Source organism: Micromonospora sp. WMMD729, from assembly GCF_049315225.1.
Lineage (GTDB): Bacteria > Actinomycetota > Actinomycetes > Mycobacteriales > Micromonosporaceae > Micromonospora.
Window position 1 is genome coordinate 2,065,380 of sequence record NZ_CP186059.1, and the last position, 54,525, is coordinate 2,119,904.

At 72.6% G+C, this 54,525-nt stretch carries 57 protein-coding genes and 2 pseudogenes (1 of these 59 cut by a window edge); 35 read left to right on the forward strand and 24 right to left on the reverse strand.

The window, feature by feature from the left end; all coding sequences use genetic code 11:
• Window positions 1-100: 100 nt before the first annotated feature.
• From ACN263_RS09450 to ACN263_RS09460, 3 genes are all read left to right on the forward strand, one after another.
• The gene (locus tag ACN263_RS09450) at window positions 101-949 is read left to right on the forward strand and encodes a peptidase M23 (protein WP_422739431.1); all 849 of its coding nucleotides are present in this window, start codon (window positions 101-103) and stop codon (window positions 947-949) included.
• Between the two features lie 106 nt (window positions 950-1,055).
• Entirely contained in the window at window positions 1,056-1,202 is a 147-nt protein-coding gene (locus ACN263_RS09455) for a hypothetical protein (protein WP_355237852.1), read from the forward strand.
• A 46-nt stretch (window positions 1,203-1,248) separates the two neighbouring features.
• A complete protein-coding gene (locus ACN263_RS09460) occupies window positions 1,249-2,004 on the forward strand; it encodes an EcsC family protein (protein WP_422739432.1) in 756 nt (251 codons plus the stop codon).
• 21 nt (window positions 2,005-2,025) lie between these two features.
• On the opposite strand, the gene ACN263_RS09465 is transcribed toward ACN263_RS09460, so the two are convergent.
• The gene (locus tag ACN263_RS09465; protein WP_422739433.1) at window positions 2,026-2,877 is read right to left on the reverse strand and encodes a GDSL-type esterase/lipase family protein; all 852 of its coding nucleotides are present in this window, start codon (window positions 2,875-2,877) and stop codon (window positions 2,026-2,028) included.
• Between the two features lie 190 nt (window positions 2,878-3,067).
• Between ACN263_RS09465 and ACN263_RS09470 the strand changes: the two genes are divergently transcribed.
• The 5 genes from ACN263_RS09470 to ACN263_RS09490 are packed head-to-tail and all read left to right on the forward strand — an operon-like array spanning window position 3,068 to window position 7,631.
• The gene (locus tag ACN263_RS09470) at window positions 3,068-3,331 is read left to right on the forward strand and encodes a DUF6343 family protein (RefSeq protein WP_203149328.1); all 264 of its coding nucleotides are present in this window, start codon (window positions 3,068-3,070) and stop codon (window positions 3,329-3,331) included.
• A 12-nt stretch (window positions 3,332-3,343) separates the two neighbouring features.
• Window positions 3,344-4,759, forward strand: coding sequence for an NADP-dependent succinic semialdehyde dehydrogenase (locus tag ACN263_RS09475; RefSeq protein WP_422739434.1), 1,416 nt, complete (start codon window positions 3,344-3,346; stop codon window positions 4,757-4,759).
• Window positions 4,760-4,799: 40 nt separating this feature from the next.
• Window positions 4,800-5,765: a TIGR03885 family FMN-dependent LLM class oxidoreductase gene (locus ACN263_RS09480; protein WP_422739435.1), complete on the forward strand. Its 966-nt coding sequence runs from the start codon at window positions 4,800-4,802 to the stop codon at window positions 5,763-5,765.
• A gap of 37 nt (window positions 5,766-5,802) precedes the next feature.
• On the forward strand, window positions 5,803-7,377 hold the full coding sequence (locus ACN263_RS09485) for a Na+/H+ antiporter (RefSeq protein WP_422739436.1): 1,575 nt from the start codon (window positions 5,803-5,805) through the stop codon (window positions 7,375-7,377).
• Window positions 7,374-7,631, forward strand: a complete 258-nt coding sequence (locus ACN263_RS09490; protein WP_422739437.1) for a UBP-type zinc finger domain-containing protein — start codon at window positions 7,374-7,376, stop codon at window positions 7,629-7,631. Before ACN263_RS09485 ends, ACN263_RS09490 begins: the two co-directional genes overlap by 4 nt.
• A gap of 205 nt (window positions 7,632-7,836) precedes the next feature.
• Here ACN263_RS09490 and ACN263_RS09495 read toward each other — a convergent pair.
• Together ACN263_RS09495 and ACN263_RS09500 are read right to left on the reverse strand one after the other, a co-directional pair.
• Window positions 7,837-8,178 (reverse strand): annotated as a pseudogene (locus tag ACN263_RS09495) (GNAT family N-acetyltransferase); the annotation flags it as partial.
• Window positions 8,179-8,325: 147 nt separating this feature from the next.
• On the reverse strand, window positions 8,326-9,576 hold the full coding sequence (locus ACN263_RS09500) for a DUF222 domain-containing protein (protein WP_422739438.1): 1,251 nt from the start codon (window positions 9,574-9,576) through the stop codon (window positions 8,326-8,328).
• A 97-nt stretch (window positions 9,577-9,673) separates the two neighbouring features.
• Between ACN263_RS09500 and ACN263_RS09505 the strand changes: the two genes are divergently transcribed.
• Together ACN263_RS09505 and ACN263_RS09510 are read left to right on the forward strand one after the other, a co-directional pair.
• The gene (locus tag ACN263_RS09505; protein WP_422739439.1) at window positions 9,674-10,330 is read left to right on the forward strand and encodes an HAD family hydrolase; all 657 of its coding nucleotides are present in this window, start codon (window positions 9,674-9,676) and stop codon (window positions 10,328-10,330) included.
• 284 nt (window positions 10,331-10,614) lie between these two features.
• Window positions 10,615-11,490 (forward strand): aminoglycoside phosphotransferase family protein, encoded by an 876-nt coding sequence (locus ACN263_RS09510; RefSeq protein ID WP_422739440.1) that lies wholly within the window; start codon window positions 10,615-10,617, stop codon window positions 11,488-11,490.
• Window positions 11,491-11,543: 53 nt separating this feature from the next.
• Here ACN263_RS09510 and ACN263_RS09515 read toward each other — a convergent pair whose 3' ends face one another.
• Window positions 11,544-14,153, reverse strand: a complete 2,610-nt coding sequence (locus ACN263_RS09515; protein WP_422739441.1) for a glycoside hydrolase family 9 protein — start codon at window positions 14,151-14,153, stop codon at window positions 11,544-11,546.
• Window positions 14,154-14,403: 250 nt separating this feature from the next.
• Here ACN263_RS09515 and ACN263_RS09520 point away from each other — a divergent pair, with 250 nt between their 5' ends.
• A complete protein-coding gene (locus tag ACN263_RS09520) occupies window positions 14,404-15,129 on the forward strand; it encodes a PP2C family protein-serine/threonine phosphatase (RefSeq protein ID WP_422739442.1) in 726 nt (241 codons plus the stop codon).
• A gap of 7 nt (window positions 15,130-15,136) precedes the next feature.
• Here ACN263_RS09520 and ACN263_RS09525 read toward each other — a convergent pair whose 3' ends face one another.
• Together ACN263_RS09525 and ACN263_RS09530 are read right to left on the reverse strand one after the other, a co-directional pair.
• Entirely contained in the window at window positions 15,137-17,806 is a 2,670-nt protein-coding gene (locus tag ACN263_RS09525) for an ATP-dependent RNA helicase (RefSeq protein WP_422740649.1), read from the reverse strand.
• A gap of 249 nt (window positions 17,807-18,055) precedes the next feature.
• Entirely contained in the window at window positions 18,056-18,889 is an 834-nt protein-coding gene (locus ACN263_RS09530) for a SigB/SigF/SigG family RNA polymerase sigma factor (RefSeq protein WP_422739443.1), read from the reverse strand.
• Window positions 18,890-19,269: 380 nt separating this feature from the next.
• Between ACN263_RS09530 and ACN263_RS09535 the strand changes: the two genes are divergently transcribed.
• Window positions 19,270-20,025 carry a hypothetical protein gene (locus ACN263_RS09535; protein WP_422739444.1) on the forward strand — a complete coding sequence of 252 codons (756 nt, stop codon included), beginning with the start codon at window positions 19,270-19,272 and terminating at the stop codon, window positions 20,023-20,025.
• Here the strand turns inward: ACN263_RS09535 and ACN263_RS09540 are convergent.
• Window positions 19,974-21,563, reverse strand: coding sequence for a phospholipase D family protein (locus ACN263_RS09540; RefSeq protein WP_422739445.1), 1,590 nt, complete (start codon window positions 21,561-21,563; stop codon window positions 19,974-19,976). The genes ACN263_RS09535 and ACN263_RS09540 overlap by 52 nt on opposite strands.
• A 131-nt stretch (window positions 21,564-21,694) precedes the next feature.
• Between ACN263_RS09540 and ACN263_RS09545 the strand changes: the two genes are divergently transcribed.
• The 5 genes from ACN263_RS09545 (at window position 21,695) to ACN263_RS09565 (ending at window position 24,598) form a co-directional block, all read left to right on the forward strand.
• Window positions 21,695-21,823: a hypothetical protein gene (locus ACN263_RS09545; RefSeq protein WP_354973754.1), complete on the forward strand. Its 129-nt coding sequence runs from the start codon at window positions 21,695-21,697 to the stop codon at window positions 21,821-21,823.
• 440 nt (window positions 21,824-22,263) lie between these two features.
• Window positions 22,264-22,560 (forward strand): hypothetical protein, encoded by a 297-nt coding sequence (locus ACN263_RS09550; RefSeq protein ID WP_422739446.1) that lies wholly within the window; start codon window positions 22,264-22,266, stop codon window positions 22,558-22,560.
• Between the two features lie 6 nt (window positions 22,561-22,566).
• Window positions 22,567-23,037, forward strand: a complete 471-nt coding sequence (locus tag ACN263_RS09555; protein WP_422739447.1) for a hypothetical protein — start codon at window positions 22,567-22,569, stop codon at window positions 23,035-23,037.
• A 296-nt stretch (window positions 23,038-23,333) separates the two neighbouring features.
• Entirely contained in the window at window positions 23,334-24,083 is a 750-nt protein-coding gene (locus ACN263_RS09560; RefSeq protein WP_422739448.1) for an MBL fold metallo-hydrolase, read from the forward strand.
• A 2-nt stretch (window positions 24,084-24,085) separates the two neighbouring features.
• Window positions 24,086-24,598 (forward strand): MarR family winged helix-turn-helix transcriptional regulator, encoded by a 513-nt coding sequence (locus ACN263_RS09565; protein ID WP_422740651.1) that lies wholly within the window; start codon window positions 24,086-24,088, stop codon window positions 24,596-24,598.
• A gap of 66 nt (window positions 24,599-24,664) precedes the next feature.
• Here the strand turns inward: ACN263_RS09565 and ACN263_RS09570 are convergent, their stop codons facing one another.
• Window positions 24,665-25,015, reverse strand: coding sequence for a hypothetical protein (locus ACN263_RS09570; RefSeq protein WP_422739449.1), 351 nt, complete (start codon window positions 25,013-25,015; stop codon window positions 24,665-24,667).
• A 287-nt stretch (window positions 25,016-25,302) separates the two neighbouring features.
• Between ACN263_RS09570 and ACN263_RS09575 the strand changes: the two genes are divergently transcribed.
• From ACN263_RS09575 to ACN263_RS09585, 3 genes are all read left to right on the forward strand, one after another.
• On the forward strand, window positions 25,303-26,073 hold the full coding sequence (locus ACN263_RS09575) for a DUF5753 domain-containing protein (protein ID WP_422739450.1): 771 nt from the start codon (window positions 25,303-25,305) through the stop codon (window positions 26,071-26,073).
• Window positions 26,064-26,261, forward strand: coding sequence for a DUF397 domain-containing protein (locus tag ACN263_RS09580; protein ID WP_422739451.1), 198 nt, complete (start codon window positions 26,064-26,066; stop codon window positions 26,259-26,261). The genes ACN263_RS09575 and ACN263_RS09580 overlap by 10 nt, the downstream gene beginning before the upstream one ends.
• A gap of 62 nt (window positions 26,262-26,323) precedes the next feature.
• On the forward strand, window positions 26,324-26,515 hold the full coding sequence (locus ACN263_RS09585; protein ID WP_422739452.1) for a DUF397 domain-containing protein: 192 nt from the start codon (window positions 26,324-26,326) through the stop codon (window positions 26,513-26,515).
• Window positions 26,516-26,571: 56 nt separating this feature from the next.
• Here ACN263_RS09585 and ACN263_RS09590 read toward each other — a convergent pair whose 3' ends face one another.
• Window positions 26,572-27,558, reverse strand: a complete 987-nt coding sequence (locus ACN263_RS09590; protein ID WP_422739453.1) for a pirin family protein — start codon at window positions 27,556-27,558, stop codon at window positions 26,572-26,574.
• 11 nt (window positions 27,559-27,569) lie between these two features.
• Window positions 27,570-28,052 carry a MarR family winged helix-turn-helix transcriptional regulator gene (locus ACN263_RS09595; protein ID WP_422739454.1) on the reverse strand — a complete coding sequence of 161 codons (483 nt, stop codon included), beginning with the start codon at window positions 28,050-28,052 and terminating at the stop codon, window positions 27,570-27,572.
• A gap of 157 nt (window positions 28,053-28,209) precedes the next feature.
• On the opposite strand from ACN263_RS09595, the gene ACN263_RS09600 reads away from it, so the two are divergent.
• Window positions 28,210-28,743 (forward strand): GNAT family N-acetyltransferase, encoded by a 534-nt coding sequence (locus tag ACN263_RS09600; protein ID WP_422739455.1) that lies wholly within the window; start codon window positions 28,210-28,212, stop codon window positions 28,741-28,743.
• Between the two features lie 298 nt (window positions 28,744-29,041).
• Window positions 29,042-29,539 (forward strand): GNAT family N-acetyltransferase, encoded by a 498-nt coding sequence (locus tag ACN263_RS09605; RefSeq protein ID WP_422739456.1) that lies wholly within the window; start codon window positions 29,042-29,044, stop codon window positions 29,537-29,539.
• Window positions 29,540-29,546: 7 nt separating this feature from the next.
• Here the strand turns inward: ACN263_RS09605 and ACN263_RS09610 are convergent, their stop codons facing one another.
• On the reverse strand, window positions 29,547-30,035 hold the full coding sequence (locus tag ACN263_RS09610; protein ID WP_422739457.1) for an FBP domain-containing protein: 489 nt from the start codon (window positions 30,033-30,035) through the stop codon (window positions 29,547-29,549).
• Window positions 30,036-30,096: 61 nt separating this feature from the next.
• Here ACN263_RS09610 and ACN263_RS09615 point away from each other — a divergent pair, with 61 nt between their 5' ends.
• The 3 genes from ACN263_RS09615 (at window position 30,097) to ACN263_RS09625 (ending at window position 31,950) form a co-directional block, all read left to right on the forward strand.
• Window positions 30,097-30,666 carry a TetR/AcrR family transcriptional regulator gene (locus tag ACN263_RS09615; RefSeq protein WP_422739458.1) on the forward strand — a complete coding sequence of 190 codons (570 nt, stop codon included), beginning with the start codon at window positions 30,097-30,099 and terminating at the stop codon, window positions 30,664-30,666.
• A gap of 32 nt (window positions 30,667-30,698) precedes the next feature.
• A complete protein-coding gene (locus tag ACN263_RS09620; RefSeq protein ID WP_422739459.1) occupies window positions 30,699-31,286 on the forward strand; it encodes a DUF1684 domain-containing protein in 588 nt (195 codons plus the stop codon).
• Between the two features lie 103 nt (window positions 31,287-31,389).
• Window positions 31,390-31,950, forward strand: a complete 561-nt coding sequence (locus tag ACN263_RS09625) for a hypothetical protein (RefSeq protein WP_422739460.1) — start codon at window positions 31,390-31,392, stop codon at window positions 31,948-31,950.
• Window positions 31,951-32,115: 165 nt separating this feature from the next.
• Here ACN263_RS09625 and ACN263_RS09630 read toward each other — a convergent pair whose 3' ends face one another.
• Complete coding sequence (locus ACN263_RS09630) at window positions 32,116-32,694, reverse strand: general stress protein (RefSeq protein ID WP_422739461.1); 579 nt, start codon at window positions 32,692-32,694, stop codon at window positions 32,116-32,118.
• Window positions 32,695-32,814: 120 nt separating this feature from the next.
• Here ACN263_RS09630 and ACN263_RS09635 point away from each other — a divergent pair, with 120 nt between their 5' ends.
• Together ACN263_RS09635 and ACN263_RS09640 are read left to right on the forward strand one after the other, a co-directional pair.
• Window positions 32,815-34,647, forward strand: a complete 1,833-nt coding sequence (locus ACN263_RS09635; RefSeq protein WP_422739462.1) for a glycoside hydrolase family 15 protein — start codon at window positions 32,815-32,817, stop codon at window positions 34,645-34,647.
• A gap of 34 nt (window positions 34,648-34,681) precedes the next feature.
• Entirely contained in the window at window positions 34,682-35,182 is a 501-nt protein-coding gene (locus ACN263_RS09640; protein WP_422739463.1) for a metallophosphoesterase family protein, read from the forward strand.
• A gap of 1 nt (window position 35,183) precedes the next feature.
• Here the strand turns inward: ACN263_RS09640 and ACN263_RS09645 are convergent, their stop codons facing one another.
• Window positions 35,184-35,399, reverse strand: a complete 216-nt coding sequence (locus tag ACN263_RS09645) for a DUF3072 domain-containing protein (RefSeq protein WP_357119772.1) — start codon at window positions 35,397-35,399, stop codon at window positions 35,184-35,186.
• 94 nt (window positions 35,400-35,493) lie between these two features.
• On the opposite strand from ACN263_RS09645, the gene ACN263_RS09650 reads away from it, so the two are divergent.
• On the forward strand, window positions 35,494-36,432 hold the full coding sequence (locus tag ACN263_RS09650) for an NAD(P)/FAD-dependent oxidoreductase (RefSeq protein ID WP_422740653.1): 939 nt from the start codon (window positions 35,494-35,496) through the stop codon (window positions 36,430-36,432).
• Window positions 36,433-36,450: 18 nt separating this feature from the next.
• Here ACN263_RS09650 and ACN263_RS09655 read toward each other — a convergent pair whose 3' ends face one another.
• From ACN263_RS09655 to ACN263_RS09665, 3 genes are all read right to left on the reverse strand, one after another.
• Window positions 36,451-37,737, reverse strand: coding sequence for a cation:proton antiporter (locus tag ACN263_RS09655; RefSeq protein WP_422739464.1), 1,287 nt, complete (start codon window positions 37,735-37,737; stop codon window positions 36,451-36,453).
• A 107-nt stretch (window positions 37,738-37,844) separates the two neighbouring features.
• Window positions 37,845-38,522 (reverse strand): HAD family hydrolase, encoded by a 678-nt coding sequence (locus ACN263_RS09660; protein WP_422739465.1) that lies wholly within the window; start codon window positions 38,520-38,522, stop codon window positions 37,845-37,847.
• Window positions 38,523-38,585: 63 nt separating this feature from the next.
• Window positions 38,586-40,718, reverse strand: coding sequence for a SpoIIE family protein phosphatase (locus ACN263_RS09665; protein ID WP_422739466.1), 2,133 nt, complete (start codon window positions 40,716-40,718; stop codon window positions 38,586-38,588).
• Between the two features lie 198 nt (window positions 40,719-40,916).
• Between ACN263_RS09665 and ACN263_RS09670 the strand changes: the two genes are divergently transcribed.
• Complete coding sequence (locus ACN263_RS09670) at window positions 40,917-41,780, forward strand: mechanosensitive ion channel family protein (protein WP_422739467.1); 864 nt, start codon at window positions 40,917-40,919, stop codon at window positions 41,778-41,780.
• Window positions 41,781-41,842: 62 nt separating this feature from the next.
• Here ACN263_RS09670 and ACN263_RS09675 read toward each other — a convergent pair whose 3' ends face one another.
• Complete coding sequence (locus ACN263_RS09675) at window positions 41,843-42,196, reverse strand: DUF6401 family natural product biosynthesis protein (protein WP_422739468.1); 354 nt, start codon at window positions 42,194-42,196, stop codon at window positions 41,843-41,845.
• A gap of 161 nt (window positions 42,197-42,357) precedes the next feature.
• On the opposite strand from ACN263_RS09675, the pseudogene ACN263_RS09680 reads away from it, so the two are divergent.
• Both ACN263_RS09680 and ACN263_RS09685 read left to right on the forward strand, forming a co-directional pair.
• Window positions 42,358-42,798, forward strand: a pseudogene (locus ACN263_RS09680) (hypothetical protein); the annotation flags it as partial.
• 376 nt (window positions 42,799-43,174) lie between these two features.
• The gene (locus ACN263_RS09685) at window positions 43,175-44,446 is read left to right on the forward strand and encodes an MFS transporter (RefSeq protein ID WP_422739469.1); all 1,272 of its coding nucleotides are present in this window, start codon (window positions 43,175-43,177) and stop codon (window positions 44,444-44,446) included.
• On the opposite strand, the gene ACN263_RS09690 is transcribed toward ACN263_RS09685, so the two are convergent.
• From ACN263_RS09690 to ACN263_RS09705, 4 genes are all read right to left on the reverse strand, one after another.
• On the reverse strand, window positions 44,401-44,652 hold the full coding sequence (locus ACN263_RS09690) for a hypothetical protein (protein ID WP_422739470.1): 252 nt from the start codon (window positions 44,650-44,652) through the stop codon (window positions 44,401-44,403). The genes ACN263_RS09685 and ACN263_RS09690 overlap by 46 nt on opposite strands.
• Window positions 44,653-44,751: 99 nt before the next feature.
• Window positions 44,752-45,213 carry an SRPBCC family protein gene (locus ACN263_RS09695; RefSeq protein ID WP_422739471.1) on the reverse strand — a complete coding sequence of 154 codons (462 nt, stop codon included), beginning with the start codon at window positions 45,211-45,213 and terminating at the stop codon, window positions 44,752-44,754.
• A 48-nt stretch (window positions 45,214-45,261) separates the two neighbouring features.
• On the reverse strand, window positions 45,262-45,678 hold the full coding sequence (locus ACN263_RS09700) for a DUF2795 domain-containing protein (protein WP_421475733.1): 417 nt from the start codon (window positions 45,676-45,678) through the stop codon (window positions 45,262-45,264).
• Window positions 45,679-45,760: 82 nt separating this feature from the next.
• Window positions 45,761-46,738 (reverse strand): YihY/virulence factor BrkB family protein, encoded by a 978-nt coding sequence (locus ACN263_RS09705; protein ID WP_422739472.1) that lies wholly within the window; start codon window positions 46,736-46,738, stop codon window positions 45,761-45,763.
• Window positions 46,739-46,916: 178 nt separating this feature from the next.
• Between ACN263_RS09705 and ACN263_RS09710 the strand changes: the two genes are divergently transcribed.
• Entirely contained in the window at window positions 46,917-47,318 is a 402-nt protein-coding gene (locus ACN263_RS09710) for a ChaB family protein (RefSeq protein WP_421475737.1), read from the forward strand.
• A 72-nt stretch (window positions 47,319-47,390) separates the two neighbouring features.
• Here ACN263_RS09710 and ACN263_RS09715 read toward each other — a convergent pair whose 3' ends face one another.
• Entirely contained in the window at window positions 47,391-48,824 is a 1,434-nt protein-coding gene (locus tag ACN263_RS09715) for an aldehyde dehydrogenase family protein (RefSeq protein WP_422739473.1), read from the reverse strand.
• A 72-nt stretch (window positions 48,825-48,896) separates the two neighbouring features.
• Between ACN263_RS09715 and ACN263_RS09720 the strand changes: the two genes are divergently transcribed.
• Window positions 48,897-50,507, forward strand: a complete 1,611-nt coding sequence (locus ACN263_RS09720; protein WP_422739474.1) for a phytoene desaturase family protein — start codon at window positions 48,897-48,899, stop codon at window positions 50,505-50,507.
• 51 nt (window positions 50,508-50,558) lie between these two features.
• Here the strand turns inward: ACN263_RS09720 and ACN263_RS09725 are convergent, their stop codons facing one another.
• Window positions 50,559-51,326, reverse strand: coding sequence for a polyprenol monophosphomannose synthase (locus ACN263_RS09725; protein ID WP_422739475.1), 768 nt, complete (start codon window positions 51,324-51,326; stop codon window positions 50,559-50,561).
• A 195-nt stretch (window positions 51,327-51,521) separates the two neighbouring features.
• The gene (locus tag ACN263_RS09730; RefSeq protein ID WP_422739476.1) at window positions 51,522-51,968 is read right to left on the reverse strand and encodes an SRPBCC family protein; all 447 of its coding nucleotides are present in this window, start codon (window positions 51,966-51,968) and stop codon (window positions 51,522-51,524) included.
• Between the two features lie 156 nt (window positions 51,969-52,124).
• On the opposite strand from ACN263_RS09730, the gene ACN263_RS09735 reads away from it, so the two are divergent.
• Both ACN263_RS09735 and ACN263_RS09740 read left to right on the forward strand, forming a co-directional pair.
• Window positions 52,125-53,798, forward strand: coding sequence for an HAD-IIIA family hydrolase (locus ACN263_RS09735; RefSeq protein WP_422739477.1), 1,674 nt, complete (start codon window positions 52,125-52,127; stop codon window positions 53,796-53,798).
• Window positions 53,795-54,525, forward strand: partial view of a glycosyltransferase gene (locus ACN263_RS09740; protein ID WP_422739478.1) — the 5' portion only. 244 nt of this gene lie beyond the right edge of the window; the window shows 731 of its 975 coding nt (coding positions 1-731); it begins with the start codon at window positions 53,795-53,797; its stop codon lies beyond the right edge, outside the window. Before ACN263_RS09735 ends, ACN263_RS09740 begins: the two co-directional genes overlap by 4 nt.

Here is a 54,525-nt window from a genome sequence, read left to right on the forward strand (position 1 = left end):
TCGACCGCCCTCGCTCGTCCACCCCGGGGGCCCGATTGTGTGGCGATGACCACGTGATCACCGTACGTGATCGGGGTTTTGACCTGCCTAGCCTCGGCTGATGCGTGACGACGGCACCCTCGACGACCCGTACGCCCCGAGCAGCCCCACTGCCGAAACGGAGGAAGGCACCTCAGCCGAACGGACAACCGCCGCGAGTCGGCTTCGGGCGTACGCCCGCGACCTGAGCGGTCGACGCCGCGCCCAGGTGGCGCTCGCCACCGGCGTGGTCTGCTGCCTCGGACTGGCCGCCGCCGCGCAGGTCCGGGACCAGGACGCCGGCGCGCAGTCGCGGCAGAAGACCGCCGGCGTGGAACTGGCCGAGCGTGCCGAGCAGCAGGCGGCGTCCCGCGGGCTCGACCGCACGGCAGCCCCGTCCGCCACCCCGTCGTCGTCCGCGACCCCCGCCGACCCGGACGCCACCCCCCGTGCGCGCACGGTCGTCCCGGCCAAGCCGACCCGCCCGGCGCCGGTCGCCGGCCTGGACCGGGCCCAGATGCGGAACGCCGAGGCGATCGTCCGGACCGGCCGCACCATGGGCGTCCCGCGCCGTGGCCTGGTCATCGCGGTGGCGACCGCCATGCAGGAGAGCAACCTCTACAACGTGGCCAGCGGCGTCCTGCCGGAGTCGCAGGACTACCCGCACCAGGGCGTCGGCTGGGATCACGACTCGGTCGGGCTGTTCCAGCAGCGGTCCAGCAGCGGCTGGGGTCCGGTGGGCCGGTTGATGGACCCGGAATTCGCGACCCGACAGTTCCTCACGGCGCTCGAACAGGTGCCCGGCTGGCAGCAGATGCGGCTCACCGACGCCGCGCAGGCGGTGCAGGTCTCCGCGTACCCGGAGCACTACCAGCAGCACGAATGGCGGGCCACCCGGGTCGTCGACGCCATCCTGCCGGCCGGGCGGTAGCCTACCGACCACTATGGACGGTGAGGGTTGAGCCTGTCGCGTCCCGGGTACATCCGTTGCGGGTTCGGGGTACACATGACTGAGGGATCACCGACAGGAGGACGTTATGTCTCTGATGCAGCGGATCAGCACCTTCCTGAGATCGCCAAAGGGTCAGCAACTGGTGGACCGGGGTCGGCGCGAGCTGGCCAAGCCGGAGAACCAGCAGAAGCTCAAGGGGTTGGCCACCCGCCTGTCGAACCGCCGTCGCTGACCGCCCCACCGGCCGTCCTGCCCGTACCCACCCCTGGGGAGACCCGGTGACCGACACCCCGCCCGCCGGCGGTCAATCCGCCGCGCCCACCCCCGAGTCGTCCGCCGGCCTGCCGGCCGCGCCGGCGGCCACGCCCGAAGGTCCGCCGGCCCGGCTGTGGGACCGGATGCGTGACGATCCGCAGTACGCCCCGGAGCACCTCGCCCTGGAGGCGGTGCGTCGACTCGGGCCGGAGGCCGCGCAGTGGGCCGCCCGGGCCCGCACCGAGCACCCCGGCGTCTCCTCCGAGGTCCTGGCCGACCAGGCGGTCCGCAAGTTCGTCAACCTGGCCCGGCTGTCCGGGGCGGTCTCCGGCGCGGCCGGGCTGCCCGGCGCGGTCCTCGACGTCGGCGTGCTGGCCTGGACCCAGGCGCGGATGGTCCTGCACATCGCGGCCGCCTACGACGTCGACCCGCTGCACAGCGACCGGGCCACCGATCTGCTCGTGCTCCAGCGGGTGCACAAGGTCGCCGAGAGCGCTCGTCTGGCGCTCGGGGTGGCCGCCGGCCGGGAACGCGCCGACGCGCTCTTCGGCCTGGGCGGTCAGCGTCCGCTGGGCCGGGTCATGGTGCAGCTCGGCGTCCGGCTCGCCCAGATGGCCGGCGTACGGGCGGCCAAACGACTCGTCGCCAAGATCGTCCCGGGGGCGTCGATCGTGCTCGGCACCTGGGCCAACTCGTCCGCCACCAAGGACCTGGCCGTGCGCTCCCGCGCGCTCTACGGTCGCCGGGGCACCGCCGTTCCGGAGCCCCGCCACCCCTGATCCTTCCCCGGTGGGGTGGACTCAGTCGGCCAGCCCGGACGCGCGCCAGGTCACCTCGGCCAGCCGGTCCTGGCCGCTGGCGTTGGGGTGGAACCAGTCCAGCGGGTTGAGCAGGTCCAGGGTGAAGCGGACCCGGTGCGCCGCGCCGCCGTCGTGCCGGCAGCGCGAGCCGTACGCCCGGCAGGCCGCCACCAACTGCACGTTGTACGCGTCGATCCGCTCCCGGACGGCGGCCCGGCGGGACTTGTCGGCGGGCGCGTTCGACGTCGCGTTGGCCAGCAGCGCCGGGCAGATGCCCCGCTTCCACGCGCGCGTCGCCCGCCCGTCGGTGTGCCCGACCTCCCAGAGCCGGTACAGGTCGGGGATGCTCACCATCAGCACCCGGGCCTTCGGTCGGCCGGTGCGCAGCGTCCGCAGCCCGCGGTCGACGTCGGCGCGGAACGTGGTCACCGGGGTCATCGCGTCCACGCCGCCCCGGCAGATGTCGTTGGCCCCGATCAGCACGGTGACGTAGTCGGCGCGGTCGCGTACGGCTGCGTGGGCCTGGCCTTCGAGGGCGTCGGCGCGGGCGCCGGGGCGCGCGTGGTTGTACGCCCGGCCGCGGATCGCGGAATCCTGGTCGAGCAGCCGCCGGTAGTGGCTGTCCACCCGCAGGCCGTCCCCGGTGGACCAGGAGTTGCGCTCGCAGGAGGTGAGGACCAGACACGAGGCGAAGCCGGTGCTGATCGAGTCGCCGAGGGCGGCGATGCCGCCGGGGCCGCCGGACGACGGCGTGCTCTTCGTGGGGCGCGGTGCCGCCGACGTGCCACCCTCGCAGGCCAGCGCCACCAGCGCGGCGAGGCAGGCCAGGGCGGCGATCCAGCGTCGAGGCATGACATCCCCTGTCTCGCAGCGCAGAGCGACGGCGCGGTAACTCTATGCGCTGGACCGGGTCGGGCGGGAAGTCGCTGTCGGGTATGCGGCGAAGGTGCCTCGGATCTGCCGTCGGGATGCTATAAGCGCCGTTGCGCGGCGACTCGCCGGCTGCCGGTTAACACCGCCGAACGCGGGTAGATCGTGAGCTATGACGAGGTCGCAGCCCCGGCGCGCCCGTGGCACGGTCGGCCACGCGTACAGCGCCCTCAACCTCCGGCTCACCCTCGCCAGCTTCGGACTGGTGATCATGGTGATCTTCGCGGTGCTGGCGTTCTGGGCCGGGATCGCCTGGCTCGGCGTGCTCTGCGCGATCTTCGCGGTGGTCGCCGTGGTCGATCTGGTCGTGATCCAACGCCGCCGCGCCGCCCGCCGCCGCGAGGAGCCGGGCGTACGACACTCGCTGTTCGAGTGACAGGAGACCGAGATGCCCCACATCGCCACCACCAACCCCGCCACCGGTCAGGTGCTCAAGACCTACGAGGCGATGTCCACCGAACAGATCGACGCCGCCATCGAGCGCACCGATCTCGCGTACCGGCAACTGCGCGGCACCACCGTCGACCAGCGGGCCAGGTGGATGAACGCCGCCGCCGACCTGCTCGACGCCGAGCGGGACGAGATCGCCCGGATCATGACCACGGAGATGGGCAAGACGTACGCCGCCGCCCAGGCCGAGGTGACCAAGTGCGCCACGGCCGCCCGCTTCTACGCCGGCAAGGCCCCGGGGTTCCTCGCCGACGAGCCGGCCGACGCCGCCGCCGTGAAGGCGACCAGGGCGTTCATCCGGTACCAGCCGATCGGCGTGGTGCTCGCCGTGATGCCGTGGAACTTCCCGCTTTGGCAGGTGATGCGCTTCGCCGCCCCGGCGCTGATGGCCGGCAACACCGGCCTGCTCAAGCACGCCTCGAACGTGCCGCAGACCGCGCTGCTGCTGGAGGACGTGTTCCGTCGCGCCGGCTTCCCGGAGGGCGCGTTCACCACTCTGCTGGTCGGCTCGGACGCCGTCGAGCGCATCCTCGCCGATCCCCGGGTACGCGCCGCGACCCTCACCGGCAGCGAGGCGGCCGGGCGGTCCATCGCGCAGATCGCCGGCCGGGAGCTGAAGAAGACGGTGCTGGAGTTGGGCGGCAGCGACCCGTTCGTGGTGATGCCCTCGGCGGACCTGGACCGGGCCGCCGAGGTCGCCACCACCGCCCGCTGCCAGAACAACGGCCAGTCCTGCATCGCCGCCAAGCGGTTCATCGTGCACACCGACGTCTTCGACGCGTTCGCCGAGAAGTTCGCCGCGAACATGGCCGCGCTGCGCGTCGGCGACCCGATGGACGCGGACACCGACGTGGGCCCGCTGGCCAGTGAACACGGCCGCGACGAGGTGCACGCCCAGGTCCGCGACGCGGTGGACAACGGCGCGACGGTGCTGTGCGGCGGTGAGCTGCCCGGCGGCGAGGGGTGGTTCTACCCGCCGACCGTCGTCACCGACCTGACCCCGCAGATGCGGATGTGGTCCGAGGAGGTGTTCGGGCCGGTCGCCGGCCTGTACCGGGTGTCGTCCTACGACGAGGCCATCGAGGTGGCCAACGGCACCAGCTTCGGGCTCGGGTCGAACGCCTGGACCCGGGACACGGACGAGCAGGAGCGCTTCGCCACCGACCTGGACGCCGGCAACGTCTTCGTCAACGGCATGACCACCTCGTACCCGGAGCTGCCCTTCGGCGGCGTGAAGAACTCCGGCTACGGGCGGGAGCTGTCCGAGCTGGGCATGCGGGAGTTCTGCAACACCAAGACGGTGTGGGTGGGCGAGGGGGCGGCGTCGGCCGGCGCCGGCGCGCACGCCGAATAGCACGCATCACCGGACGTCGTCGTGGGTAGGAGGTGCGCCCATGACGACGTTCGGGTTCCACGCCTCCCACGAGCAGATCAACCCCCGCGCCCTGCTGGAAGCGGTGATGCACGCCGAGCGGGCCGGCTTCGACGCCGCCATGTGCTCCGACCACTTCTCCCCGTGGAGCGCCCGGCAGGGCGAATCCGGCTTCGCCTGGTCCTGGCTGGGCGCCGCCCTCCAGGCCACCGGCCTGCCGTTCGGCGTCGTCAACGCACCCGGCCAGCGGTACCACCCGGCGATCATCGCGCAGGCGATCGGCACCCTCGGCGCGATGTACCCGGGCCGGTTCTGGGCCGCTCTGGGCACCGGCGAGGCCAGCAACGAGCACATCACCGGCGACGCATGGCCGCGCAAGGACGTCCGCTCCGCCCGGTTGCGCGAGTGCGTCGACATCATCCGGGCGCTGCTGGCCGGCGAGGAGGTCAGCCACGACGGTCTGGTCCGCGTGGACCGGGCCCGGCTGTGGACCCGCCCCGAGGAGCCGCCCGCTCTGGTCGGGGCCGCCGTCAGCGTCGCCACCGCCCGCTGGTGCGCCGACTGGGCGGACGGCCTGATCACCGTGAACGCGCCGGTGGAGCACCTGCGCGCGATGATCGACGCGTACCGGGACGCCGGTGGCCGGGGGCCGCTGCACCTTCAGGTGCACGTCTCCTGGGCGCCCGAGCAGGCGCAGGCCGAGGCGATCGCGCACGACCAGTGGCGCAGCAACGTCTTCGCCCCGCCGGTCTGCTGGGACCTGGAGACCGTGGAGCACTTCGACGTGGTCTCGGCCGACGTGCCGGCCGAGCGGGTCGCCCAGGTGGTGAACGTCTCGGCCGACCTGGGCCGGCACGTCGGCTGGTTGGAGGAGTACCTGGCGCTCGGCTTCGACCAGATCGCCCTGCACCACGTCGGGCAGGAGCAGCGCGGGTTCATCGACACGTTCGGCGCCGAGGTGCTGCCGAAGCTACGCCCGGGCGGCTGATCGGGCGGCGACGGGGCGACCCCTAGGCTCGTACCCCATGGAAAGCCTGTTTCCGGTCGTCGTCTTCCTGGCGATCGCCACCCTGGGCGCGGCGTTGGCCCGCCGCCTCGGCCTGCTCGCGCCGATCGTGCTCGTCGTACTCGGATTGGCGTTGTCCTTCGTGCCGGGCTTCCCGCAGATCCATCTCGAGCCGGAGTTGGTGCTGATCGGCATCCTGCCGCCGTTGCTGTACGTCGCGGCGCTGGAGACGTCGGTGCCGGCGTTCAAGAACAACATCCGGCCGATCCTGCTGCTCGCCGTGGGTCTGGTGCTGTTCACCGCGTTCGCGGTGGGCGTCGTGCTGCACCTGCTGCTGCCGCAGGTCCCGTTCGCGGTCTGCCTGGCCCTCGGCGCGGTGGTCGCGCCGCCGGATGCGGTGGCGGCCACCGCCGTCGCCCGCCGCGTCGGGCTGCCCCGCCGGGTGGTGACCATCCTGGAGGGGGAGAGCCTGGTCAACGACGCCACCGCGCTGGTGCTGCTGCGGGTCGCGACCATGGCCTCCATCGGCACGGCCGTCGGCACCGACAAGATCGCGCTCGAGGTGTTGCGGTCCACCGGTGGCGGCATCCTGATCGGCGCCCTCGGCGCGGTGGTCTTCGGCTTCCTGCACCGGCGGATCAGCGATCCGCTGCTGGACAACGCGCTGTCGTTGATCATCCCGTTCGCGGTGGTGTTCACCGCCGAGCACCTGCACGCCTCCGGCGTGGTCGCCGTGGTCGTCACCGGGTTGGCCCTCGGGCACAAGCTGCCGCTGCTGCTGTCGGCGGCGTCCCGGTTGCAGGTCGGTGCGTTCTGGCGGCTCGTGCGGTTCCTCCTCGAAGGGCTGGTCTTCCTCCTGGTCGGGCTGCAACTGCGCGAGGTGCTGGGGGACCTGCACGAGCCGGCCGGCTCCCTCGTCCTGATCACGTTCGCGGTGCTGGCCACCGTCTTCCTGACCCGCTTCGTCTGGCTCTTCCCGGCCACCTACCTGGCCCGGTTGGTCCCCCGGATCCGCCGGCGGGACGCCGCCCCGTCCCCGAAGTTCCCGATCATCATCGGCTGGGCGGGGATGCGCGGCGTGGTGACGCTCGCCGCCGCCCTCGCCCTGCCGTTGACGCTGGCCGAGGACGAGCCGTACCCGCGGGCCCTGTTCATCTGGCTGGCCTTCGCGGTGATCGTGGTCACCCTGGTCGGCCAGGGGGCCACCCTCCCGCTGGTCGCCCGCCGTCTGAAACTGCCCCAGGACGACCCGGTGCAGGACGCGTTGTCCGCCGCGGGCGTGCAGCAGCAGGCCAGCAGGGCAGCGCGGGACCGCCTGGAGGAACTGGCCGACAGCGCGCCCGCGCCCGTGGTGGACCGGCTGCGTCGGGTGCAGGAGGACCGCACCAACATGGCCTGGGAACGGCTCGGCGGCGACGAGCGGGAAACCCCCTCGCAGGCGTACGGTCGGCTGCGACAAGAGATGATCGACGCCGAGCGCGACGTCTTCCGGGCGGCCCGGGACTCCGGTCGTATCCCTGAGGAGGTACTGGTGCGGGCCTATCGTGACCTGGACCTGGAAGAGTCGCTGCTGCGGCAGGAGGTGGAACAGTGAGCTGTCAGCACCTGACCGAGGCCGGCACCGCCGAGCCCCGTACCCCCGACGAGTGCGCCGACTGCGTCGCCATCGGCAACACCTACTGGGTGCACCTGCGTACCTGCCTGAGCTGTGGGCAGGTCGGCTGCTGCGACTCGTCGCCGAACCAGCACGCGAGCAAGCACTTCGCCTCGACGGGTCACCCGGTGATCCGCTCGGCGCAGCCGGGCGAGGCGTGGCGCTGGTGCTACGTCGACGAGGAGATCGGCTGACGCTCAGTCGAGCCGGCGCACGAGCAACTGCCCCGGCCACGGCGCACGCCCCGGCCGAACCACGGTGAACGGTTCGGTCGGGGTGAAGCCGCAACCCTCGTAGAACCGGACCAGGGCCCGGTCGTCGCCCCCCGTAGCAGTCCACCCGCAACAGCCCCAGCCCGCGTGCCCGGGCCAGTTCGGCGGCGTGCTCCAACAGGCGGGCCCCGATCCCCAGCCCGGCGTACGCCCGATCGGTGACCAGCAGCCGGACGTACAGCTCCGGCTCGGCGGCCGGGGGAACGTGTTCGGTGGCGGCACCCACCACCAGCGCGCCGACCGGTCGGTCGCCCCCCATCGCCAGGTACAGGTCGCCACTCGCGGCCCACTCCTTCGCGCGGGCGATCTGGCCGGGATCGGTGGACGGCGCCCGGGTGCCCCACTGCCCGGTCCGGCCGCGCGCGACCAGCCAGGCGGTGGCGACGTCGAGCAGCCGCAGCACGGCCGGCGCGTCGTCGGGACCGCCGGGGCGGACGCTGATGCTCGACTGTTCGCTCATGCCCGGCATCCTGCTACACCCGACGGGTGCCAGCGACCGCCGTGGTGGCGACGTTAGGCAGGCTGGAAAAACCTCGGCGGTCCCGAACGACGCGAGGTGAGTCACACCACCGCGCCGAGGGCCCTGGCTTGTCGCAGCCGGCGGGCTCGGAGCCCGTCACGTTCGTCGGTGGTAGGTGTTGCGGCGGGGGAGTTGCTCCGGATCGAGCCAGGCGGGTGGGACGAACTCCGGGTGGTCGTCGCCGCCGAGCCGGACCGTCCACTCGCCCTGGTGGAGGTGCCGGTGGTGGTGGCCGCAGAGGAGCACGGCGTTCGTCAGGCTGGTGTGGCCGCCGTCGGCCCAGTGGCGGATGTGGTGGGCGTCGCACCAGCGGGGTGGTCGGTCGCAGCCGGGGAAGGCGCAGCCTCGGTCGCGGAGCACCAGCGCGCGGCGCAGAGGCCCGGTGACGAGTCGGCGTTGCCGGCCCACGTCGAGGGTCTGACCGCTGCCGCCGATCACGGCGGGCAGGATCGCCGCGTCACAGGCGAGGCGTCGTACCGTCTCCGGGGTGAGCCGTGGCCCGGTGTCGAGGGTGCCGGTATCGAGTTGCCGGGCCAGCACGTCGAAGCTGGTGGTGACGACGACCTGGGCGGGCTCGCCGCCGTGGTCGGGCAACTCGCCGGTGCGCAGGGCGAGTCGGCACAGGTCGGCGAGCGCGTCGTGCCGGCGTTGGCCGGGGCAGCGCGGGTCGTCCGGACCGGACGGTGCGGTCAGCGGGTCGAGGGCGGCGCGCAGCAGACCGGCCGCCTCGGCGTTCAGGTGACCGGAGAGCCGCAGCCGGCCGTCGCGGAGTTCGGAGAGCGTGACATGACGGTCGCGGTCGGCGCGGCGTGCCTCGGCCTCCAGCGCCGCCCGGGCGGCGGCCTCGGCAAGCTCGGGAGCCACGTGGTCGAGGACCCGGGTGCCCAGCCTGCGCAGCAGTCTCGGCTCGAACTGCCCGGCCCACCCGACCAGGACGCCAGCTGCCTTGTCGGCCGCCTCGGCGCCAGCGGCCGCGTGCACCGTCTGGACGGTCTCGCCGATGACCCGCGCCTGCTCGACACTGATGTCACCGTCGGCCAGCGCGGCGCGTACGCCGGGTGCTCCGGCATCGAGCGCTCCGGCGAGATCGACCAGGCCGCGAGCGGCGGAACCGTCGAGCCGTAGCCGGTCACGCAACCAGACCGCCGTCGACGAGGCGCCCTGCGCCCGGGCCGTGCCCCGGCCGTCCAGCTCGCGCACCAGCGCCAGCTGCACGGCCGCCAGGCGTTGCGCGAGCCGGTGCGCGGCGTCGAGGGCCGCGACGAGGTCGTGCTCGGGGAGAGCCCACACCGGCGCGTCGAGGCAGTCGGCGACCGCCGCCTCCGCCTGCGCCAACGCCTCCACCATGGACCAACCTTAGAACAGGTGTACGACAATGTCGGGCCCATGGGCATCGACGTGGCCGCCTATGATCGTCGCTGGTCGCAGCGGGACGGGGGCACGGATGATCAAGGCGGTTTTCTTCGATGTCGGCGGGGTGATTCTCGACGAGTCCCGCGAGTTCGCGGCCTGGGCGGACTGGCTCGGCGTCCCACGGCACACGTTGTCGGCGGTCTTCGGCGCGGTCGTCGCGAGGGGCCTGGACTACCGGGAGACGTTCCGGACCTTCCGGCCCGACTTCGACCTGGAGGTCGAGCTTGCCCGTCGAGCCGCCGCCGGGCAGCCGGAGACGTTCGGCGCGGAGGACCTCTACCCGGACGCGCGTGGATGCCTCAGTGCCCTGCGCGATCAGGGTCTGCTGGTGGGCCTGGCCGGTAATCAGCCGGCCCACGCCGAGGCGACCCTTCGCTCTCTCGACCTCGACGTGGACGTGATCGGCACGTCGCACTCCTGGGGCGTGGCGAAGCCCGCGCCGGCCTTCTTCGACCGGGTCGTGGCCGAGGGCGGCGGCGACCCGTCGTCGATCCTGTACGTCGGCGACCGGCCCGACAACGACGCCCGTCCGGCCCAGGAGGCCGGGATGAAGACCTGCCTGATCCGGCGCTCGCCGTGGGGGCACATCCTCGACCTGCCGGCCGTGGCCGACCGGTGCCTGTTCCGCGTCGACTCGCTGCACGAACTGCCGGACCTGGTCGCCGCGCACAACAGCCGAGCCGACTAGCCGCGCCGCGCACAACAGCCGAGCCGACTAGCCGCGCCGCGCGCAACAGCCGAGCCGACCAGCCGCGCCCGCGACGGCCGAGCCGACCAGCCGCGCCCGCGACGGCCGAGCCGACTAGCCGCGCGCACAACAGCCGAGCCGACCAGCCGCGCCCGCGACGGCCGAGCCGACTAGCCGCGCGCACAACGGCCGAGCCGATCAGCCGCGCGCACGACAACCGAGCCGACCAGCCGCGCACCACGGCCGGGCCGCGGTCGTAGGGTTTCGCTGTGACCGTGCGGAGGATGCCAGCTGCGGAGGTTCCGGTCTCGGTCGAACTGGTGCGCAGTCTGCTCGACCAGCAGCACCCCGATCTGGCGGACCTGCCGGTCGAGATCCTGGCCAACGGCTGGGACAACCTCGTGTGTCGGCTCGGTGCGGAGCTGCTGGTCCGGTTGCCTCGGCGGGCCGTCGCCGCCGAACTCATCGCGCACGAGCAGCGTTGGCTGCCGGAACTGGCCGGCCGCCTGCCGTTGCCGGTGCCGGCACCGGTACGGGTCGGGCAGCCGACGACCGAGTTCCCCTGGTTGTGGAGTGTCGTGCCGTTCTTCCCGGGCCGCATCGTGGCGCAATCCGCGCCCGACGACCCCTGGTCGGCAGCGGCGACGCTCGGCAGCTTCCTGGACGCGCTGCACAGCCCGGCTCCGGCGGACGCGCCGGTCAACCCGTTGCGCGGGATACCACTGCTCGGGCGCGCGCCGGGGGTCCTGGACGGGCTCACGCACATCGACCCGGCCGATCGTGCCGCCGCGCTGCGGATCTGGGAGGTGGCCGTCGCCGCACCCGTATGGGACGGTCCGCCGCTGTGGCTGCACGGGGACCTGCATCCCGCCAACATCCTGGTCGACCGGGGCCGGATCAGCGCGGTGATCGACTTCGGCGACCTCACCTCGGGTGATCCCGCGACTGATCTGTCCGTGGCCTGGCTGCTGTTTCCGGCCGAGCAGCGTGCTGCCCTCCGGCAGGCGTACGGCCGCGCGGACGACGCGACCTGGGAGCGGGCACGCGGGTGGGCGCTCGCCCTGTCCCTGGTGTTCCTGACGCACTCGGCGGACAACCCGCTGATGCGCGACATCGGCGAGCGCGCCTTCCGCCGGGTGCTGGACTCGTTGAACTGCTGACGGGTGGTCCTGGTGGCCGCCCCCGGGGGAAGGGCGGCCACCAGGGGTCGCGGTCAGGACAGCGCGCAGGCGTTCCCGTTGACGGTGACCAGCCCCGGGTTGGGGTTGGCGCCGCCGTTGGTCGTCGCGTTGAAGCCGAACGTCACCGTGCCGCCGGGGGCGATCTTGGCGTTGTACGACTCGTTCTTCGCGGTGACCGTCGCGCCGGACTGGGTGACCTTCGCCAGCCACGCCTCGCGGACACGCTGGTCGCCGGTGAACGCGAAGCGGGTGGTCCAGCCGTTGACGGCGGTCGAGCCGGTGTTGCGGATGGTCAACTGGGCGGTGAACCCGGTGTTGCCCTGCCAGGCGCCGTAGTTGGCGTAGTTCACCGAGCAGGTGACGGCCGGTACCGCACCGGCGTCACCCTGGTCGGCCAGGAAGGAGGAGATCCAGGCCAGCGCCGAGTTCCAGTTGATCGCCACCTCGTTGGTGGAGTACGAGTTGATGTCGTCGACGTAGCAGAACATCGGCTCGCAGCCGGCGAGCAACTGCGCCACGAACGGGTCCTGAAGGGCCGCGTTCGCGCCACCGGCGAGGGAGCCGGCCGGCGGGCGGGGCAGGTTGGCGTCGAGCTGGTGACCGAAGATCCGGCTGTGCTGGTTCTGCGCGGCGTGCTCGCCCCAGCCGGTGACGTAGGAGATGTTCAGGGCGTTGCGGCCCAGGATGTAGTCCATCGCCTGCACGGCGCCGTCGCGGTAACGGGCGTCGCGGGTCAGGTCGAAGGCGGTGGCCAGGACGACCGCGTTGTTGATGATGCTGCTGTTGGCGCCCCAGAAGTAGCTGTCCGCGTCCCCGGGCATCGGCAGCCCGTACGCCTGGCGGTTCAGCTCGGCGAGGTACGCGTCGGCGGCGGCGGTGACCGAGGCCCGGACCCGGGTCAGGTCGGCGGCGGGCAGCCCGTTCGGCACGGTGGCCAGGTCGAGGCGGCCCAGCGCGGCGACGCTCTGCCAGCCGAAGCCGCGCGGCTCGAACACGTTGCCGGTGTGGTGCGGCGACGCGGTCAGGTCGGTCAGGTAGGTCTGCGCCCCGGTGGTCAGGTACAGCTCGACCGCCGCCCAGTAGAACTCGTCGGTGACGTTCGAGTCGTCGTACGCGCCGCCGCCGGTGCCGTCGGTCGGGCTGGCGTACACCGCGGGGTGTGCCTTGGCCGCGGCGTAGGCCGTCTTCGCGGCGGTGCCGCAGCGGGCCGCGAACGCCGCGTCGTACGGGGCGAAGAGCCGCGCGCACTGGGCGGCGGTCGCGGCCATGTTGAGGGTGGCCGCGGTCGACGGCGCGTGCAGCTCGCGCGGCTGCGGGTCGTCCTGCGGGGCGAGCGGCAGGCCGGTCCAGTTCTTGTCGTGGATCTTGTGGTGGACCATGCCGGCGAGCGGCTTTCCGGCCGGCACCTGCATGCGCAGCAGGAACTCCAGCTCCCAGCGGGCCTCGTCCAGGATGTCCGGGACGCCGTTGCCGCGCTCGGGCACCCGCAGCGTGCTGTCGGCCAGCCCGGCGCCGCCGTTGGCGGTGGCCGCCGTCTTGGTCCGCTCGAAGGTGTTCAGCAGCTGGTAGGTGGCGATGCCGCCGTTGACCACGTACTTGCCGTGGTCGCCGGCGTCGTACCAGCCGCCGCGCACGTCGAGCGAGTAGTCGCAGACGCCCGGCTGGCAGGGCACGCTGGTGTCGCCCTGGTTGGGTGCGACGCCGAGGTGGCCGGCCGGGCGGGCGTACTCGTCGCCGATCAGGTCACCGTCGATGGCGATGCCGCTGCGCTGGGCGTAGAAGAACTGCAGCGAGTCGGAGCGCAGTTGCTTGTAGAGGGTGCCGGAGATGTCGAACGGGTGGCTGGTCTCGCCGTCCACGGTGAGCGTCAGCCCCGCGCCCGGGGTGCGGTAGCTGGAGAAGTCAACGGTCTGCACGTTCTGCCCGGAGGCGGCGTCCACCCCACGCGCGGTGGTGGTGCCGCTGGCCAGGACCGCGCCCGCGGCCGAGCGGAGCTGCCAGGGCAGCGGCGTGGTCGCCTCGGTGACCACGGTGGCGTTCTTCGGCCCGCCCGGCAGGTAGCCGACCTGGTTGACGCGGACCCGGGGCCCGGTGTCCGGCTCGTACGGCGCGGGGGGCTCGCCGCCGCGCAGCGACACGTCGTCGAGGCAGATGGTCTGCGCCTGTGCGCTGCCACCGACCTGGAAGATGAGCTGGGCGTTCTGGTTGTCGTCCGGGACGGTGAAGGTCGACTCGACGCGCTGGACGGTGCCGGTGGCGGCGGCGTCCACGGCCGCGTACGTGGTGTACGGGGCGCTGCCGAGCTGGAGCACGGCCTTCACGGCGGTGCCGGGCGTGGCGGTGATGTCGAAGCCGAGCGTGTACTCGGCCCCGGCGATCAGCGGCACGCCGTCCTGGCCGATGCCGGCGTCCCACGGGTTGGCGAGTCCACCGGGGACGGCGGCGCAGAGCCGGCCGTCGGTGACCCCGAGGGAGTCGGTGCCGTAGGAGAACCACGGGCTCACGCCCGCGCTGAAGTCGCCGTTGTCGATCTGCTCGGGGGCGTCCGGGGGCGGGTCGGCGTAGGCCGCGCCGGCACCCGCGCCGGTGAGGGCCAGGGCGGTCGCCGCAGCCAGGAGGAGGCGACGTTTGGATGGCGTCACGGGGTAGTCCTTCCGGGACGGGAGGTGAGGCAGGTGGCGGTGTCGACCTGGGAGCGCTCCCAGGTCGAAGCTCGATGTTTCCAGTGGTGGTTCGTCCTGTCAATTGATCCGACTGGATGGGATCTGCCGTCCGACGAGGGCACGGAGCCCGCCGTGGCACGGAACGCGAGACGTGAGATTGGCCGCGCCACGCGCCGTCGTCCTGATCTCCTAGAGACAACTGCGCCCTTCGCCTGGCAGGCTGCCTCCCATGACCCTGAAGCTGCGTTCCGTGGGAACGAGCGACCGTGGGCTGATCCGCAGCGGAAACCAGGACGCCCTGCACGCCGGCACCTGGCTCGTCGCCGTGGCCGACGGCATGGGCGGAATGGCCGCCGGTGACCTCGCCAGCTCGCTCACCATCGACGCGGTCGCGCCGCTGGACGTGGAGACACCCGAGGATGCCCTGGTGGCCGCCCTCCAGGACGGCATCGCGCTGGCCACCGCCCGCATCCGGCAGGCGGTCGTCGACGATCCCGAGCGCCAGGGCATGGGCACCACGTTGACCGCGCTGCTCTTCGCCCGTACCGGTAGCTGCCTGGCCCTCGCCCACGTCGGTGACTCGCGGGCCTACCTGTTCCGCGAGGCCGTGCTCAAGCAGATCACCCGCGACGACACCTTCGTGCAGATGCTCGTCGACCAGGGCGTGATCACCCCGGACCAGGCGAGCAGCCACCCGCGCCGGGCCGTCGTCACCCAGGCGTTGCAGGGGGACGAGGTCTCCCCGTCGTACGCGACGATGGTGCCCCGGGCCGGCGACCGGTGGCTGCTGTGCAGCGACGGCCTCTCCAACGTCGTCCGTCCGGACACCCTGGCCGAGGTGCTCGCCGCCTACCCCGACCGGTCCGCCTGCGCCGGCAAGCTGATCGACCTGGCGCTGCACGCGGGCGCTCCGGACAACGTCACCGTCGTGGTGGCCGACGTCGTCGAGGAGTAGGCCCTCCTCAGCGACGGCGCGGCGCGGCCCGCCGGGTGGGCGTGGCGGTGTCCGGGTCCTCGGGCCACGGATGGCGTGGATAGCGACCCCGCAGTTCGGCGCGGACCTGGGGATAGCCGGTCCGCCAGAACGACGCGAGGTCCGCGGTGACCGCCACCGGCCGGCCGGCGGGGGAGAGCAGGTGCAGCAGCACCGGCACCCGACCACCGGCGATGCGCGGGGCCGTCGCCCAGCCGAACGTCTCCTGGAGCTTGACCGCGAGCACCGGCGCGGCCGGGTCGGCGTAGTCCACCCGGACGCGGGAGCCGCTGGGGACCTCGATCCGCTCGGGCGCCAACTCGTCCAGGTGCGCGGCCTGCGCCCAGGGCAGCAGCCGGCGCAGCGCCGAGGTCACGTCGACCCGGTTCAGGTCGGCACGCCGCCGGGCGGCGGCCAGCTCCGGCCCCAGCCACGTCGGCAGGGCGGCGAGCAGCGCCTCGTCGTCGACGTCCGGCCACGCGGCGTCGAGGTGCAGCCGGCAGAACGCCATCCGCTCGCGCAGCCCACGCGCCGCCGGGGTCCACGGCAGCAGACCCAACCCCTCCTGACGCAGGCCGGTGAGCAGCGCCGCCGCGACCTCCGCCCGGTCCGGGCGGTCCAGTCGCCGCGCCACCAGCTCGATCGCGCCCAGTCGGGTCACCTCCCGGGCCACCACGTCCCCGTCGGACCAGCCCACCTCCCGGAGCGTCGACAGCAGCGGGCCCGCCGCCTCCCGGGCGGTCGCCTCGTCCAGCGGCGTGGCGCGGCGGATCCGCGCCGAGGGCGCGCCGGGGCGACGGTCCGCGACCGCCACCGCGAGCCAGTCGGCACCGGCCAGCTGAGACCCGGCCGCCAGCTCCGCGGCGGTCCCGCCCGTCATGAGGTACGACGTTCCGCCCGGCCGCCGCACCCGGGCCAACCGCTCGGGGTACGCCAGACCGACGACCAGCCCGGCGGCGAGATCGTCGGTCAGCTGGTCGCGGGCAGCGGGCGCGCCGGACCGAGAAGTCGCGCCGGTGCCGGCCGGCGTCGAGGTGCGCGGCAGCGACGAGGTGCCGGCCGGCGTCGAGGTGCCGGCCGGCGTCGAGGTGCGCGGCGCGGCGGCTGTCCGAGCAGGTCCGGGGCCGGCGGCGTTTCCGTCCGAGGCGCTGGCGGGGAGAGCGGCGCGCAGGCGACGTACCTCGGCACGCCAGCGGGCGGTGGCTCCCGCGTCGACTCCGGCGCGCAGGCGACGCCAGCCGGCCACCAGGTCGTCGCCCGGCCCGGCGGCGCTCTCCTCGGCGAGCAGGGCGACCACCTCGGCCGCCCGGTCGGCGCCGACCCGGTCGGCGGCGTCGAGCAGCGCCCTTGCCAGTCGTGGGTGTGCCCCGGCGGAGGCGATGGCCCGCCCCCGCCCGGTGATCCGGCCCGTCCCGTCGATCGCGCCAAGCGTTTCCAGGGTGTCCCGGGCGACCGTCATCGCCGCGGCGGGCGGCGGGTCGGGCAGCGCCAGCCCGACGCCGTCCGGGCTGCCCCAGGCGGCCAGCTCCAACGCGAACCCGGTCAGGTCGGCGGTGGCGATCTCCGGCTCCGGCCGGGCGGGCAGCCGCTCGTGGGTGGCTTCGGACCAGCAGCGGTAGACGTACCCGGGTGCCTCGCGGCCGGCCCGGCCGGCCCGCTGGGTGGCGGCGGCCCGGGAGACCGGCACGGTGACCAGCGCGCCCAGTCCACGGGCCAGGTCGATGCGGGGCACCCGGGACAGCCCGGCGTCGACCACCGTCCGTACGCCCGGCACGGTGAGGCTGGTCTCGGCCAGCGCGGTGGAGAGCACCACGCGCCGCCGGTCGTCGGTCCGGGGCCGCAGGGCCGCGTCCTGCTCGGCCCCGCGCTGACGGCCGTGCAGGGGTAGTAGCGCGACGGTGTCCCGCAGGTCGGCGAGCCGTCCGGCGACCGCCGCGATCTCACCGGCCCCGGGCAGGAAGACCAGTACATCGCCGTCCTGCTCGCGCAGCGCCCGCCGGACGGTGGCGGCCACGTGGTCGAGCAGGGCGCGGTCCACCGGGCCGGCCCCGGGCGGCGCGACGGGCCGGGGCGGCGGCGTCCAGATCCGCTGCACCGGGTGTAGCGCCGACTCGGCACGGACCACCGGGGCCGGGGCGCTCCCGCCGAGCAGCGCGGCGAACCGGTCGGTGTCCGGCGTGGCGGACATGGCGAGGAGCCACAGGTCGGGCCGGAGCGTGGCCCGGGCCTCCACCGAGAAGGCCAGCGCCAGGTCGGCGTCGAGCTGTCGCTCGTGGCACTCGTCGAGCAGTACCGCGCCGGTGCCGGGCAGCTCGGGGTCGTGGTGCAGCCGACGGACCAGCAGGCCGGTGGTCACCACCTCGATCCGGGTGGCGGGGGAGATCCGCCGCTCGCCACGGACCGCGTAGCCGACCCGGTCGCCGACGCGCTCGCCGAGCAGGTCGGCCATCCGCCGGGCCGCGGCGCGCGCCGCCACCCGGCGGGGCTGGGCGATCACCACCCGGCCGTCGACCCGGTCGGCCACCGCCAGCGGCGCGAGGGTGGTCTTGCCGGTGCCCGGCGGCGCGACCAGGACGGCAGCACCGGCCGCGTCGAGCGCGCCGAGCAGCGCCGGCAACGCCGGGCGGACCGGCAGGTCCAGGGTCACGTCGGAGAGCACGGCCCAGTCTCGCACCGGGCCCCGGCAGGCTCGACGTGCCGGCCCGGCCCCGGGCCGCTTCGGTGGTCTGGCTCCTTGCCGCTTGGCCGGTCTGGCCTCGGGCCGCTTCGCCGGCCGGCTCCCGGGCCGCCATGGCGGGTGGGCCGGACGCGAACGGCCGGGCCGCCGCCCCGAAGGGAAGCGACCCGGCCGGTGTTTCACACGATCGAGGACCGGGGCGACGCTGACCCGCCCCCGATCGTGAAGCCCTTAGTAGGTGCCGTCGAGCTGGCCCCGCAGCTTGGTCAGCGCCCGGGCGAGCAGCCGGGACACGTGCATCTGCGAGACGCCGATCTGGTCGGCGATCTGCGACTGGGTCAGGTTGCCGTAGAACCGCAGGGTCAGGATCTTCTGCTCCCGCTCGTCCAGGGTGGCGAGCGCCGGGCCGAGAGCGACCCGCAGCTCGGCCAGCTCGAACTCGTTGTCCTCACCGCCGAGCATGTCGCCCAGCTCGGTGGCCCGGTCACCGTCGCCGGTCGGGGTGGACAGCGACACCGCGTTGTACGCGCGGGCGCCTTCCAGTCCCTCCAGGACCTCTTCCTCGGTGAGCTTGAGGTGGGCGGCGATGTCGGCGACCGTCGGCGAGCGGCCGAGGGTCTGCAGCAGCGAGCTGTTGGCGTCGGAGATGGCCAGGCGCAGCTCCTGGAGACGACGCGGTACCCGGATGTCCCAGGTGCGGTCGCGGAAGTGCCGCTTGAGCTCACCGATGATGGTGGGGATCGCGTAACCGGCGAAGTCGACGCCGCGCGTCGGGTCGAACTTGTCGATGGCCTTGATCAGGCCGACGGCGGCGGTCTGCGCCAGGTCGTCGGTCGGCTCGCCCCGCCCGCTGTAGCGGTGGGCGAGGTGGTTGGCCAGCGGCAGCCAGGCCTCGATCGCGCGGTCGCGCAGCGCGGCGCGCGACGGGTGGTTGGCGGGTAGGGCGGCCATCGCGTTGAGGAGATCGGCGGCGCTGTCGGTGAGCGCCCGCGGGTCGAGCTTGGTGGTGCTGGTCTGCTCGGCTGTCGTGCTGCTCGCCTGCTCGGTGATCGTTGACGCGGTCATGGTGGTCCTCCCTGCACCTCGTCCGCGGACAAAAAGAAGTGGCGCTTCGGTTTAGCTTCAGTTGGGCCGTTCGGGAGTCACCTTAACCTGATCGGCTCCCGGAAATCTAGCCGAAAGGTTGATGTACTTAAGGTGTGTCACGCCACAAATCACCCATAGGTGGCGACGGTCGTGTGGGTTGTGAGGACCCTTACCCGTTTTTCCGGGGCGATCCTGCGGCATCCGGTCATCCGGGTGCGCCCGACCGGTCGGAGGGTGACCCTCCACCGACCGGTCAACATGAAATCCGACAACCGGGCAGCTGTGTCGACTATCCGTCGTTGTCCCGCTGATGGGACCGGCCGTAGCGTCGCGGAGTAGACACCCGGTTCGGAGGCACCATGCTCGATCCAGCCGCTCCCCAGCTCGTCGTGAACAGCCACACCCTGTACTTCAGCTGGTTGCCTGCGGACCCCGACGCGGTCGCCGCTCTGGTGCCCACCGGATTGTGCCCCCGTGCCGACCGGCAGGTGTTCCTCAACCAGTACGTCGTCGAGGACGAGACGCAGACCTCCGGCTTCGGCGCGTACTCGTTGACGTACCTCGGCGTCTCGCTGGCCGGCGTCGACGCGCCCGGCGGCCTGAGCCCGGGCGGCTGGTGGACCCACTACGTGGCCTCCAGCCGAATCGTCCGCGAGTACGCCACCGCGCGCGGCGCTCCGGTGCTGGCCGGCCGGACCACGATCCAACTGGACGGCGAGGCGCTGCTCTCCGAGACCGAGGCGGAGGGCGTGCCGCTGATCCGGGCCCGCTGCCGGGTGGGACAGACCGGGCACGTCATCAGCAGCGGGCACCACCGCTACTTCACCCGCCGGGACGGTCAGCTACTCAGCTCGGTCTACCCGTACGTGGCGGAGCCGGTCACGCCGTTCGAGATCGAGTCGGTGGAGTTCCTGCAACCCCGGCACCCGATGTACGCGCTGCGCCCCGCCAACCCATTGATCATCGGGTTCGGCTACTTCTCACCGCGCTCGTCGTTCGCCTACCCCGGAGGGCTGAGCGTGCACCCGGGCGGCGCCGGCCTGCCCGAGCCGACCCGGCCGGCTCACCAGGTGCCGGCCAACCTCGCGCGCAGCGGCCTGCCGTCCGGGTCGTAGACCAGCCGGTACACCGGCAGCGCCCAGGCACGCGTGAACCAGGGCAGCCGCTCGGGGCGGTGGGGGCGCAGCCGGCCGGGCGGACGCTCGCCGACCTGACCTTCGTCGTACCACTGTTGCAGTTTGTCGGCCGCGGCCGTGACGGCCGCGACGGCGTCGGCCGGGTCGAGCAGGTCGGCGTCGTCGGCGCCGTCCGGATCGCGGTCCAGGTGCTCGCGCCAGAGCCGTAGCCGCAGGTCCCGGGCGAAGGCGCGGGCCCCGTCGCCGAGGCCCGCCGGGTCGGTGGGTGTCCGCTCGTCACGCGTGTCGTCGAGTACGGCGCAGGACAGCTCGCTGTCGTGGGTCCAGGAGCGGCGGTTGAAGTTGTCGCTGCCCACGCTGGCCCAGACGTCGTCGACCACGCAGACCTTCGCGTGCACGTAGACCGGGGTGCCGGCGTGGTTCTCCACGTCGAAGACGTGCACCCGGTCCGGCGCGGCGCGCTCGCACAGCGACAGCGCCTGCTCCCGGCCGACCATGTTGGGTGGCAGGGCGAGCTTGCCGTCCACGTCCGGGTGCCGGGGCACCACGGCCACCAGGTGCAGCTCCGGGTTCTCCCGGAGCGCCTGGGCGAACAGGTTCGCCACCTCGGTCGACCAGAGGTACTGGTCCTCCAGGTAGATGAGGCGGCGGGCGCGCTGTACCGCCTTGGTGTAGCCCCGGGCGACGGTCCGCTCGCCGTCCGGGGCGAACGAGTAGCGCGGCCGCACGGCCGGGTAGGTGCGCAGCACCTGGATCTGGTGCGGCCCACACTCGGGCGGGGCGGGAGGCTGCTCGGGCAGCGGATCCGGCCGCAGGTCCGCGCCGCGCAGCCGGTCCCGCACATAGGCCGCCGGGTTCTCCGAGTCCAGCGGCATCGGGTCGGTCCAGCGCTCCCGGAACAGGGTGTCCAGCGCGCCCACCACCGGTCCACGCACCGCGAGCTGCACGTCGTGCCAGGGCGGATTCGGGCCGTACCGGGAGGACATCTGCACCGGCTGCGGATCGCCGCCGTGCGTGGCGTCGTCCCGCCGGCTGTGGCACAGGTCGATCCCGCCCGCGAAGGCGATGTCCCGTTCCGGGGCATTCAGGTGTCGCAGCACCACCAGCTTCTGGTGGTGTGAGCCGCCCCGGCGCACCCGCTGGTCGAGCAGCACCTCACCGCCGGCCGCCGAGATCGTCTCGCTGAGGTTGCGGTTCTCCGCCTCGCTGTAGGCCAGCACGTCCAGGTGCGAGCGCCAGATCAGCCCCTTGACCACCACCCCGCGCTGGGCGGCCTGGGCGAAAAGCTGCGCCACGGTCGGTCCGTCCGGGCGCAGCCGCTGGTCCGGGTCACCCCGCCAGTCGGTGAAGAAGAGGTGGTCGCCGGCGGTCAACGCCTCAACCTCCTCGACCAGCCGGTCGAAGTACGCCGCGCCGTGAATCAACGGCTCGGCGAGGTTTCCGCTGGTCCAGACGGGTAATTCAGAGACCGGGTTGGCACGCTCCTGCGCGGTGAGGAACCACTCCTGCAACGGCACCGTTCCATCCCCCCGGAGGTCGACAACGTCCTCACGGTAGGACCCCCGACGCGGGTCCGCATGCCGGGCCGCCCGACCGGTGACCTGGATGACGCCACGCGAGCAGCGACAACAGCCGAGGAGGCCACACCATGCCCCGCGAGACGACGAACCCCGTGAACGAGTACCGCGAGCCGGCGGTGGAGAGCGAACGGGGGGCGCTGGTAGCGGTGTTGCTGATGGTGATCCTGGGCGTAGCGGGGATTTTCGCGGTCTCCTGAGGCGCGCGGCTGGGGCTCCGGCTGGCCCCGACGCCTTGATCGTCACCAGATCGCCGATGTCGGGGCTTCCTCGCGGTGGGATGCCCCCACATCGCCGACCTGGAGTGGATCACGGCGCTCGGACCGCCCCGCGCCCGCGTCCTCGGGACCAAGATCTGAGCAAGTTCACTGATGTTGCTGCTTCGAGTAGGCGTGAGACAGCAGGAGCAGTGAAGTTGCTCAGATCTTGCTAGGTGCGACCGTGCAGGGGCAGCGCCGCGCGGGTACAGGACCGCGCCGGTACAGCACTGCGCCGATACAGGACCGCGCCGATCTTGCACTTTTGGTTGCCGGGATGAGCTGATTTGGGCCCTTATGACCGAGCAGAAAGTGCAAGATCGGCGGGCGTGGGGGAGCGGGCGGGCGGGGGCGTGGCCGTCGGGATGGGCGAGGATGGGGGTGTGGATACGCGACCCACCCTCGGCGACTCGTGGTGGGACCTCCAAGGGGACACAGCCCTCGAACTCCGGCAACGCCAGGCGCTGCATGCCGAACTTCTCGTCGAGGTGGCGCCTGGCCATCCACTGCACGGCCAACCCGTCAGTATCGTTGCCAGGTCGCAGGCGTCGGACGACATCCTCGTCCAGCTTCCCGAACGCTGGGCACTCGTCCACCTCACCTGGAAAGCCGCCCCGGAGACTCCACCGTGGCCGAAGACCACGTTCTACGACACCCTCCGTACCTTTGCGAAGGGCTGACAAGACGTGCGCGTCGAGAACCCCTTACACGTCAACGGTCTGGTGCTGCCTGCCTTGATGACCGAACTGCTCAACGCCGGCCACTGGCGGCATCCAGGTGACGAGGTTCTCCGCGATCTCATGCCCTGGTTCGAATCTCCGCTGGACTTCCTCACCAGCGTCGAGTGGATGCGCCGCGAGAGTAGATCGCTCGCCATGTTCGCCGACGACCCACCGTCGTCGCACCTCTTCCGGGAGGCACGCGGCAGCACCGCCACCGCCAGCGTCGAGCTGCCCTGGCTCGACGCGGAGCAGGCAGTGTTGATTGCGGTCAACCGCATCCCCGGTGACGACGTCGCAATGGCCCTCGACTATCGCACCGATGCCGCCGACCCCCAGGTCGTGGCCAGCGACTTCTGGACCGATCCGCAGCAGTGCTCGTGGCGGATCGTTACCCCGGCCTTCTCCCAGCTCGTAGAGGTCCTCCGGCTGGTCTGACCCGACGTGCGCCACCACGCGCTCGGCGGTGGAGCACTCGCATCAGGGCGCTGACCGAGGGCCTGACGGTCTTGACGCTTTCCGGTGGATCAGGGTGGCGCGGCGGCAGACCGTATGCAGGATGACAGCCGATCCTCCTGGATAAGACGTTCTTGACTCGGACGGTCTCGGGTCGTACGGTTTCGGGTGTGGTCATCTCACCTTCCTCGTACTGGACAGGCCCGCTGCCCGAGGCGACGCCGCCGGCCGACATGGCGCTGTACCGGCTGCCCACCGGCACCTACACGACGCGAGCGGTGTTCGCCGTGACCGGAGGGTCCATTCGGGACAAGCGGGATTTCGCGGCCACCGCCGTGCTCATCTCCCACCCAGAGGGCGACCTGCTCATCGACGCCGGGTTCGGTGAGCACGTGGCGGAGCACATCACAATGCTGGCGCGCATGGAGCGTGCTCCCCACCGGCTCGGCCGGACCGCGGCGCAGCAACTCGATGCGGCCGGCTATGACCGGTCCCGACTACTGGGCGTGCTCGTCACGCACGTGCACTGGGATCATGTCAGCGGCCTGGACTCGCTGCGGGTGCCGGTGTGGATCAACGAGGCCGAGATCCGGTACGGCGCCGACGACACGCACGGCAGGGTGTTCCGCGCGGTGTCGCAGGGCCTGGAGATCCGGGAGTACGTCTTCGACGGCCCGGAGTATCTCGGCTTTCCGGCGAGTTTCGACTTCTACGGAGACGGCTCGGTGATCGTGGCCCTCGCTGCGGGGCACACCTCGGGTTCTGTCGTCGTGTTCGTCACGCTGCCCTCCGGGCAGCGGTACGCGTTCATCGGCGACCTCACCTGGCAGATGGACGGCATTTCCCGTGGTGCGGAACGCCCGTGGTTGATGCGCCGCGTCGCCGATGTCGACGCGAAATCCGTCCGGGTCGGTCTGCAGCGCAGCATCGCCCTCAGCCGCGTGTTGCAGGTCGTTCCGGCCCACGATGTCGCCGCCTACGACAGCATCCCGCTCCTGCCGTCCCGGTTTCCGAGCGTGACACCGTGACCATGCCTGCCTCACCCGCTTCGAGCCGCCCCGATCCGACGATCGACGACGAGGCACCGCCGCGCCCCACACTGGGACCGGGGCCTGACTCCGAGCTCACGTGGCTGCTGCACCGGGCGGCCCAACGGATGCACGCACTCGTCGGCGCGGAAGCAGAACGCCACGGCCTGTCGCTGCGTGACCACATCGTCCTCAGCGCTCTGCACAAGACCGCCGATCTCACCCAGGTCGAACTCGGGCAAGCCCTCGGCATGGACAAGACGACTCTCACCGCGGAGATCGACCGGCTGGAGCGCATGGAACTCGTCGTACGGCGCGTCAACCCGCGAGACCGGCGAGCCCGCATCGTCGCCCTCACCCCGAAAGGCGATGCGACGCGGGCGGCTGTCGCAGCCGGCACCGAAGCTCGGGAGGCCGACGCGGTCCGGGCCATCGCGGCGGCCGAGGTCGCACAGTTGCGACGGGCCCTCTACGTCATCATCGGCTCGGCCGACGACCCGGGATCGTGCATATGATCCGGCCGCGCTGCCTACCTGGCTGAGGGGCAGGAATGCATGCGATCCCGAACGTGGGCTGCCGTTCTAGGTGTCGCGGTGCGAGGTCGACGGCTCGTCGATGGACCTGCGGAATGGTCCCCATCCGACGAACCTGTCGTACAGGGCTCGGGGGCTCGGCCCGTCGTGCGGGTTGAGGTGGTACAGGTCCCGCATCGCCTCGTACAGCAGCCCGGCCAGGTAGATCGACAGGCTCGGCATCTTGTTCTCGTACTCTGCCTTGAGCATGAGTCGCGCGGTAGCGCACGGCCACGGCTGGCCGTCGGCGCGGCAGGCCCAGTGCGGCCGTAAAGGCGTGTGCGGCGGGGCCTGGCCGCGCCGGCGCGGACGGTCCGCGACCGGCCCACGCTCGGGGCCGGACACCTGCGCGGAGATCACGACCAACCCCAGATCGCCCGTTGTGTCCGGATCGGACGGCCCACCATCGGGACGGCTTCGCTACGGCAGAACGTGAAGCGCACAGTGCCTCCTTCGCGTCGTCGTCGTGGGAAGGGGCCGCCCCCGTGAGTGCTCGCCCGGCAGGGGCGACCCCGGTACGAACGCGTCCGCCGGGTTCGGGTCCCTACCGGCCGCGCCGTCTGGGCCAAACGTGCCATCTGTAGTCGGACAGAAACAGCCCGTGTCGGTATGGTGTCCAGAAATCCACTGTGCCCGGAGGTGTCGTGGTGAATGACGCGCTGCGGGTGGCGCTGCAAAGGTCCGGCCACACAACAGAATCCCTGGCCGGACGCATCGGTGTTGACCCCAAGACAACGGATCGATGGTTGCGCGAGGGCCGAATCCCGCATCAGGCACACCGGACTGCTGCGGCGGGGGCACTCGGTTGCGCTGTGTCCGACATATGGCCGGACACAAACCGTCGGACACGTGATCTCGCTTGGTTCCGCCCCTGGGAGGTGATCGAGCGCGAGGCGCACTCCCTGCGCTCCTACCAGCCGCTCGTCCTGCCCGGTCTGCTTCAGGTCGAGCGGTACGCACGCGCACTGTTCACCTCGGCCGGGCAGCTCACCTCCGACGAAGTCGAGCGGCGAGTAGCAGCCCGGATGTCTCGTCAGTCGGTGCTCGCCAAGGACGGCCCGCCGTGGTTGACGTCCGTCGTGGACGAGGGGGTCCTACGACGCTGCGTGGGCAGCCCCGAGGTGATGCGGGAGCAACTCGAATCGCTGGTGGGAACGGAGCGCCTGCCGCACGTACGCGTCCATGTGGTGCCTCTGTCTGCCGGTGCATACGCTGGTCTTTCCGGCCCATTCGTGATTGCGAGCAGCGCCGACAATCGAACCGCAGGCTATCTCGACACACAGCTCCACGGTCAGGTGGCGTCCGAGCCTGCGGAACTGGTTGCTCTGATGGCAGCATGGGAGAACGTGCGCGGCATGGCACTGTCTCATGAGCAGTCGATCCAACTCATAAGGGAAGTGGCGGGGACATGGAGCTGACCGGCGCCATCTGGCGCAAGAGCACCCGTAGCAGCGCCAATGGTGGCGACTGTGTCGAGGTTGCCGACAACCTGTCCGGCGTCGTTGGCGTTCGGGACTCGAAGGACCAGACCGGCCCTGCGCTGGTTTTCAGCCCGGCGGCCTGGCGGGCGTTCGTAGACATGGCGAAGGCTCACAAGGCGGCCTGACCGCTATTAGCGTTCCGGACGCAGTCTCTCGATCTCATCAGGGAAGCGGCATCATCATGGACATGACCGGCGCGCGGTGGCGCAAGAGCACCAAGAGCGGCAACAACGGCGGCGACTGCGTCGAGGTCGCCGACAATCTCCCCGGTGTCGTCCTTGTCCGCGACACGAAGGACCGTGACGGTGGGACGCTGGCCTTCGGTCCGGTGCAGTGGCGGGCGTTCGTCGACATGGCGAAGGCCCACGCGGCGGCCTGACCGGTACTACGCGAAACGCCCCCGGATCGCTCCGGGGGCGTTTCGCATGATCGGGGTCAGGGGCGCGGGCGCTTGCCGTCGGTGTGCGGGATGCGCTCGGTGGGGATGACGCCGAGGCGGCCGGCCTTGAAGTCCTCGAACGCCTGGAGCAGTTCGTCGCGGGTGTTCATCACGAACGGCCCGTACTGCGCCACCGGCTCCCGGATGGGCTGCCCGCCCATGATGTAAAGGTCCAGCGCCGGGGTGTTGCTGTCCTGCGTGGCGTTGGCGCTGAAGCGCAGCGCGCTACCCGGACCGTGGACCGCGAGCTGGCCGGTGTGCACCGGCCGGCGCTCGGCGCCGACGGTGCCGCGCCCGCCGAGCACGTACACCAGGGCGTTGAAGTTGGGGTTCCAGGGCAGGTCGACCTGCGCGCCGGGCTGGACGGTGACGTGGCTGATGGTGATCGGCGTGAACGTGGAGCCCGGGCCCTTGTGCCCGGCGATCTCACCGGCGATGACCCGGATCAGCGCGCCGCCGTCCTCGGTGGTGAGCAGTGCCGACTCGCGGCCCCGGATGTCCTGGTACTGGGGCGGGTTCATCTTGGCCTTGCGGGGCAGGTTGACCCAGAGCTGCGTGCCGTGGAAGAGGCCACCGCTCATCACCAGGTGCTCCGGCGGCGCCTCGATGTGCAGCAGGCCGCTGCCGGCCGTCATCCACTGGGTGTCGCCGTCGGTGATGGTGCCACCGCCGCCCTGCGAGTCCTGGTGGTCGAAGACGCCGTCGATGATGTACGTGACGGTCTCGAAGCCGCGGTGCGGGTGCCACGGGGTGCCCTTCGGCTCACCCGGCGCGTAGTCCACCTCACCCATCTGGTCGAGGTGGATGAACGGGTCCAGGTCGGTCGTCGACACCCCGGCGAAGGCCCGGCGGACCGGGAAGCCCTCGCCCTCGAAGCCGCTGGGCGCGGTGGTCACCTTGCGGACCTTGCGGATCGTGGTGGCCTTGTGGAGCTTGGGCAGGCGGGGCAGGACGAGAACGTTGTCAACGGTGATCGCGGGCATCGCGGGGCTCCTTAGCGTGAGGCGTGGGTGTTCGACGTGGTCGCGGCCGCCCGCAGGCGGCGGCCGAGCCGGTCGAAGATCCGGGTGAGGCAGGCGACCTCGGCGTCGTCGAGGTCGTCCATCAGATGGGTACGCACCGACGCCAGGTGGTGCGGCGCGGCCTCGGTCAGGGTGAGCAGCCCGGCGGCGGTGAGCACGGCTTCGCTGCCACGCCGGTCGTCCGGGCAGGGCTCCTTGCTGACCAGGCCGCGTCGCTGCATCGAGGAGATCTGGTACGTGAGGCGGCTGGGGGAGAAGACCAGGCGACCGGCCAGCTCGCCCATCCGCAGCCGTTGCCCCGGCGCTTCGGAGAGCAGGACCAGTACGTGGTAGTCGGCGAAGCTGAGGTCGCTGTCGGCACGCAGGTCGTCTTCCATCTGGGTGAACAGGCGCTGGCTGGCCTCGATGTAGGCGCGCCAGGCCGCCGCTCGGGTGCTGTCCAGGCGCTCTGTCACGCCCACGACGATAGCACTAGTTAAAAATTTAACTAGTGGTGTTGCGGGTTGTCTACGTCACGTCTGTCCGGATCGAGGCTCGCTTCGTACAGCTTTGAAGTAGGTGGTGGGTAATCGGCCGGCGGGACCGGCGTTGCATGTGCCAGACTCCGGCCTCGTGGAATACGTGGAGTTGGCCGCCGACGACCTGCTGTTGCGACCGTGGCGGGACGCGGACGCCCCGGCGGTGCTCGACGCCCTGCGTGACCCGGCCATCGCCCAGTGGAACCCGCAGGGCGACGGCCCGATCGACGGCCAGGTAGCCCTGCTCTGGGTGCGTCGCCGGGCCGACTGGTCGGCCGGTGACCATGCCTCTCTGGCGGTGGCCGACGCCGGTGACGGGGAACTGCTCGGCTCGGTGTCGCTGCACCACATCCGCCACGGCGACGCCTCGATCGGTTACTGGACGATGCCGGCGGCGCGCGGGCGCGGTGTCGCGACCCGAGCCGTCGCTCGGCTCACCGCGTGGGCGTTCGACAACCTCCGGCTGCACCGGATCGAGCTGTGCCACGCCGTCGCCAACCCGGCGTCCTGCCGGGTCGCCGACCGGGCCGGCTACGCCGCCGAGGGCACGCTGCGCGAGTCGTACCGGTACGGCGACGGCCGCCGCTACGACGAGCACCTGCACGCCCGCCTGGCCACCGACCGCTAGCCGCCCGACGCCCAGCCCAGGCAGGGTAGGCCTCCGGGCGGAGGCTGCTCGCCTTGTGGCGACGCTGTCGAGCTGCCCCGGAAATGGGGCAGGGCGCGCCGACCGCGCGTTGCGAGTCGTCGGACCAGATCTGGGGCAGCTCGACAGGGTGCACGCCAACCTGGGGCGGCGCGACGTCGGCCTGGTCGTGAAGCAGGTCGGACAGGACGGATCACGTACGTGGCACCAGCCCGGGCCCTGTCCTGGTGGTCATGGTCGGGCTGCCCGAGCGACTGCCTCCGACCCTAGGATCGGGATGATGCAGGAGACCCAGCCAACGGTTCGGCCAGCGAGGTTGGCGGATCTCGCGTCACTGGTGGAGTTGCGTCTGGCCAACGCTGAGGCGCACATCGCGCTCGACGCTGCCACCTACCGCGTCCCGCCGCGCGGCGCGGTAGTTCGCCACTTCACGGAAACGGTGGCCGACGAGGCCGGGCGGCATGCTGTCCTCGTCGCTGAGGGGCACGACGGTCAGGTGGTCGGGATGGTCGAAGTGCTGCGGCATCCCGACCCGCCCGACCATCAGATCCTGCGTCCTGAGCCGTCGGCCCAGGTCCACACGGTGGTGCTGCCCCATGTCCGAGGGCTCGGGGTGGGATCAGCGTTGCTGGCGGCGGCCGAACGGTGGGCAGGCGACCGCGGGATCACGTATCTGTCGGCCGGCATCCACCACCGCAACGTCGGCGCGGTGCGCTTCTACCGTCGGCACGGCTACACCGACGCCGGTCTCTCCCTGGGTAAGAGCATGCCTGAGTAGCCGCCGGTTACTCGGTGACCCGGCGCAGGAACGCGGCCAGGTGGCCGGTGGTGCGGTCGATCTTCTCGGTGAGGGTGATGGTCTCGTCGATCCGCCGTCCGGCGGCCTTCTTGCCCCGCAGGTAGAGCGAGCAGGCCAGGTCGGAGCAGACGTACGCGCCGACGGTGTTGCCCTGCCGGCCCTCGCGGCCGGCCTTGCGGGCGGTCATCAGGGACACGCCGTCGCCGGTGTGGGTCGTCAGGCAGAAGGAGCACATGCTCCGCCGGACCCGTCCGGTCTGCTGCGGGGCCACCCGCAGCGCGACCCCGACGGGGCCGTCGTCGGTCTCGGCGACCAGGTACGCCCGCTGCGGCGCGGCGGGGTCCCGCCAGCCGAGGAAGTCGAGGTCCTCCCAGGGGTACGTGTCGAGATCGCCCGGCAGAGCCATCCGCTTCGCCTCGCCCTGCGTGACGTTGACGAAGGAGGCGCGGATGGCGGGTTCGGTGATGGCTAGCATAGGTAGTAGCCTAGCTCTCCTAGGCAAACGATTATCAAGGCTAGATTGAGGGGTGTGGCGCGTGGCACGTGCCGGTCTGACGGTGGAGCGGTTGACCCAGGTGGCGGCCGACCTGGCCGACGAGGTGGGCGTCGAGAACGTGACCGTCGCCGCCCTCGCGCGGCACTTCGGCGTGAAGGACGCGAGCCTCTACTTCCACCTCAAGAACGCCCACGACCTGCGCGTCCGGATCGCCCTGCTGGCGCTCGCCGAGCTGGCCGACCAGGTCGCCGACGCGCTCGCCGGCCGGGCCGGCAAGGACGCCCTCGTCGCCTTCGCCAACGCGTACCGGGACTACGCGAGGCGGCACCCGGGCCGGTACGCGGCCATGCAGATCGACCTCGACCCCGAGACGGCCGCCGCGAGCGCGGGCATCCGGCACTCGGAGATGACCCGGGCCATCCTGCGCGGCTACCGGCTCGCCGAGCCCGACCAGACCGACGCGATCCGGATGATGCACAGCACCTTCCACGGCTTCGTGAGCCTGGAGCGGACCGGCAGCTTCCGGCACACGCCGCGCCCGACGGACGACTCGTGGGCCCGTACCCTCGATGCCCTTGATTCCCTGCTGCGCAACTGGCCGCAGCCGTGAGCTGACCGACCGCGACGGCCTAGGCTCGGTGTGTGCAGGATCTTGAGTTGGCCGACTGGCGGGAGCGGGTGGCCCGGCTGTACCTCTCCGACGTCGACCTGGCCGGCTTCCGCGCCGGCCGCGACGACCTCTTCGCCACCCACCCGCAGAGCCCCATCCCGCCCGACGAGCGGCCCGCCTTCCGGGGCGTGCGCTACTTCCCACCCAACCCGGCGGCCGTCGTCGAGGCACCCCTGCGGGCGGCCAGCGGGGAGCTGAGCATCGACACCGGCGGCCCGGACGGGGTGGTGAACTACCGGCGGGTGGCGGTGGCCGAGACGTCGTGGGGTCCGCTCACGCTGTGGTGGATCGAGGCGTACGGGGGTGGGCTGTTCGTGCCGCTGCGCGACGGCACCTGCGGACGCGACACGTACGGCGGGGGCCGGTACCTCACCGACACGGTCAAGGGCACCTTCGGCCGGGGCGTCGAACTGCTGCCCGGTGACCGGGTTCGGCTGGACGCCAACTACCTCTACAACCCGAGCTGCGCGTACGACGACCGCTGGGCCTGCCCGCTCGCGCCACCCGAGAACCGCGTCGAGGTCCCGTTGCGCGCCGGTGAACTGGCGTACCACGAGTGACCCGCGAGCAGCAGAACCGGTTACGAACACCGAGCTGACAGCTTCCTGACATGCCTGCGCCAGGGTGAGGCCGAATCGGTCACACGACGGGAAAGAGGACAGCATGGCGAGGCATCGCACGGCGCTACTGGTGTGCGCCGCGGTCATCGCGACGGTGACCGCCGGATGTGACTCCGGCGGGGCGGAGACCGGGGCAGGGCAGCCCGACGTCGCCACCCTCCAGACGGCGACCGCCGCGTCGCCAGCGCCGAAGGCGTCACCGACCGTCGAGGCACCGCGTTTCCGCCTCGACGACACCGACGCGGACCGGGCCGCCAAGCGGAAGCCCTACGACGACTGCCTCAAGGAGCACGGCCTCGACGTCATCGCGATCCGGCAGAAGCGCAAGCCGGCCGTCAGCGACGCCGCCCGGGAGGCCGCCAACAAGGCGTGCGAGCCCCTGAACCCGCTCCCGCCCTGGGAGGAGGACCCCACCAACCCGAAGGCCCGTGATTTCACCTACGCCGTCGTCAAGTGCCTGAAGGCCAAGGGCGTCGACGTCGAGCTGTCGCCCGACGGGTCGAGCTACGGCTACCGGGGATCGCCCGACGACCCGGGCGACGTCGAGAAGGACATGAACCTCGCCCAATCCTGCCGCCGCGAGGTCGCCAAAACCAACTACTGAACCCTCAACGGACCCACGCCGCCCGCCCCCGGGCGCGCGCCGATCTTGCACTTTCGGTCGGTGAAATGCACAGTTCTGCACCATTTTGGTACCGCAGAAAGTGCAAGATCGGCGGCGGGGTGGCGGCGGCGGGGTGGCGGCGGCGGCGCGGGGCGCGGCGCGCGGTCAGCGGGAGCCGGGCATCTGCATTCGGGCCAGGAGCTGTCTTGCCTGGTCGGCTAGCTGCGCGTCGACAGTTACCGCGTACTGGCCCGCGCGCAGTGAACTGGCCGAGGTGAAGTCGCGCTGCCCGCCGGTCATGGCATGCGCGACCGCGCCGAACACGGCACCCCAGATCGCGCCGATGACCAGCCCGACCAGGATCACCGCCAGCCAGTTGCCGACCGTGAAGATGCCGAACAGCAGGCCGATGAAGAGCCCGAACCAGGCGCCGGTGCCGGCGCCGAGCAGGGCCGCGCGGCCCGTCGTCATGCGTCCGAGCACCGTCTCGACAAGCGTCAGGTTCGTGCCGACGATGGCGGTGTGCTCCACCGGGAAGCGGTTGTCCGCCAGGTAGTCGACCACCTTCTGTGCCGACGGATAGTCCGGATACGAGCCGATCGTCACGGTGGGCGGGCCGCCCTCCGGCCCGTGCCCGTCCGCGCCGGGCGTGGCCGGGCGGCCGGCCGGGCCGGACGGAAGCACGTCACCACTGGATGCGCCGGGCCGCCAGGCGGCGGTCGGCCCCGAAGCTGCTGAGGTCATGAGCATCCTCCCTCGTCAGCCGCCCGGTTTCCCGCCAGTGCCGAGCGGTAACGCCGGGGCGGCAGGTGGGTGCCGCGGCGCGGGGAGGCATGCGCGCGGAAGGCCCGGGTAGGCAGTCGGGTGCAGACCGCAAAGATCAGCGACCACGGGTTTATCGCGGACGGCCGCAGCGCGGCGCTGGTGGACCACGCCGGGTCGGTGAACTGGTGGTGCCCCGGCCGGTTCGACGCCCCGTCGGTGTTCGCGCGGCTGCTCGGCGAGGACGCCGGGCACTGGTCGATCCGGCCGGAGACCGACGACTACACCGTCGAACGCCACTACCTCGACGACACCCTGGTGCTGCGGACCGTCTTCCGTACCGCACAGGGCGAGGTGGAGGTGACCGACGCGCTCGCCCTGGAGCCGGGCGCGCGCGAGCACGACATCGGCTACCGCTCGCCGCAGGTGCTGGTCCGCAGTGTGCGAGGGCGCTCCGGCGAGGTGCCGATGCGGGTCCACTACCGACCCCGGTTCGAGTACGGCCGTACCACGCCGTTCCTCGTCGAGCGGGACGGCGCCCTGGAGGCGGTCGGCGGGGCCAGCCGGCTCGCCCTGGTCGGGACGGTACGGCTGACCTGCGGCGACGGCGAGGCCGCCGCCACGTTCACCGTCCGCGCCGGCACGATCCACAACTTCACCCTCGGGTACGCCCCGACCTACGACTCGCCCCGGCCGCAGGTGCCCGACGCCGACCGGACCATCGCCGACACCGCCGAGGGCTGGCGCTCCTGGGTCCGCAAGCACGAGTACCACGGGATCTACGCCGAGCACGTACGGCGCAGCGCGTTGGTGGTGCAGGGCATGACGTACCGGCCCAGCGGCGCGGTGGTCGCCGCGGTGACGACCTCGCTGCCGGAGAAGCTCGGCGGGGACCGGAACTACGACTACCGCTACGTCTGGGTGCGCGACTTCAGCCTGACCCTGCGGGCGCTGTGGCGGACCGCGTGCTTCGACGAGGTGCAGCGGCAGTTCGCCTGGATGGGCCGGGCCATGGGCCGGATCGACGAGGAGCCGGTACCCATCATGTACGGGGTGCTGGGCGAGCGGGACCTCACCGAACACCGCCTCGACCAACTCGCCGGCTACCGCGACAGCCCGCCCGTGATGATCGGGAACGACGCGTGGCGGCAGCGGCAGACCGACATCTTCGGCGAGGCGATGGACGCGGCCTGGCTGATGCGCGACCGGCTGGAGCCGTTGGAGCCGGACGTCTACCACCTGCTGCGCTCCCTCGCCGACAAGGCGGCCCGAGACTGGCCGCTGCCGGACGCCGGGATGTGGGAGGAACGCGGGATCGAACGCCACCACGTGTCCTCGAAGGTGCACTGCTGGTCGGCGTTGGACCGGGCGGTCCGGTTCGGCGAACGGCTGGGGGACCCGCAGGACGTGGCCCGCTGGGCGGACGCCCGCGACAAGGTCCGTGCCGAGGTGCTCGAACGGGGCTGGAACGAGCGCGTCGGGGCGTACACCGGAAGTTATGAGTCCGACGACCTGGACGCGTCGGTGCTCGTGATGCCACTTGTGGGGTTCCTGCCGGCCGACGACGAGCGGATGCGCTCGACGATCCGCGCGGTGGAGACCAGGCTGTCCCACGACGGCCTGCTACGACGCTGGGACGGCGACCCGGCGGGGTTCCTCATCTGTTCGTTCTGGCTGGTCTGCTGCCTGGCGCTGGCCGGCGAACGGGACCGGGCGCACGAGTTGTTCGAGACGCTGCTCGGCCGGCTCAACGATCTGGGACTCTTCGCCGAGCAGATCGACCCGCAGACCGGGGAGCAGTTGGGCAACTTTCCCCAGGCCTTCTCGCACATCGGTCTGATCAACGCGGCCGGTGTGCTCTCCGACGTCGAGGAGGACTCGGCACTGCGCAGTCTGGGCATGCCGCCCGCCTTCTTCACCCCGGCGCCCCGCTGAGCACGTCACCCCCGTACCGGGGAATGATGCCGGCATGAGACTGGTGCTCACGGCGGACACGCATCTGCCGAAGCGGGCCCGGGACCTCCCGGAGCGGCTGTGGACGGCGATCGAGGCGGCCGACGTCGTGCTGCACGCCGGCGACTGGGTCGACGAGTCGCTGCTCGACGCGATGACCGCCCGCGCGCGGCGGCTCGTCGGCGTGTACGGCAACAACGACGGGCCGGAGTTGCGCGCCCGGCTGCCCGAGGTGGCCCGCGTCGACCTCGACGGGCTACGGGTCGCCGTGGTGCACGAGACGGGTCCGCGCACCGGCCGGGAAGCGCGGTGCGCGGCCCGCTTCCCCGACGTCGACCTGCTGGTGTTCGGGCACTCGCACATCCCCTGGGACACCGTGGCCCCCACCGGGCTGCGCCTGCTCAACCCCGGGTCGCCCACCGACCGTCGATCCCAGCCGTACGCCACCTATCTGGAGGCCGAGACGACCCGGGGGAGCCTTACCTCCGTACGCCTGCACACCCTGCCCCGGCGCTGAGCTACTGGCCGCGACCCGTCTCGGCCTGGAGTTCGTCGATCCGCTTGGAGGCCTCGGCCTTGGTCAGGTCGTCCGGCAGCGTCGCGTCCGCCTCCCGGGCCAACGTGGCCAGGTACGACTCCTGGGCCGCCGTGGGCGGCTCGTCGCCGGTGACCCACTCGTCCGGGTCCTTGATCGCGCCGCGCGGGTCGGCCTGGTCGTTGCTACGGTCCGTCATCCTCATCACCCTTTCTTCGAACAGGTGTGCCAGTACCCCGATCCTCTCCGGTTCATGCCCCTACGATCATCGGGTGAGCGTCAACTCATCAGGTGTGCTGGTGGTCGGGTCGGGCATCGCCGGGGTGGCGTGCGCCGTGGAGCTGAACCGCGCCGGGGTGCCCGTGCAGGTCCGCGAACGGGGGCACGTCAGCGGCGGCCGGATGGCCAGCAAACGCTTCGACGGCCGGCCCGCCGACATCGGCGCGGCGTACTTCACCGCCGGCGACCCGGACTTCGTCGCCGTCGTCGACGAGTGGCGGACCGCCGGTCTGGTCCGCGAGTGGACCGACACCTTCTGGGCGTACGACACGAACGGCCGGCACGAGGTGCCCGGCCCGCTGCGGTACGCCGCCCCACGCGGGCTGCGGTCGCTCGTCGAACACCTGGCCCGTCCGGTGCCGGTGACCGTGGACCGGTTGGTGCTGGCCGTGGAACCCGGGCCGACGGTCGACGGCGAGGCGTACGCGGCGGTCGTCCTGGCCATGCCGGGACCGCAGGCGGCCCTGCTGCTCGATCCGGCCCTGGCCGACGCCACCCGAGTCGTGCAGGCGCAGACCTGGTCGCCGACGCTCTCCGCGGTGCTGCGCTTCTCGGCCCGGCGCTGGCCGACCTTCCGGGGCGCGTTCGTCAACGACCATCCGGTGCTCAGCCTGATCTGCGACGACGGCGACCGGCGCGGCGACGACGCGCCGGTGCTGGTCGCGCACACCGTGCCGGAGTTCGCCGCCGGGCACCTGGCCCAGCCCTCCGCCGCCGGTCCGGCGATCGAGCAGGCCGTACGGGACCTGCTCGGGCTGCCCGACGAGGCCGCCGACGTGCATGTGCACCGCTGGACGTACGCCAAGCCGACCGGCGAGCCCACCGAGGTCACCCACCACCTCGACGCGGACGGGATCGGCCTGGCCGGTGACGCGTTCGGCACCCCCCGTGTGCAGAGCGCCTGGCGCTCCGGCCGGGACCTCGGTCGCGCGCTCGCCGCCCGCCTCGGCTGAGGAGTACCGGCACGCTCGTCAGTGCCCGGCGGCGGCCACCGGCTGCGGCTTGCGCTCGGACGGGTCGGCGGTCCGCTCACCCTCGCGGTCCAGCAACTGCATCACCGGGGTCGCCGCGACGCCGTGCACCACCACGGACACGAGCACCACCAGCCCGACCGTGGCCCACAGCAGCTCCGCCTGCGGGAAGTCCGCCTTCGTGGTGGCGTACGCCAGGTAGTAGAACGAGCCCACGCCGCGGATGCCGAACAGCGAGATCACCCAGTGCTCCGCCGGACGACCCGGCGCGCCGCGCAGCGACAACCAGCCGACCGCCGGCCGGATCAGGAAGACCAGCGCCAACCCGACGGCCGCCGCCGGCCAGGTCAGCGGGGCGAGCAGGCCGCCCACGATCGCCCCGCCGAGCAGCAGCAACAGCACCAGGGTGAGCAACCGTTCGACCTGCTCGGCGAAGTCGTGCAGCACCGAGTGAAACTCGTGGGTCCGCTCGGCGGCCCGGATGGCCCGCGCGGCCACGAACACCGCCAGGAAGCCGTACCCGCCGGCCACCTCCACCAGCCCGTACGCCAGGAACGTGGCGGCCAGCGCCAGGAAACCCTCGGCGTGCCGGGCCAGCCGCAACTCGCTGGGCGCCCGGAAGAACAGCTTGCCGAGCAGCCAGCCGATGAGCAGGCCGCCGCCCACCCCGACGCCGACCTTCCAGAGCACGTCCACGGTGAACCACTCGGCCATCCACTCCCGGGGGGCGAGGCTGGTCGAGGCGATGGCGATGGCCGCGTAGACGAACGGGAACGCCAACCCGTCGTTGAGGCCCGCCTCCGAGGTCAGGGCGAAGCGGACCTCGTCCTCGGAGTCCTCCACGTCGGTCGGCTCGCCGACCTGCACGTCGGCGGCGAGCACCGGGTCGGTCGGCGCGAGCGCGGCGGCCAGCAGCAGCGCCGCGGCGGGCACCAGGCCGGCCCACCACCAGCCGAGCAGCGCCACCGCCGCGATGCACACCGGCATCGCGATGGCCAGCAGTCGCCAGGTGGAGGACCACCGGGCCCAGCTCAGCGGCCGGTCGATCTTCAACCCGGCGCCCATCAGGGCGACGATCACCCCGATCTCGGTCAGGTGGGTGGCCAGCTCCGGATGGGCCAGCGGGTCCGGTGTGGGCAGTCCGATGGGGAGGACGAAGACCAGCATGCCGAGGGCGAGGAACGCGATCGGCATGGACAGCGGGCGGCGCTCCAACACCCGGGGCAGGATGCCCGCGAGCAGGGCGCCCACCCCGACCAACGCGAACGCCACGTCTACCGGCTCCACGAACACCACCCTCTCGCCGCACCCGCACGGTGCGGGCAGGTGGCCACAGACCATGCCCCGGAAGACTCGCGGCTATGCGTGCCCGCCCGCGCGAACCGGAGTGGGGTTCACCTCGGTCGGGTGAGTGGGGAGTCGGCCAGCTCGGCCAGCAGCGCGGCCGGGTCGTCGTACACCGCCACCGCGCCGGCGCCGGCGAGTTCGCCGCGGCTCGTCCCGCCGCAGGTCAACCCGACGCACGGGATGTCCAGCTTGCCGGCCGCCGCGACGTCCCACACCGAGTCGCCGACGAAGACGACCCGCTCGGCGGCCAACCCGGACTGCTCGAGCGCCGCCTCGAGGATGTCCGGCGCGGGTTTGCTCTCCTGCGCGTCGGCCGACGAGGTGACGGTGTCCACCACGTCGTCCGCGTTCAGCGCCCGGCGCAGCGCGCCCACCTCGTGCTCGGCGGCGGAGGTGGCGAGCACCACCCGCAACCCCCGCTCGGCGCAGGCGCGCAGCAGGTCCGCCGCCCGGGGCAGCGGTGTCAGCCGTTCCCAGTACTCGGTGTAGAGGGTGTCGTGCGCCTCGCGCAGCTTCGGATCCTCGTCGCGGTCCCGCTCCGGGCCGAGCAGGTGATCCAGCAGCTTGTCCGAGCCCATGCCGATCGAGCGGTGCACGGTCGCCATCGGCACCGGCCGGTCGATCTGGCGCAGCGCCTCCCACCAGCTCACGGTGTGCAGGTAGGTGGTGTCGACAAGGGTTCCGTCGACGTCGAAGAGCACCCCTTGGGGTTGTTCGTTGGCCATGGCCGCACTCCTACCCCTCCGGCGATGGGCTGACTCGCCCCGGCTGCGTGGCGTGCGGGCGACTCAGCTCGGCTCGGCCGGTGGGACGAGGATCTCGAACCAGACCGTCGAACCACGCACCGACGGATCGGTGCCCCAGGCGTCGCTCAACTCCTCGATCAGACCCAGTCCGCGCCCGCGACTGCTCAACGTGTCGGTACGGGCCCGGGTCACGGTGCCCCGGGTACCGGAATCGGCGACCGAGACCAGCAGCCGCTCGGGGCTGAGGTCGATCTCCACCCGGGCGGCCGTGCCGGCGTGCAGCAGCGCGTTGGTCGTCAGCTCGCTGGTGCACAGCACCGCCGCGCCGATCACCGACTCGGGCACCTGCCACTCGGTGAGTTGACCGGTCATCCAGTGCCGGACCCGGCTCGGCGCGGTCGGCTCCGCCGGCACCTCCATCGCCGCCGACCGGCTCGGCTTGAGCGCGTGCTCGACCGCGAGCACCGCCACGTCGTCCTCGGTACCCCCGGACACCGCCGCGGTGGCCACCGCGCACAGGGCACGGGGGTCGCTGGTGCCGGCCTTGGCCACCGCGTCGCCGAGGGCGTCCATCCCGGCGCTCAGGCTCTGCCGACGCCGCTCCACCACCCCGTCGCTGAACAGCAGCAGGGTGTCGCCGGGCGGAAAGGCGACGGTGATGGTGGTCGGTCGCCCGCCCAACCCCAGCGGGGGAGCGGCCGGCACCTGCACGTACTCGGCGTGCGTGCGGCCGTCGGGCGCGCACCGGCGGATCAGGGGAGCGGGATGCCCGGCGCTGGCCAGGGTCAGCTCCCGTCGCTCGGCGTCGATCACCCCGAACGCCACGGTGACGAACAGTTCGTGGCTGCCGGCCTCCGCGCCGAGGCTGGTGACCAGCCGGTCCAGACCGGCCAGCACCGCGTCCGGCGCCGGATCGGCCAGCGCGAGGGCGCGCAGGGCCGCCCGCACCTGCCCCATCCGCGCCGCGGCCTGCACGTCGTGCCCGGCGACGTCGCCCAACACCACGCCGAGCGCGCCGGTGGGCAGCAGGAAGGCGTCGTAGAAGTCGCCGCCGGCCGCGTTGCCGTCGACCCCGGGGTCGTAGCGGGCCGCGATCCGCAGCCGGGGCAGGTCGGGCAGGTGCTCGGGCAGCATGCTGCGTTGCAGCAACTGGGCGGTGCCGTGCTGGGTCTCGAACCGCCGCGCCCGCTCGGCTGCCTGGCCGATCAGCTCCGCCGCCGCGGCCAGCAGCGCCCGTTCGGCGGCCGACCACAGGTGCGGGCCCTGATAGCCGACCGTCAGCCCGCCCCGCACCACCGACGTGCCCAGCGGGAGCGTGGCCATCGAACGTATCTTCTGATCGTGCCGGTCCACGGCGGTCTCGCGCAGCGGCTGGCCGTCCCGGGTGAACACGGCCTCGCCCGAGCGGGCCGCCAGCGCGACCGGACCCTCCCAGTCGGCCGGCGCCCGTCGCCACAGCGGAGGCAGCCGCTCGTCGGCCTCGTCCATCAGCTCGCCGCGGACCCGACGGACCATCCGCCAGCCGCCGCCACCCTCGTCGACCACGAACGCCACCCGGTCGGCGTCGAACATTCCGATGGTGTGGCGCAGTGCGACCCGGGCCACGTCGTCGAGGGTGAGCGTGCCGGCGAGCGCGGCCGCCACCTCACTCAGACTCTGCAACTGCTCGGTGACGTGGGTGGTTTCGGCGGCCACCGTCAGGATTCCGACGATCTGCCCGGTGCTGTCGCGGACGGCCGAATGGCTCCGGGTGAAGACCACCTGTTCGGCAGCGCCGCTCTCCCGGACCAGGGAGAGTGTGGACTCCTTCTCCAGGAACGGCACGCCCTGCCGGTAGGCGCGCTCGATCGCGTCACCGAAACCGGGTAGGTCCCACACTTCGGCGTGCACCTCGGCGGCCGGTCGACCGAGGGCAGCCGGATGCTTGCTCCCCAGCAACTCGGCGTACCCGTCGTTGTAGAGCAGGACCAGGTCGTCGCCGTACGCCAGCGCCATCGGCATCGGCGCGGCAAGGATCAGCCCCACCACGGCCCGGACCGCCGGGTCCCACCCCTCGCGTGGGCCGAGCGCGGTGCCGGACCAGTCGTGGGCGAGCACGGCTGCCGCGCCGGGCCCGGTGGGTGCGCCGGGGACCGGAATTGCTGGCGTGGGGACTCGCCCGACCGTTCCTGGCATGTTCGCAGCCTAGCTGTCCGTCGCTCAGCCGCATCCGATCATGGGCGCGGGTCGCCGACAGCCCCCGCGTGGTAGCTGTTCGGGCAGGTCAGGACCCTTGTTTGTCGACTTGTCGGAAAAATGGCAGTGAGCCGCCCGGACTGCCGTACCGGTGGCCGGGTATGCGCCCGGCGCAGTCCACGCGACAGGAGGGACATCATGCTGAAAACCCTCGCGGTGCGGCAGGCCGACATCGGCGACGCCATCGCCGACACCTGGAGGTCGGTGCTGCTCTTCATCCCGAAGGCAGTGGCCTTCATCGTCATCCTCGTGGTCGGCTGGCTCATCGCCAGAGCGGTCCTCAAGATCGTGGATGCGGTGCTGGAAAGGGTGCGCTTCGACGAAGCGGTCGAACGCGGAGGCATCAAACGGGCGCTTGAGAGAACGAAGTACGACGCCAGCGACATCCTGGCCAGGTTGGCGTACTACGCCGTCCTGCTGTTCACCCTGCAGTTCGCCTTCGGAGTCTGGGGTCCCAACGCGATCAGTGACCTGATCCGCGGCGTGGTGGCCTGGCTGCCGCGCGCGTTCATCGCGATCGTCATCGTGGTGGTCGCGGCCGCCATCGCCAACGCCGTCCGGGATCTGGTCACCGGGGCGCTGGGCGGACTCTCGTACGGCAAGGTCCTGGCCGACCTGACGGCGATCTTCATCATCGCGCTGGGCGTGATCGCCGCGCTGAACCAGGTGGGTATCGCCACCACGGTCACCACTCCGGTGCTGATCGCGGTCCTCGCCACGGTCGCCGGCATCCTGATCGTCGGCGTCGGTGGTGGCCTGGTCAAGCCGATGCAGAACCGCTGGGACGGCTGGCTGGACCGGGCCGCCCGGGAAGCCCAGGCGGTGCAGGAGCACCGGCGGGCCACGGCGGCCGGACGCGGCGACATGGAGCGGCAGATGGCCGACCGTGGCGGCGACCGGACCCAGGCCATGCCCCGGGTCGACGAGCAGTCGACGATGTCCGGGGGACGTGGCACGTACCAGTCCGGTGCGGCCGACCAGACCCAGCAGTACCGCCCGTAACGGGGCACGACCGTGCCCGGGGGAGGGCGTCCACGCGGCACGCGTGGGCGCCCTCCGTGTGCTCAGGAACGGTCGAGCGAACGGGCCAGCGCGCAGACGGCGACCAGGCGGGCCAGCGGCCACTCCGGCGCGCTCCAGTCCACCGAGCCGCGCGGCGGCGTCCAGCCGTGCTCCAGGGCGGCGGCGCGTACCCCCTCGGCGTAGCCGGCGAGCGTCGCGGCGGTCAACGGCCGTCGGTCCCCGTCCAGGCTGTCCCGTACGGCGGCGGCGTGCTGGTCGATCAGCGCCAGGAGCCCGGGACGCGCGGCGGCGGCGGCGAGGCCGGCGGTCCCCACGGCGACGGTGAGGGCGGCCAGGCTGGACCGCGCCGAGTCGACGGCGGTCGGGGCGGCGGCCCGGTTGAACGACACACGCATGGTGACCGAGGCTAACCGACCGGTGATCGACCGACCTCGGCCGCTCGGCGCTTGTGGGTTGTGCCACCGGACGAGTCCCTGCTGGCCGCGAGGGTTGATCCAGCACAGACGGGGCACCAGGTACCCGACGGCGCACGATGGCACAGAGCACGGGAGCACCGATGGGGCAGCGGGCGGACGGGCCGGACGAGCAGCACCGGCGGCCGGCCGGGGTGAGCGACGAGACGGTCGCCGCCCTGGGCAAGCTCAGCGAGGCGGTGGAGTGCGTGGAACGGGCCCGCGGGCACCTCTACTCGCTGCATCAGCTCATCGGGCACGCCGACCTGATGCTCGACGACGCGATCGAGCAGTTCCGCGCCGCCGGGCACCACCGGATCGCCGAGCGGATCGACACCGAGCTGCGGGGCCGCAACGTGATCGCCGGCCGGTGGACGTTCCAGATCGTCGAGGACTTCGACGACGGCTATTACGCGCTGTTCCGGGAGCTGGACCAACAGGCCCGCGACGAGTTGGTGGGCGGGCGGCGGCACCTCTACGAGGCGGAGATGAAGGAGCGCCGCCGTACCCGGGGCCGGCCGGGGCACGAGGCCCGCCCGGCCGGCGAGGGCTGGTTACTCGCCGGTGGCGTTGGCGGGCCGGCGACGGGCGGCGTCGTCGGCGATGATCACGGTGGCCACCATCAGCGCGACGCAGACGCTGAACAGCCACGAGTCGTCGGAGACGAGCTTGGCTGACACGGGTGCCTGGAGCGCGGCGAGCAGGAAGCCGAGCCAGGCGAGGCGGCGCTGACGCGTGGAGAGGATTCCGGAGCCTTGATGCATCCCGAAATTCTTACGCGAACACGCTCGTTTGCCGTCCCCCGATCGGCCGATTCTGACTGAGCTGTCCGCTTTCTCGACCGTCCGGACACCACTTCTTGTCGCAGCGGGCGGGCGGCCCCCGTCGCGGGTAGGGTGCGCTGCGGCAGGATGCTGTCCCATGTCCACCTCGCCCCCGCCACCCCGCGCCGCGCTGCTCCTGCTGGCCTACCTCGCGTTCGTCAGCCTCGGCCTGCCGGACGGACTGCTCGGCGTGGGCTGGCCGTCGATCCGGGCGGACTTCGGCGTACCGACCGAGGCCGTCGGGTTGCTGCTCACCGCGGGCACCGTCGGCTACCTCACCTCGAGCGTGCTGGCCGGGTTCACGCTGGCCCGCGTCGGCGTGGGAGCGCTGCTCGCCGGCAGTACCCTGCTCGCCAGCCTGGCACTGACCGGGTACGCCCTGAGCCCCGGGCTGGTCGTGCTCGTGGGCTGCGCGCTGCTGCTCGGGCTGGGCTCCGGCGCGGTCGACTCCGGGCTCAACGCGTACGCCGCCGGCGCGTTCGGCCCGCGCCACATGAACTGGCTGCACGCCTTTTTCGGCCTGGGCGTGGCGATCGGCCCACTGATCATGACGGCGGCGCTGAGCGCCGGGCTGGCGTGGCGGTGGGGGTACGGCATCGTGGCCGCCGCCCAACTGGCCCTCGCCACCGCGTTCGCGCTGACCGTACGCGCCTGGCGACGCCGCGACCCCGCCCCGGAGGCGGACGCGGAGACACCGGACCGCCCGTCGCCGGTCCGGGTGCCGATCCTGGCCACGCTGCGGCTGCCGGTCGTCTGGTCGGGGACGCTGGCCTTCGTGCTGTACGTCGCCATCGAGGTGTCCGCCGGGCTGTGGGCGTTCCTGCTGCTCAGCGAGGGTCGCGGGCTGAGCGCCGCGGTGGCGGGCGGCTGTGTCTCGGCGTACTGGGGGAGCCTGTTCGTCGGCCGGGTGGTGCAGGGGGTGGTGGCCGAACGGCTCGGGCCCCGGTTGGTGCTGCGGGTGAGCCTGGCCGGCATGGCCGTCGGCGCGGCGCTGATCGCGATCCCCGGGTCGGCGGTGCTGGCCGTGCTCGGCCTGGTCGTGGTCGGTTTCGCCGCCGCGCCGGTGTTTCCGCTGCTCACCCTCACCACCGCCGAGCGGGTCGGCGCGGCACACGCGGACCGGGCCATCGGGTTGCAGATCGGCGCCGCCGGTCTGGGCGCGGCGCTCGTCCCGGCCGGGCTCGGCGTGCTGATCAGCAACGTCTCGGTGGAGGTGCTCGGCCCGGCGCTGGTGGTGCTCGCGCTCGCGCTGATCGTGCTCTACGAGCTGGGCGCCCGCCGGCCGTCCGGGGACGCCGGGCGGACCGGGCCGCCCGGCGCTGATCAGCCGTTGTCCGGTCCGGTACGACCGGTCGTGGACGGGCGGTAGGCGCGCTCGGGGTCCGTCGGCTCCCGCCCCGGCACCTCGCCGCCGCGGTCGGCCGCCGCCGGCCCGTGCCCGAAGGCGGCCTCCTCACCGGCGTCGTTGCCGGTCACGTCGTCGGCCTGCCCGTCGATGCTGGAACCCGCCACGGCGCGCTCCAACTCCTCCAACGGCAGCCGCTCCTCGTCACGCCACACCCTGTCGTCCGTCATACCTCAGCGGTACCCGGGCGCGATGATCGCAAACAGACCCGGCAGACGACGATGGCCGCCGGGGCACCGGCGGCCATCGTCGAATCGGGTACGCCCCGCTCACGGCTGCGGGCGGTCCACCGAGCCTCGCCACGCGCCGGTCTCCTGACCGCGCCGCTCGATGAACGTCTTGAACCGCTCCAGGTCGCCCTTGGCCCGCCGGTCCACGATGCCGAGCTTGTCGCCGGCCTGCTCGACCACGCCGTGCGGCTCGAACTCGAGCTGGAGGGTGACCCTGGTCTTGCTCTCGTCCAGCCGGTGGAAGGTCACCACGCCGGCCTGCTGGGTGCCCTCGGTCGACCGCCACGCGACCCGCTCGTCGGGAAGCTGCTCGGTGATCTCCGCGTCGAACTCGCGCTTCACGCCGGCGATGTCCACCGTCCAGTGGGTCATCGTGTCGGAGACCTGCCGGACCTCCTGCACGCCCTCCATGAACTGGGGGAACTCCTCGAACTGCGTCCACTGGTCGTACGCGGTGCGCACGGGTACGGAAACGTCGACGTGTTCGGTAACGCCACTCATCGGAAAATTCCTCCTTCGCCGCTGCTGGTCGGATCGGGGGGGTGATCGCTACCAGCGGGTTGTCTCGTTCTTGTGGCCGAGCGCGGCCCACACCTCGGAGACGGTCTGGTACTCGGTGCCCTCGGGCAGCCGTTCCAGCGCCGCCACGATGTCGTCGGGCGCCTCGTTCTCCCGCGCGCTGGCGATGAGCACCAGCCGGTCGCCGGGCAGCGCGCTCATCGAGATGAACCGGCCGAGCCGGCTGCGCTGCTCCACGTCGGTGGAACTCATGCCCTGCGGGGTGCCGGTGCGCAGGTCGCCCGCCGGGGCCGTGGTGGCCTCCGGCTGGTCCTCGCCGGCCGGCTCGGGCACCCGAGCCTCGTCGACCCGTGAGCCGCCGGTGCCCGGCCCCTGCACGAGGCCGCTGACCTCCTGGCTCATCTGCTCGTCGATCCTCGGTCCGTGCTTGCTGTTGCCACGCTCCATGTCTTCTGCGCTACCCGGCACCCCGCCCGGTAAACCGGCACCCGGTCACGAACCGGCCCCCGGGTCGGACATCCGGGCCCGTTCAGTCCTCGGCCGGCCTGCGCGGCGGCAGCACCGGATCGCCCGCGTCCTTCTCGCCCGCCTGCAACTGCCGGCCGCGCTGCACCTCGGCGTTGATCTGCACGCCGAGCATCAGGGCGCTGTTGGACAGGTAGAGCCAGACCAGGAACGCGATGGCCGCGCCCAGGCTGCCGTAGGTCGTCTTGTAGGTGGCGAAGTTCGCGACGTAGAAGCCGAAACCGAAGGACACCACCGCCCAGGAGAGCAGGGCCACGAAGCCGCCGGGGGTGAGCCAGCGGAACCGGGGTTGGCGCACGTTCGGGGCGATCCAGAACAGCAGGGACAGCAGCACCATCATCACCAGGGCGAGCACCGGCCACTTCGCGACGCTCCACACCGTACGCGCCAGGCCACCGGCGTTGATCAGGTCGCCGACCGCGTCGGTGACGGGGCCGCTGACGATCAGCGCGAGGGCGACCACCGCGAGCAGCACCAGCGTCACCGCGGCCAGGCCGATCTGCAACGGCCGCAGCTTCCAGACCGGTCGACCCTCGGTCACCCCGTAGATGGCGTTCGAGGCGCGGGTGAACGCGCCGATGAACCCCGACGCGGACCAGAGCGCGCCGAGCAGACCGAAACTCAGCAGCACCTTCGCGTTGCTCTGCTCGACGACCACCGCGCGGATCACCCCGACCACGCCGCCGTCGTCGTCGGTCACCACCGAAGCGGCGCCCACCTGCCGGGCGAGGTCGACAACCGTGTCGAGGGTCCGCTCGCCCGACGAGACCAGGCCGACGAGGGCCACCACCACGATGGCGGACGGAAAGAGCGCCAGGACCCCGTAGTAGGTGAGCGCGGCGGCCCAGTCCGAGCAGTTGTCGTTCACGAAGTTCTGCACGCTGCGGACCAGCACCCCGCGCCACGTACGCCAGCTCAACTGCCGTATCCGCCGGGGGACTCGGGTGCCGGCGAGCGTCGTACCGGGATCCGTGGTCGTCATGCCCGCTCCCTGTGCCCCGGCCGCCGGATGACCGGTCGTCCGGTCTGGCCTGGACCGGTCGGTACCCAGGGCGGGAAATCGACAAACCCGCTCGGCGGCCCGCCGACACCGCTAGGGTTTACCGCCGCGCTCGCCGGGAACGGACACAGTGACTCTGTCGATGCTCCAGGAGGACGAGATGCCCGGGCGCGAGGACATGCCCAGCACGCTGCGACGCTCCCCGGACAAGGCGCAGCGCACCTGGGAGAAGACGCACGACTCGGCGGTGGAGACCTACGGCGAGGGCGAGCGGTCGCACCGTACCGCCTTCGCGGCGGTGAAGCACCAGTTCGAGAAGGTGGGCGACCACTGGGAGCCCAAGGGGCGCAAGGGCCCGAGTGACCGCCAGGCCGCCGGCGGCGGCCCCGAGCGGCGCGCCCCCACCGCAGGTGGGGTGGACGCCAACGCCAGCAAGGACCACCTCATGTCGGTGGCCCGCAAGCTGGACGTACCGGGTCGGTCGAGCATGACCAAGTCGGAGCTGGTCACGGCCATCGAGAAGGCCAACGACCGGGCGACCCGCAAGGCTCGCGGCGACTGACCCACGCACGGCGTGGTACGGGGCGGACGCGCCACCCCTGCGGCCGCCCCGTACCGCTCACCACCGACCCGCTCACCAGTGGCCGCCACCGGGCGCCTCGATGTGCACCGCCTTGGTGGCCGTGAACTCGTCCAGCAGCTCCGGGCCGTAGCCGAAGCCCTGCCCGCTGGCCCGGCGGGGATGCGCGGCCCCGCCCGGCGCCCCACCGAACACCGAGTTGACCTTCACGGTGCCCACCGGCAGCTCCCGCCAGGCCCGCTGCGCGTGGCTCATCGACGGGGTCAGCACCGTCGCCGCCAACCCGTACGGGGAGTCGGCCGCGCAGGTCAGCGCCTCGTCGAAGGAGTCGACCACCACCACCGGGGCGACCGGACCGAACGTCTCCTCGCGCACCAGCGCCATGTCGTGCCGGCAGTCGGCGACCACGGTGGCCGGGTAGTACGCGCCCGGCGTGTCCGGCAGTTCCCCACCGGTGCGTACCCGCGCGCCGGCCGCCACCGCCGCCGTCACCTGCCCGTGCACGTGGTCCCGGTGCCGCCGGTCGACGAGCGGGCCCAACTCGGTGCCCGGATCGCGGCCCGACCCGACCCGCAACGCGTCCGCCCGGCGTACCAGCGCCGTCACGAAGTCGTCGGCGAGGTCGCGGTGCACGTAGATCCGCTCCACCGCGACGCAGATCTGGCCGGCGTTGGCGAACGCGCCGAGCGCGGCCTGCTGCGCCGCCCACCCGGGGTCGACACCCGCGTCGACGACGAGCGGGTCGCTGCCGCCGTTCTCCAGCAGCACCTTCGCACCGGTGCCGGCCGCTGCGGCGGCGATCTTCCGCCCGGTCGCGGTGGAACCGACGTGCGCGATCACGTCCACGTCCTGTGCGGCCAACGCCGCCCCTACCTCCGGGCCGCCGGTGAGCAGGGACAACACGCCCGCCGGCAGCGCCTCGTCCAGGGCCCGGGCCAGCAGCCAACCCGTTCCGGGTGTCCGCTCGCTCGGCTTGTAGAGCACCACGTTCCCGGTGACCAGGGCCGCGCCGAGCAGCCCGCACGACACCGCCACCGGATCGTTCCACGGGGTGATCGCGGCGACCACACCGCGCGGCTGCGGAGTCATGAAGTCCACCGCGTCGGTCGCGCCCTGCAAGGTCCGTCCGCCGCGCAGCGGCGCGAGTTCCGCGTACTGTCGCAGGGTGCCGATGCCCGCCTCGACGCCGCCCCGGGCGTCCGCGAGTGGTTTGCCCATCTCGGCGGTGACCGCGGCCGCCAGCTCGTCGGTCATCGCGGCGACCGCGTCCGCGGCCCGGTGCAGGGCCGCCGCCCGCTCGGCCGGCGCGGTCGCGGCCCACTCGCCGGCCGTCTCGCGTGCCGCCTGGGCCGCCTTCCCGACCTCGTCCGCCGTGGCGATCGGCGCCCAGGTGACCCGTTCGCCGTCCGCCGGGTCACACACCACCAGCTCGCCGCCCGACCCGCCCGCGCCCCACACCCCGCCCACCAGCTGCGCCACCGTGTACATGCGGCGCTGGATGCCCGGGTCCCGGCGAGACAAACGCGTTTCGCCCGGTTGCACGCCGGGTAGGCGGATCGGATGACTACCACCGGCGCGCAGAGCGCGGACGCCGTCGTCGTCGGCGCCGGGCACAACGGCCTGGTCGCGGCGAACCTGCTGGCCGACGCCGGGTGGGACGTGGTGGTGCTGGAGGCGACCGCCGTGCCCGGCGGCGCGGTCCAGTCGGCCGAGGTGACCGCGCCGGGGTACCTGAGCGACCTCTACAGCTCGTTCTACCCCCTCGGGTACGCCTCACCGGTGCTCGACAGCCTCGACCTGGGCCGCCACGGACTGTCCTGGCGGCACGCGCCGGACGTGCTGGCACACCTGCTGCCGGACGGCCGGGCCGCGGTGATCAACCGGGACCCGGACGTCACGGCCGCCTCGCTGGAACAGTTCGCCCCGGGCGACGGCAAGCGCTGGCTGAACGCGTACACCGACTGGCTCGACGTGGCCGAGCCGATGCTGACCAGCATCACCACGCCGTTCCCGCCGGTTCGCGGCGGACTCGGCCTGCTGCGCCGGCTGCGGGTCGCCGGAGCGCTGCGGCTGGCCCGCCGGCTCGTGGTGCCCGTCCGCAAGCTCGGCGACGAGCTGTTCGACGGCGAGGGCGGGCCGGCGCTGCTCGCCGGATGCGCCCTGCACACCGACCTGTCCCCCGAGGAGGCCGGCTCCGGCGTGTACGGCTGGCTGCTCGCCATGCTCGGCCAGCAGGTCGGCTGGCCGGTGCCCGACGGCGGCGCGCGCCGGATCACCAACGCGCTGGTGGACCGGCTCGCCGAACGCGGCGGCCGCATCCTGTACGGCGCGCGCGTCGAGCGGGTGCTCACCGCGCGGGGCCGGGCGCTGGGCGTCCGCACCGAGGGCGGCACGCTGTGGCGGGCCCGACGCGCGGTCCTCGCCGACGTGCCGGCGCCCGCGCTCTACCTCGACCTCGTCGGTGCGGCGGTCCTGCCGCCACGGCTGGTCGAGGACCTGGCGCACTTCCGGTGGGACGGCTCGACGCTGAAGGTGGACTGGGCGCTCTCCGCCGGTGTCCCGTGGACCAACCGGACGATCGCCGGTGCCGGCACGGTGCACCTCGGCGCGGACCTCGACGGGTTGACCCGGTACGCCGGCGAGCTGGCCCGGGGCGAGCTGCCCCGCGACCCGTTCCTGCTGGTGGGGCAGATGTCGGTGGCCGATCCCAGCCACTCGCCGCCGGGCACCGAGTCGCTCTGGTCGTACACCCACTTGCCGTTCCGGCGGAACTGGCGGGCCGAGGACATCGCCGGGCACGTGGAGCGCATGGAGGACGTGCTGGAAGCGGCGGCCCCGGGCTTCCGGCAGCTCGTCGTGGGCCGGCACATGGCCGGACCGGCCGACCTGGAGAAGGGCGACCCGAGCCTGGTCGGCGGCGCACTGGGCGGCGGCACCGCCGCCGCGTACCAACAGTTGTTCCTGCGCCCGATCCCCGGCCTGGGCCGCGCGGACACCCCGGTGGACCGGCTCTATCTGGCCAGTTCGTCGGCGCACCCGGGCGGTGGGGTGCACGGCGCTCCGGGGGCGAACGCGGCCCGCGCTGCCCTGGCCCGCGACCGCGCCCTCACCGGCCGTGCCTACGCGGCGGCGATCGCCACGGCCCACCGGGCCGTGTACCCGCCTACCTGATCCCCTCGGCCAGGAGGTCCGCGACGCGAACCTCCTGGCCGACGGGGTACGTCAGGAGGTGATGTTGCGGTGCTTGCTGCGCAGCCGGAACGGCATCAGCGCGCTCTCGACCTTGGTCGCGGTGGTCATTTTGGAGACGCCGTCGCGCCGCTCCTCGAAGCGGATCGGGACCTCCAGGATGGTGTGCCCCAGCTTGGTGGCCAGGTAGTGCATCTCCACCTGGAAGCTGTAGCCGTTGGACTGCACCCGGTGCAGGCCGATGTCCTTGAGCGCGTCGGCCCGCCAGATCTTGAAGCCGGCCGTCAGGTCACGGATGCGCACCCGCAGCAGCGTGTGCACGTAGAGGTTCGCCCAGCCGCTGAGCGCCCGGCGGTACAGCGGCCAGTTCTCGTCCAGCTCGCCGCCCGGCACGTAACGCGAACCGATCACCACGCCCGCCTGGGTGGAGAGCAGCGCGCCCAGCATGCCCGGCAGCGCCTCCGGCGGGTGCGACAGGTCGGCGTCCATCTGCGCCACGAACTCGGCCCCGCCCTCGAGCGCCCGGGTCATCCCGTCGACGTACGCCCGACCCAGGCCCTCCTTGCCGGCCCGGTGCATCACCTCGATCCGCTCCGGGTACTCGATGGCCAGCTTGTCGGCCACCTCGCCGGTGCCGTCGGGGGAGTTGTCGTCGGCGACGAGGATGCGCAGCCCCGGCAGCGGCAGCGCGAGCAGCCGCTCGACCAGCGCCGGCAGGTTGCCCGCCTCGTTGTAGGTGGGCACGACGACGGTCAGGGGTACGTCTCGCCACGGCGACGGCAGCTGGACGGGCTCGATCATGTCGGACATCCTCGGTTTGCGGACACGGCTACCCCAGAGGGTAGCCAGTTGCCCGACCCGGATTGAAAAGGCTCCCCGTGGGGCCGACCGCCGGCAGGTGGCGACGCGCTCAGCGCAGGCGGCGGGCCATCGCGGTGAGAGCCACCGCGACACCGGCCAGCGCGAGGCCGGACAGCGTCACCACCACCGTCTGCGTCACTGCGGGCCCTTCTGTCGGGTGGCGATGTCGGAGAGTCGGGCCAGCGTCTCCCGGTTGCGCAGGTGCAGCACGAGGTCGTTGGCCTTGTTCCGAACCCAGCGCAGCGGACCGGCCGCGAACTCCTCACCGATCCGGACGCGGGTGGCGCCCCCGTCGACCGGTTCCAGGGTGAACGCCACGATCGCCTCCCCGGCCGGCCACAGCCCGGCGCGCAGCACCAGCCGGTGCGGCGGTTCGCAGACCAGCACCGTCGAGGCGTCCTGCAACGAGAACGGCCACGGGCCGGCCCGGTGGTGCAGTTGGCTGCCCACCCTCGGCCAGGCCTCGTCCACGTCGCGCATGTGCGCCGTACCGACCACCCAGTCGCTGTACGTCCACCCGTCGGCCAGCACGTCGAACACCTGCTGCGGGGGAGCCTCGATCACTTTCTCCACTATCGCCACTGGACTCCCATACCCGCGCCGCGACGCGGGCTAACGAGCCGGCGGGTTAGCTTCTCCGGGGCGCCGGGTAAGGCCGAGCGGGGCACCGCCGGCGGCGTTGGCCCACGGCGCCGACGACGAACGTTTACTCCTTCGGGCGCCGGGAACCCGCCGGCTGTGCGACAGGACCAGGAGGATCCGTATCAGCGCAGGTCAGCCCGGGTGTACGCCGGTGCTGGCCGGGCTGGTCGCGGGCCTGCCGGGTCCCACCCGGGCGTCCTGTACGACGCGGTCCTGCTGGACCGTGACGGCACCCTGATCGAGGACGTGCCCTACAACGGCGACCCGGAGAAGGTACGCCCGCTGCCGGGTGTCCGCGCCGCGCTGGACCGGCTCCGGGCCGCCGGCCTGCGCCTCGCGGTGGTGACCAACCAGTCCGGCCTGGCCCGGGGTTTCTTCGACGAGGAGCAGATGCGGGCGGTGCACGCCCGCGTCGAGGAGCTGCTGGGCCACTTCGACGCCTGGCTGGTCTGCCCACACGACGACGCCGACGGCTGTCACTGCCGCAAGCCGGCGCCCGGCCTGGTGCACGCCGCCGCCCACGAGTTGGGTACCAGCGCGGCGCGCTGCGTGCTGGTGGGCGACATCGGCCGGGACGTGGGCGCGGCGCTGGCCGCCGGTGCGGCCGGGGTGCTGGTGCCCACGCCGGTGACCCGGCCTGAGGAGGTCGCCGCCGCCGGCTGGGTGGCGGCCGATCTGCCGTCGGCGGTGGACGAGATCCTGCGCCGCCAGCGGGCCGTGCAGCCCGCGCGGGACACCGAGCGGGTCGGTACGACGCTTGTGGTGCGGTCGGACTCGGCCGGGGACGTGCTCGTCACCGGGCCGGCGATCCGCGCGGTCGCGGCCGGCGCGCGACGGGTGGTGCTGCTCTGCGGACCTCGTGGACGGGCCGCCGCCGAGCTGCTGCCCGGCGTCGACGAGATCATCGAGCACCCGCTGCCGTGGATCGATCCCGCGCCCACGCCCGTCGACCCGGACGACATGCGCCGGTTGACGGCCCGCCTCGCCGCCGTCGGCGCGGACGAGGCGGTGGTGTTCACCTCGTTCCACCAGTCCGCCCTGCCACTGGCGTTGCTGCTGCGGATGGCCGGCATCACCCGGATCGCCGCGATCAGCGACGACTACCCGGGCGCGTTGGTGGACATCCGCCACCGGGTGCCGGTGGGCGTCCCCGAGCCCGAGCGGGCGCTCTCCCTCGCGGCCGCGGCCGGGTACCGGTTGCCGGCCGGCGACGAACCCGTGCTCCGGCTCCGTGCCGACGCCCCGGTGACCCGCCCGGCGCTCGTCGGTGACCCCGGCTACGTGGTGCTGCACCCCGGTTCGGCCGCCTCGAGCCGGGCCTGCCCGACCGAACTGGCCGCCCGCATCGCCGGGGCGCTCACCGCGGCCGGGCACCGCGTGCTGGTCACCGGCGGACCCGACGAGCGGACGGTCACCGCGCGGGTCGCGGCGGCGGGCGGCACCGACCTGGGTGGTACGACCGACCTGGCCGGGCTGGCCGCGCTCGTCGCCGACGCCGCCGCCGTGGTGGTCGGCAACACCGGGCCCGCGCACCTGGCCGCCGCGGCCGGCGTACCGGTGGTCAGCCTCTTCGCGCCGACCGTCCCCTTCGGCCAGTGGGGCCCCTACCGGGTGCCCACCGTCCGGCTCGGCGACGCCGGCGCCCCCTGCCGCGACACCCGGGCCGCGAGCTGCCCGGTCCCCGGGCACCCGTGCCTGAGCGGCGTCGACCCGGCCGAGGTGGTCGAGGCGGTGCGGACGCTGACCGCCAGTGGTGGTGGCGTCCGATGAACATCCTGCTCTGGCACGTGCACGGCTCCTGGACGACGTCCTTCGTGCACGGCAGCCACCGCTACCTGATCCCCACCACGCCGGACCGAGGCCCGTACGGCCTGGGCCGGGCGCGTACCTACCGGTGGCCGGACAGCGCGGTCGAGGTGGCCCCCGACGACCTGCCCGACGCCGACGTCGACGTGGTCGTCCTGCAACGCCCCGAGGAGATCGACCTGGCCGAGCAGTGGCTGGGCCGGCGTCCGGGGCGCGACGTGCCCGCCGTCTACGTGGAGCACAACACCCCCAAGGGCGACGTCCCGAACACCCGACATCCGATGGCCGACCGCGACGACCTGCTCGTCGCCCACGTCACCGGGTTCAACCAGATCTTCTGGGACACCGGCGCGACCCGCACCAGCGTCGTCGACCACGGCATCGTCGCGCCGGCCGTGTCGTACACGGGTGAACTGGACCGGCTCGCCGTGGTGATCAACGAGCCGGTGCGGCGGGGCCGGGTCACCGGTACCGACCTGCTGCCCGAGTTCGCCGCCATCGCGCCCCTGGACGTGTTCGGCATGGGCGTCGCCGGCCTCGCCGACCACCTCGGACTGCCCGCCGACCGGCTCACCAGCCATGACGACGTCCCTCAGGACCGGATGCACGCCGAGCTGGCCCGCCGGCGGGCGTACCTGCACCTGTGCCGCTGGACCAGCCTCGGGCTCAGCCTCATCGAGGCGATGGCGAT

Coding starts and splice junctions, on each gene's coding strand:
- ACN263_RS09660 (WP_422739465.1), bottom strand. CDS start 38,522: ATGGCCAACGAACAACCCCAAGGGGTGCTCTTCGACGTCGACGGAACC.
- ACN263_RS09480 (WP_422739435.1), top strand. CDS start 4,800: ATGACGACGTTCGGGTTCCACGCCTCCCACGAGCAGATCAACCCCCGC.
- ACN263_RS09700 (WP_421475733.1), bottom strand. CDS start 45,678: ATGGAGCGTGGCAACAGCAAGCACGGACCGAGGATCGACGAGCAGATG.
- ACN263_RS09580 (WP_422739451.1), top strand. CDS start 26,064: ATGGAGCTGACCGGCGCCATCTGGCGCAAGAGCACCCGTAGCAGCGCC.
- ACN263_RS09725 (WP_422739475.1), bottom strand. CDS start 51,326: ATGATCGAGCCCGTCCAGCTGCCGTCGCCGTGGCGAGACGTACCCCTG.
- ACN263_RS09505 (WP_422739439.1), top strand. CDS start 9,674: ATGATCAAGGCGGTTTTCTTCGATGTCGGCGGGGTGATTCTCGACGAG.
- ACN263_RS09705 (WP_422739472.1), bottom strand. CDS start 46,738: ATGACGACCACGGATCCCGGTACGACGCTCGCCGGCACCCGAGTCCCC.
- ACN263_RS09545 (WP_354973754.1), top strand. CDS start 21,695: ATGCCCCGCGAGACGACGAACCCCGTGAACGAGTACCGCGAGCCGGCG.
- ACN263_RS09590 (WP_422739453.1), bottom strand. CDS start 27,558: ATGCCCGCGATCACCGTTGACAACGTTCTCGTCCTGCCCCGCCTGCCC.
- ACN263_RS09535 (WP_422739444.1), top strand. CDS start 19,270: ATGCTCGATCCAGCCGCTCCCCAGCTCGTCGTGAACAGCCACACCCTG.
- ACN263_RS09685 (WP_422739469.1), top strand. CDS start 43,175: ATGTCCACCTCGCCCCCGCCACCCCGCGCCGCGCTGCTCCTGCTGGCC.
- ACN263_RS09645 (WP_357119772.1), bottom strand. CDS start 35,399: ATGACGGACCGTAGCAACGACCAGGCCGACCCGCGCGGCGCGATCAAG.
- ACN263_RS09675 (WP_422739468.1), bottom strand. CDS start 42,196: ATGCGTGTGTCGTTCAACCGGGCCGCCGCCCCGACCGCCGTCGACTCG.
- ACN263_RS09630 (WP_422739461.1), bottom strand. CDS start 32,694: ATGACCTCAGCAGCTTCGGGGCCGACCGCCGCCTGGCGGCCCGGCGCA.
- ACN263_RS09610 (WP_422739457.1), bottom strand. CDS start 30,035: ATGCTAGCCATCACCGAACCCGCCATCCGCGCCTCCTTCGTCAACGTC.
- ACN263_RS09690 (WP_422739470.1), bottom strand. CDS start 44,652: ATGACGGACGACAGGGTGTGGCGTGACGAGGAGCGGCTGCCGTTGGAG.
- ACN263_RS09670 (WP_422739467.1), top strand. CDS start 40,917: ATGCTGAAAACCCTCGCGGTGCGGCAGGCCGACATCGGCGACGCCATC.
- ACN263_RS09455 (WP_355237852.1), top strand. CDS start 1,056: ATGTCTCTGATGCAGCGGATCAGCACCTTCCTGAGATCGCCAAAGGGT.
- ACN263_RS09720 (WP_422739474.1), top strand. CDS start 48,897: ATGACTACCACCGGCGCGCAGAGCGCGGACGCCGTCGTCGTCGGCGCC.
- ACN263_RS09665 (WP_422739466.1), bottom strand. CDS start 40,718: ATGCCAGGAACGGTCGGGCGAGTCCCCACGCCAGCAATTCCGGTCCCC.
- ACN263_RS09520 (WP_422739442.1), top strand. CDS start 14,404: ATGACCCTGAAGCTGCGTTCCGTGGGAACGAGCGACCGTGGGCTGATC.
- ACN263_RS09715 (WP_422739473.1), bottom strand. CDS start 48,824: ATGTACACGGTGGCGCAGCTGGTGGGCGGGGTGTGGGGCGCGGGCGGG.
- ACN263_RS09470 (WP_203149328.1), top strand. CDS start 3,068: ATGACGAGGTCGCAGCCCCGGCGCGCCCGTGGCACGGTCGGCCACGCG.
- ACN263_RS09695 (WP_422739471.1), bottom strand. CDS start 45,213: ATGAGTGGCGTTACCGAACACGTCGACGTTTCCGTACCCGTGCGCACC.
- ACN263_RS09465 (WP_422739433.1), bottom strand. CDS start 2,877: ATGCCTCGACGCTGGATCGCCGCCCTGGCCTGCCTCGCCGCGCTGGTG.
- ACN263_RS09475 (WP_422739434.1), top strand. CDS start 3,344: ATGCCCCACATCGCCACCACCAACCCCGCCACCGGTCAGGTGCTCAAG.
- ACN263_RS09585 (WP_422739452.1), top strand. CDS start 26,324: ATGACCGGCGCGCGGTGGCGCAAGAGCACCAAGAGCGGCAACAACGGC.
- ACN263_RS09500 (WP_422739438.1), bottom strand. CDS start 9,576: ATGGTGGAGGCGTTGGCGCAGGCGGAGGCGGCGGTCGCCGACTGCCTC.
- ACN263_RS09640 (WP_422739463.1), top strand. CDS start 34,682: ATGAGACTGGTGCTCACGGCGGACACGCATCTGCCGAAGCGGGCCCGG.
- ACN263_RS09510 (WP_422739440.1), top strand. CDS start 10,615: ATGCCAGCTGCGGAGGTTCCGGTCTCGGTCGAACTGGTGCGCAGTCTG.
- ACN263_RS09485 (WP_422739436.1), top strand. CDS start 5,803: ATGGAAAGCCTGTTTCCGGTCGTCGTCTTCCTGGCGATCGCCACCCTG.
- ACN263_RS09710 (WP_421475737.1), top strand. CDS start 46,917: ATGCCCGGGCGCGAGGACATGCCCAGCACGCTGCGACGCTCCCCGGAC.
- ACN263_RS09530 (WP_422739443.1), bottom strand. CDS start 18,889: ATGACCGCGTCAACGATCACCGAGCAGGCGAGCAGCACGACAGCCGAG.
- ACN263_RS09605 (WP_422739456.1), top strand. CDS start 29,042: ATGCAGGAGACCCAGCCAACGGTTCGGCCAGCGAGGTTGGCGGATCTC.
- ACN263_RS09565 (WP_422740651.1), top strand. CDS start 24,086: ATGCCTGCCTCACCCGCTTCGAGCCGCCCCGATCCGACGATCGACGAC.
- ACN263_RS09625 (WP_422739460.1), top strand. CDS start 31,390: ATGGCGAGGCATCGCACGGCGCTACTGGTGTGCGCCGCGGTCATCGCG.
- ACN263_RS09450 (WP_422739431.1), top strand. CDS start 101: ATGCGTGACGACGGCACCCTCGACGACCCGTACGCCCCGAGCAGCCCC.